This window comes from Paracoccus marinus (genome assembly GCF_007018965.1).
GTDB lineage: Bacteria > Pseudomonadota > Alphaproteobacteria > Rhodobacterales > Rhodobacteraceae > Paracoccus > Paracoccus marinus.
In genome coordinates, this window is record NZ_VJYZ01000005.1 from 222,869 (window position 1) to 279,606 (window position 56,738).

A 56,738-nucleotide genomic window follows, 5' to 3' on the forward strand; every position below is an offset into this window, starting at 1 on the left:
CTCGGCGGCGTAAAAGCCGCGCTCGCGCGCGACGACATAGCCCGCATGGGCAGCGGCGGGTTCGGCGGCAAGTTGCAGGCGCAGGCGGTCCGCCGCGTGCGCGGCAGGCGCCGTCAGCAGCGCCAGCGCCGCAATTGCCAGGATCGCCCGCATCAGCAGCTTCGCGCAGCGCCAGAGATCACGCAGCCGCCTTCAGCACCTGGCCCAGCTTGCCGACCAGCTCGTCGATCTGCGCCTCGCTGATGATGAGCGGCGGCGATATCGCGATGATGTCGCCGGTGACGCGGATCAGGATCCCGGCCTCGAACGCGGCGACAAAGGCGTCGAAGGCGCGCTTGCCGGGCTGGCCGTCGATGGGCGCAAGCTCGACCGCGCCGATCAGCCCCATGTTGCGGATGTCCACGACATGCGGATGGTCGGCCAGACCATGCAGCGCGTTTTCCCAGTGCTTTTCCAGCGAGGCGGCGCGGGTCAGCAGCCCGTCATCGGCATAGGTGTCGAGCGTGGCGATCCCCGCCGCCGACGCGATCGGGTTGCCGGAATAGGTGTAGCCGTGAAACAGCTCGATCACGTGGTCGGGGCCGGACATGAAGGCGTCGTGGATCGCGGCCGAGGTCAGCACCGCGCCCATCGGGATCACGCCGTTGGTCAGGCCCTTGGCGCAGGTGATCATGTCGGGAACTACGCCGAAATGCTGGCTGGCGAAGGGCGAGCCCAGGCGGCCGAAACCGGTGATGACCTCGTCGAAGATCAGAAGGATGCCGTGCTTGCGGGTGATCTCGCGCAGGCGTTCCAGGTAGCCCTTGGGCGGCAGCAGGACGCCGGTCGATCCGGCCATCGGCTCGACGATCACGGCGGCGATGGTTTCCGCGCCGTGCAGCGCGACGATCCTCTCCAGCTCGTCGGCAAGATGCGCGCCGTGTTCCGGCTGGCCGCGCGTCATGCGGTTCTCGGGCAGGTGGGTGTGGGGCAGGTGGTCCACCCCGCCAAGCGCGGTGCCGAAGAAGCGGCGGTTGTTCACGATCCCGCCGACCGAGATGCCGCCGAAGCCCACCCCGTGATAGCCGCGCTCGCGCCCGATCAGGCGTGTCCGGGCCGCGTCGCCCCGCGCGCGGTGATAGGCGAGCGCGATCTTCAGCGCAGTGTCCACCGCCTCGGACCCCGAGTTGCAGTAGAACACGTGCTCGATCCCGTCCGGCGCGATGTCGACCAGCCGGTTCGCCAGCTCGAACGCCGTCGGGTGGCCCATCTGGAAGGCCGGCGCATAGTCGAGCGTGCCCGCCATGTCGGAAATCGCCTGCGTGATCCGCGGCCGGCAGTGTCCCGCGTTGCAGCACCACAGCCCGGCCGTCCCGTCCAGCACCTCGCGCCCGTCGCTCGTCCGGTAGTGCATGTCCTGCGCCGAGACGAGCATCCGCGGCTGCGCCTTGAACTGCCGGTTGGACGTGAACGGCATCCAGAAGGCGCGCAGGTCGTTCGGGGCGGGCTTGTGGTCCAGGGCCATCGCGAGGTCTTTCTGTTGGCGGACGGGCGCGCGGGGCGGCGTGACCGCAAGAATAGGATCGGCGGGAATCCCTGTCCACCGGATCGACGGCGGTTTCCTGCCGCCTGCGACCGGCGCCGCCGGGCGTTCGGGCGGCGTTGCGTGACCCTGCGGGAACCGTGCGGCGATCACCGGCTTGTGTTCCGGTCTCGGCAGCGTCAGACACTGCCGATCAGCAGGTCAGCCGCATCATCATGTCCGAGCCTCAGTCGAACCCGTCCAGCGCAGCGCCCGCCGCGGCGATCCCGCCGCAATCCGGGCCGCGGGCCGGCGCAGACCCGCAGCACCACGGCGGCAAGGCGAGCGCGGGGCTGGTCATGGCCTGCCTCGGCGTCGTTTACGGCGACATCGGGACCTCGCCGCTTTACGCGCTGCGCGAGTCGCTGGTTCACGCGCATGAACACAACATGGCCGAGACGGCGGTGATCGGCATCGTGTCGCTGCTGTTCTGGACCGTCTGCCTGATCGTGACGCTGAAATACGTGACGCTGATCCTGCGCGCCGACAACAACGGCGAAGGGGGGACGCTGTCGCTGGTCGCCAAGGCGCAAGGGGCGCTGCGGCGGCGGACGTGGTGGCTGTATCTGATTGGCATCGTCGGCGTGTCGCTGTTCTTCGGCGATTCGATGATTACCCCCGCCATGTCGGTCATGTCCGCGATCGAGGGGTTGGAGCTGGTGGCCCCCGGTTCGGGCGACTTCGTCGTGCCGATCACGCTGGTGATCGTCGTCGCGCTGTTCTGGGTGCAGCGCAGCGGGACCGAGACGGTGGCGCGGCTGTTCGGCCCGGTGATGCTGGCGTGGTTCGCCACGCTCGCCGTTCTCGGTGCCTCGCACCTGCTGGACGATTCGCGCATCATCCTGGCGCTGAACCCGCTCAACGCCTTTCGCTTCATCGCCGAGAACGGCTTCGGCGCGCTGCCGGTGATGGGATCGGTGTTCCTGGCCGTCACCGGGGCCGAGGCGCTTTACGCCGACATGGGACATTTCGGGCGCAAGCCGGTGCGGATCTCGTGGCTCGCCATCGTGTTCCCGGCGCTGACGCTGAGCTACCTGGGGCAGGGGGCGATGGTCCTGTCGCACCCCGAACGCGCGGTGAACCCGTTCTTCCTGATGGCGCCGTCGTGGTTCACGCTGCCGCTCGTCTTGCTGGCCATGGCCGCCACCATCATCGCGAGCCAGGCCGTGATCTCGGGCGCGTTCTCGGTGGCCCAGCAGGCGGTGCAGCTGGGCCTGCTGCCGCGGCTGGAAACGCAGCACACGTCGGACAAGCAGCTGGGCCAGATCTACCTGCCCAAGGTGAACACGATCCTGATGGTGGGTGTGTGCGCGCTGGTCCTGACGTTCGGATCGTCCACGCGGTTGGCCAGCGCCTACGGGATCGCGGTGACCGGTGACATGGTCATCACCTCGATGCTGGCGATCATCGTCTTTCGCTACGCCTGGGGCTGGCGCTGGCCGGTGGTCCTGGGGATCATGCTGCCGATCCTCGCGCTGGAACTGGTGTTCTTCTACGCCAACATCCTGAAGGTGCTGGACGGGGGCTTCATCCCGCTGATGTTCGCCGCCGTCGTCATCCTGTTCATGGTGACCTGGCTGCGCGGCACGATGAAGTTGCAGGCGAAGCTCGCGGCCGAGGCGGTGCCGATGCAGCTGATCGCGGACCGGCTGACGGAAAGCCCGCCGGTGATCGTGCCGGGGACGGCGGTGTTCCTGACGGCCAACCCGCGCATCGCGCCGCCCGCCCTGATGCACAACCTCAAGCACAACCGGGTGCTGCACGACCGCAACTTCATCGTCACGGTGGACGTGCAGACGACCCCGCGCGTGCCCGCGGACGACCGCCTGACGATCGTCGAGCTGGCGCCGCGTTTCTGGTGCGTCCACATCCGGTTCGGCTACATGGAACAGCCGAACGTGCCCCGTGCGCTGGCCGACGCAAAGGCGCTGGGGCACAAGTTCGACATCATGTCGACGTCGTATTTCCTCAACCGCCGCTCGCTCAAGGTGGGCAAGGGGCGGCTGATGCCGCCGTGGGCGTCGCGGCTTTACGCGGGGCTGTACCGGCAATCTTCCGAGCCCACGAACTTCTACCGCCTGCCCACCAACCGGGTGGTCGAGCTGGGACAGCAGATCAACATCTGACGCGTAGTCTGGGGGGCGCGTCGTCAGACCAGCGCCACGATCCGCCGCCGCCGCCAGACGAGAAAGAAGAACGCGGCCTGCCCCAGCATGAGTGCCGCGAAGCTGCCGACATAGCCCCACCAGATCCCCGCAAGCCCCGCCGTGCGCGACAGCGTGACCGCAAGCGGCAGCTCGACCAGCACGATCGCGCCGATGGCGATCAGCATCGGCGGCAGCACCGTCCCCGACGACCGCATGATCCCCGAAAAGATCGACCCCGCCCCGAACATCAACGCCGACCAGGCGCTGATATGCAGCAGGTGCTGGGCAAGCTCGATCACCTCGGCGTTCGACGTGAAAAGCCCGACCACCGGGCGCGAGAACAGATAGACGGCCGCGACCAGCCCACCCGTCAGCAGCAGGTTCATGGCAAGCGCGGTCCGCAGCACCTCGTCCAGCCGCTCGGTCTGGCCCGCGCCGATCGCCTGCGCGCCAAAGATCGACGCGGCGATGGCGATCGAGAGCGCCGGGAACTGGACATAGGTCATCACCTGCGTCACCGCGCCGTAGGCCGCTGTCGCGTCGGACCCGAAGCCGTTGATGAGTCCCACGATCACCAGCCCCGACAGCGACCCCACGACCAGCTGGACCCCGGTCGGCAGCCCCAGCCGCAGCACGGTCCCAAGAAGCGCCCGGTCGGGCACGAGCCGCGCGAGCAGCATTCGGGTAGGCGCCAGCGGGTGGCCGATCCGGCGCAGCCACAGCCCCAGCACGGCAAGGCCCACCGCCTGCGCGACGGCGGTCGACAGCGCCGCCGCCTCGACCCCCATGCCAAGCTGGCGGATCATGGCGACGGTCAGCCCGGCGGCGACCACCGTCACGATCATCTGCACGAACAGCATCCGCATCGTGTCGCCGATCCCCCGCAGGATCGAGGTAATGGCGATGAACTGGAACAGCACCGGCATGGTCAGGAACGCCGCCCGCGCGTAGCGCGTCGCGTTGTCGAGGATGTCGGCGGGCGCACCCATCCACCCCAGGATCGCAGGCGTCGCGGCGTAACCCACGGCGGCGATTGCAATCCCCATGCCCAGCGTGACGCCGAGCGTCGTCCCCGCGACGGCCACCACCACGTCGTCCTTGCGCGCCCCCCAGGCCTGCCCGATCAGGATGCTGGCCCCCGCCGTGATCCCGATCAGGAACGAGATGAAGAAGAACGCCAGCGGCATGAACGTCGCAAGGGACGCCAGCGCCTGCGTGCCGAGGATCTGTCCGACCGCGATGCTGTTGATCGTCATGGTCAGCGATTGCAGGATGTTCTGCGCGATCAGCGGCAGCACGAAGGCAAGAAAGCTCCGCCAGAGCGGACCCGGATGCGGCTGCGAAGCGGGCGGCATGGCGTATCCTTCGGGGTTGTCGTGTTGGGTCGGGGGGCCCGGCCCGGGCATTTGGGGGTGCGTCCCGCCGGGGCACGCTAGGCCCGGGCGTCGCCGGCTTCAACGCCTGCCTGGGTGCGCGGGTCCCGCCCTAGGCCACTTGCCGCCTGCGCGCCGAAAGCGCGGCATCGATCGACGCCTCGAACTCGGCCGTCGTGGGGGGCACCCAGCCGAAGCCGCGGGCCCGGTCCGACGACATCAGCTTCGCGGCCATCCCTTCGGGTCGGGCGGGGTCGTGGACCAGCCGCCCGGACCAGCCCGCGCGGTCGGCGACGATCCGGTAATAGTCGTCAACCGAATGGTCCCGGTCCGCGCCCACGCTCAGAAGCGGCGGCAGGTCGGGAAGCCGTGGCAGCACGGTCAGGATGAAGCGGGCGAGGTGGTCCACGTCCATGAACTCCCGCCGTGCCGCGCCCGTGCCCCAGACCTCGATCTCGTCCCGCCCGTCCGCCTGCGCCTCGACCACCTTGGTCACGATCGCCGCCAGCAGATGCGAGGCGGCGCTGCCGAAATGGTCGCCCGCCCCGAACAGGTTGCAGGGCACGATCGTGCGATAGGCCCGCCCCGGGAACTGCCGCGAGATATAGTCGCAAAGCCGCGCCCCGGCGATCTTCGACAGCGCGTAGCCTTCGTTCGTGGGCTCCAGGGGGGCGGCGAGCATGTCCGCTTCGACCAGCGGCTGGCGGTGGTCGCGCGGATACATGCAGGACGAGCCCAGAAACAGCAGCCGGCCCACGCCTGCCTCGTTCCCCCCCGCGATCACCGCGTCGTTGATCCTGAGGTTGTCGAGCAGAAAGCCGGTCGGATCGTCGATGTTGGCCTGGATGCCGCCCACCCGCGCCGCGGCGTGGATGACCGCATCGACCGGGTTCGACGCGTACCACCCGGCGACCGCCGCCCGGTCGGCCAGGTCCAGCTGACGCCGCGTCGGGGCAAGCAGCGTCAGATCCGGCGCGGCCGTGGGCGCAAGGCGCAGGATCGCCGCGCCCAGCATCCCCGATCCGCCGGTCAGAAGGACCCGCATCAGGTTCTCGCGTAGCGGTCTTCGTAGCGGATGATGTCGTCCTCGCCCAGATAGACGCCGGTCTGGACCTCGATCAGGACCATCGGCACCTTGCCGGGGTTTTCCATCCGGTGGACGGCGCCCAGCGGGACGTAGATCGACTGGTTTTCCGTGACCAGCGTCACGTGGTCGTCCACGGTGACCCGCGCGGTCCCGCTGACCACGATCCAGTGTTCCGAGCGGTGGACGTGGCTTTGCAGGCTCAGCGAGGCACCGGGATGGACGACGATCCGCTTGACCTGGAAGCGGTCGGCCAGCACCAGCGTCTCGAACCAGCCCCAGGGGCGGTGATCGCGGCGGAACGCCTCGGCCTGGCGCTTGTCGCGCGCCTTCAGCGCGGCCACGGCCAGCTTCACGTCCTGCGCCCGGTTCATGTCGGCGACCAGCACGGCGTCGCTGGTAGCGACCACCATCACGTCCTTCAGGCCGATGCCGACGATCTCCATGTCCTCATTGTCGGACCGCATCAGCACGTTGTCGCAGTCGATCGCGGTGGACCGGGGGTCGGTCACGGCGCCGCGCGGGGCGGGGGCGTCCGACTGCGCCTCGCGCCAGATCGCGTCCCAGCCGCCGAGATCGGACCAGTGGTCGTCGAAGCGCACGACCGACAGGTTGTCCGCCTTTTCCATCACCGCATAGTCGACGGACTGGTCGCGCAGCCCGTTCCAGGGTGCGGGCGCGAGCCGCAGGAAGCCCAGGTCGCGCTGCGCCTCGTCCAGCGCCTGGGTCACGGGGGCGATGAAGTCGGGGGCGTGGTTGCGGAACGCCTCGATCATCGAACGGGCCGAGAACAGGAAGATGCCCGCGTTCCACAGGAAGCGGCCGTCGGCGAGCATCGCCTGCGCGGTCGCGGCGTCGGGCTTTTCGACGAAGCGTTCCAGATCGGCGGTCTGCCGGTCGGGGCCGCCCGCGACCTCGAGATAACCATAGCCGGTTTCGGCGCGGGTCGGCTTGATCCCGAAGGTGACGATCCGCCCCGCCTGCGCCAGCGGCATGCCGGCCTCGACCGCGCGGCGAAAGGCCGCCACATCCGGCACCGCGTGGTCCGAGGGCGCGACGAGCAGCAGCGCGTCGGGGTCGGTGGCGCTGGCGTAGAGCGCCGCGGCAAGCACCGCCGGGGCGGTGTTGCGGCCCGCGGGCTCGATCAGGATCGCCTCGGGCTCGATCCCGATCTCGGCCAGCTGCTCGGTCACGATAAAGCGGAAATCGGCGTTCGTGAGGACCAGCGGCGCGGCGTAGCCCGGCCCCGACAGGCGGCGGGCCGACGCCTGGAACAGCGTCTCGTCACCGACCAAGGGCGCGAACTGCTTGGGAAACGACTTGCGCGACACCGGCCACAGCCGGGTGCCCGATCCGCCGGCAAGCAGGACGGGAACGACGGTCGCGCCGTCGGGCGTAGCGGTCGAAGGGTCCTGCGTCATTCCAGCACTCCATAGGCGCGGCGGGCCAGCCGTTCGGATTTAAGAAGCCGGAGGTCCTCGGCCACCATCTCGGCCACCAGCTGGGGAAAGGGGGTCGTGTGGGTCCAGCCAAGCTCTGCCCGCGCCTTGGACGCGTCACCGCAAAGCTCGTCGACCTCGGTCGGGCGGAAATAGACCGGGTCGATCTCGATCACGCACCGGTCGGTGCCGGCGACGACGCCGCGCTCGTCCACGCCCGCGCCGCGCCATTCGATCGTGATCCCCGCCTCGGCAAAGGCCGCCTCGCAGAAATCGCGGACGCTGTGCATCACGCCCGTCGCCAGCACGAAGTCGTCGGGCCGGTCGTGCTGCAGGATCCGCCACATGCCTTCGACATAATCCCGCGCGTGCCCCCAGTCGCGGCGCGCGTCGAGATTGCCGAGATAAAGGCGGTCCTGAAACCCCAGCGTGATCGCCGCGACCGCGCGGGTGATCTTGCGGGTCACGAAGGTCTCGCCCCGGATCGGGCTTTCGTGGTTGAAGAGGATCCCGTTGGACGCGAACATCCCGTAGCCTTCGCGGTAATTCACCGTGATCCAGTATGCGTAAAGCTTGGCGGCCGCATAGGGGCTGCGGGGGCGGAACGGGGTGGTTTCGGACTGCGGGCTGCCCTGCACCTGCCCGTAAAGCTCGGACGTCGAGGCCTGGTAGAACCGCGTCGTCCGCTCGAGCCCGAGCAGCCGTATCGCTTCCAGCAGGCGCAGGGTGCCGATCCCGTCCGCGTTCGCCGTGTATTCCGGCATCTCGAAGCTGACCTTGACGTGGCTTTGCGCGGCGAGGTTGTAGATCTCGTCCGGGCGCGTTTCGGCCACGGTGCGGATCAGCGCGGTGGCGTCGGTCATGTCGCCGTAGTGCAGGTGGAAACGGCCGTTGCGATGCTCGTCGATTTGCAGGTGGTCGATCCGCGCGGTGTTGAAGCTGGACGAGCGGCGCTTGATCCCGTGGACGGCATAGCCCTTGGCCAGCAGAAGCTCGGCCAGATAGGCGCCGTCCTGGCCGGTGATCCCGGTGATGAGGGCCGTTCTGGTCACGCGCGCGTCCTTTCCGCCGTCTCAGCCACGATCCGCCACCCCTTGCACGACTTCGCGCAGGCGGGCGATCTGGTCCGGGATCGGATAATGATGGTTGCCGGTGAACAAACCGTTGACGTCGATGTTCTCGGCCGCCTCGAAGGTGCCGCTGGTGGAATGGTCCAGCTTGTCGATGACGGGGTTGGCGAGGAAGTTGCCGGTGACGATGGGGCGGCATTCGATGTCCGCCTCGCGAAGCGCGGCGACCAGCGCGGGGCGGCGGCCCGCCAGCCGGCCCTTCAGCGTCAGCGCGAACCCGAACCACGACGACTGCCCGGTTTCCTGCTGTATATCGACGCAATCCACGTCGGCGAATGCCTGCCGGAACAGCGCCGCGTTCGCGCGCCGCGCGGCGATGAAGCCCGGCAGCTTTGCAAGCTGCGGGATCCCCAGCGCGCCTTCAAGTTCCAGCGGGCGCAGGTTGTAGCCGGGCAGGACGAAGCGGAACTGGCGCACGAACGGATCGGGGTCGAGCGGCAGGTGCGTGTCCGCGGGCAGGCCGCGCGTCCAGCCGTGCGCGCGCACCGACAGCATCGTGTCGGTAAGCTTGCGGTCGTCGGTGACGACCATCCCGCCTTCCATTGTGCAGATGTGGTGCGAAAAGAACGACGAGAAGGTGCCGAACAGCCCGAACGTCCCAGCCTGCCGCCCGTCGACGGTCGCGCCCATGGATTCGCAGTTGTCCTCGGCCAGGACCAGGCCGTGGCGGTCGCAGAATGCGCGCAGGCGGGGCGCGTCGACCGGATTGCCGAGCAGGTTCACGGCCAGGACGGCGCGGGTGCGCGGCGTGATCGCCGCTTCCAGCTTGTCGAGATCGAGGTTCAGGGTGGCCGGGTCGATATCGACGAAGCGCAGCCTGAGGCCGGTCTGGCTGACCGGGAAGTAGGTCGTGGACCAGCTGACCGCCGGCACGATCACCTCGTCCCCCTGACGCCAGCCGAGGTCGGGGTGCCAGAATGCCGAGGCGATGGCCAGCAGGTTCGCGGCCGACCCCGACGAGGTCATCACCGCATAGCGGCTGCCGAACTGCCGGGCGAACGCGTCCTCGTAGGCGCGAACCTCGTCCCCCATGGTGAACCTGCCCGACGCGATGACGCGGGCCATCGCCTGATGCTCGGCGTCGTCCCAGGTCGTCGAGGCTAGGGGGTAGAACATGAAGGCTCCGGTCGAACTCGCCCGGGGTGTAGCCTATCGGACGAGGACGGGAAACGGGGCTGAGTGCGGTTCATGCAGCGCGTTGCGCGCGGGCAGCGACGTTACGTTCATGGACTTGAGGTAACGCCGAATCACAAAGGCATTACCATGCAGCCGAAGGCGTGACCCCAAACGCGACAAGGCCCGCCGAAGCAGGCCCGTGTCGATGTCGTCGTGTCTCGGGCCGTCCGGATCGGCGGACCGTCCGCGTTCAGCCGCCCCAGTGGCGAACCGGACCGCAATCCATGTGGACGAAGTTCGAGCTGGAGTACTTGCCGACGCCGCCCGCCTGGCAGGAAGAGGCCGCCTTGTACATCTGCGCGACCGAGCGCGACTTCAGCCGCAGGTCGGCCGCCTTGCCCTTCATGTGAAGCGAGTTGCGCGCCACGCCCGAGCTGCGCGAGCGCAGCATGGCGTTAGTCTTGGGCGAGCGGTAGCCAGACAGCATCATATAGGGTTCGTTGGTCTGCAGCAGCCGGTGCGAGGCCGCCGCCACGTCCACGGTGCGGGGATCGACACCGATCACTTCACCGGTCCGCCAGTCGCGCATGAAGATGTTGATCTCGTTCAGCGCGTCGCGGATGTACTTGCCCTCGACCCAATAGACGGTGTCGATGCTTTCGCCGGTCCGGCCCGAATACATCCGCACGCGGCGGTAGTCGCCGGCGCCGCGCAGCACGCCAAACGCGTTCGCCATCACCGGCGCCGCCGCAACCGTCGTCGCAGCGAACACACCAAGGATGCCGCGACGCGAGAATTGGATGGTCATGTTCTGATCCGCCTGTCCTGCATTCATTGTGCTGCCACCGGGATGGCACGCCCGGTTTAGCCCGGACCTGTTAACAATATGTCACTGCGCCGCGATCATAGGAACCGATTCATTTCAACCGCTGCGATTATCTGCCATCATCGGCAGAAAGCCGCCTAAGGCTGAACGGGGCAGGAACGAAAATGATCGAGCGATCGGAGAGATACGCGGGCGGGCGGGCGAAAGGGCGCGGTTGGTGGTTCCCGAATTGCCACATCGCTGCGGGAATCGTGGCTGGCGCGCTGTGGGCCGCAGCGCCCGCGCAATCGGCGCCGGCGCCCCAACTCGATTTCACCCCCGAACAGATCGCGCTCGCCGAAGCCGTCGCGGGCGGGCCCGGGCTTGCTGCCTTCTACGGCGCGCACGCGCTTGCCCCGGTGTTCACGGGACCGCAGGCGGCGGGCAGGCGGCAGGCCCTGATCGCAGCGGTCGCGCGAGCCCCCGGCCATGGGCTGCCGCCCGCGCGCTATGATCGCGGCGACCTTGCCGCCCGCGACGCGGCTGGCGCGAATGGGATCGCCGATGAGGTCGCCTTTGCCGAAGTCTTCGCGCGTTGGGCGCATGACGTCGAGGGCGGGCTGGTCGATCCCGGCAAGCTCGGCCACGGCAATCACCGCACGGTCCAGCGCAGCGACCTCGATGACCTGCTCGACCGTTTCGTGGGTGCGGCCGACCCGGCCCAGGTCCTCGCCTCGATCGAGCCGCGCGATCCCCGGTACCTTGCGCTTCAGGACGCGCTTGCCAGCCAGTCGCGGCTCTTCGCGCCGCCCGGCACGGTCGAGGTGCCGCCGGGGCTGATGAAGCCCGGCAGTTCCGGCCCGCAGGTCGCGGCGCTGCGGACCCGCCTTGCGTCAATCGGGTTCGCCAGCGACGGGGGCGATCTGTACGACGAGCCGCTGGCGCAGGCGGTCCGCGCCTATCAGGCAAGCGCCGGGCTTGGCCCCGACGGCGTCGCCGGGCCGCGCACCGTCAAGATGCTCAACCGCCGCGTGGGTCCCCGCAGCCGCGCGCTGCTGATTGCGCTGGAACGGATGCGCTGGCTCAACGGCCACCACCTTGGCGCGCGCCACGTCTGGGTCAACCTGCCGGAGTTCAACGCCCGCATCGTCAGCCACGGCCGGACCGAGTTCGTGACCCGGGTGGTCGTCGGCAAGACCGATCCCGAGATGCAGACGCCCGAGTTCTCGGACCAGATGGAGCATCTGGTGGTGAACCCGCGCTGGAACGTGCCGCGATCGATCGCGGTCAAGGAATACCTGCCGCGGCTGCAGGCGAACCGCAACGCGGCAAGCCATCTCGACGTGGTGGACGGGGCGGGGCGGATCGTGAAGCGCGCCAACATCGACTTCGGCCGCTACACGCCTGCGACGTTTCCGTACCGTCTCAGGCAGAAATCGGGCGACGACAATGCCCTGGGCGAGGTGAAGTTCATCTTTCCGAACCCGTGGAACATCTACCTGCATGACACCCCGACCAAGGGGCTGTTCGGGGAAAGCACGCGCGCGTTCTCGCATGGCTGCGTGCGGATCGCGCGCCCGGCCGAGCTTGCGAACGCGCTGCTGCAGGGGCAGGTGGACGATCCGGCGCGGACCTATGACCGGGCGATCGCCTCGGGCAAGGAAACGTGGCTGCCGTTGAAGCCGACGATCCCGGTGCATCTGGTGTATTTCACGACCTTCCCCGACGAGACGGGCGCGATCCGCAGCTATCCCGACATCTACGGGCGCGACGCCTCGGTCTGGGATGCGCTGGTCAAGGCCGGGCTGGAAAACGACGGCGGAGAGGGATAACCCGGTCGGGCAGAAGGATGCCCGCATGATCGTGACCCTTGCCGAACTGGCTCGTGCCCTCGACGCCCGCCTGTGGGGCGATCCCGCGATCCGCGTGACGGGCGCGGCCGAGCCGGCCGAGACCGAGCCCCTGTCGGGCGGCGCGGGGCGGATCGCGCTGGCGATGGCGCCCGGCTATGCCGCGACGCTGCGGCCCGGCTGCATCGCCGTCCTGGCCGAGGGGATGGAGCCCGCCGATTACGGGCTTGCCGCCGCCGTGTTGGTCCAGCGCCCGCGGCTGGCGATGGCGGGGCTGACCCGCGCCTTCGATCCCGGTCCCGACATCCAGCCCGGCATTCACCCGACCGCGATCGTCGATCCCGACGCGCAGATTGGGGCCGAGGCCGCGATCGGGCCTTTCGTCCTGATCGGCGCGGGCGCGCGGATCGGCGCGCGGGCGCGGATCGGGTCGCACAGTTCGATCGGGCGGGGCAGCGTCATCGGCATCGACGCCGTGCTGGGGCAGGGGGTGCGGATCGCGCACGGCATCGCCGCAGGTGACCGGCTGGTGGTCCATGCGGGCGCGGTCATCGGCGGCGACGGGTTTTCCTTTGTCACGCCCGGCGAATCCGGGGTCGAGGAAATCCGCCGCACGCTGGGTGCGCGCGGCGCGATCACCGCGCAAAGCTGGGTGCGGATCCATTCGCTGGGCGGCGTGACGCTGGGCGACGACGTGGAGATCGGCGTCAACGCCGCGATCGACCGGGGCACCATCCGCGCGACCTCGATCGGATCGGGCACCAAGATCGACAACCTGGTGCAGGTCGGCCACAACGTGCAGATCGGCCGCGACTGCCTGCTGGCGGGGCAGGTCGGGATCGGCGGATCGACCCGGATCGGCGACCGCGTGGTCCTTGGCGGCAAGTGCGGGGTCAGCGACAACATTTTCGTCGGCGACGACGTGATCGCGGGCGGCGGGACGAACATCTACACCAACGTCCCGGCCGGCCGCGTGGTGCTGGGCTCGCCCGCCACGAAGATGGACACACAGGTCGAGATCCAGAAGGCGATGCGGCGATTGCCACGGCTGGTGGCACAAGTTGCCGAGCTTCGGAAAATCGTTACAGGAACGTCGGAAAAGGACTGAAACCGGAGGTTGCCATGCCCACACAAGTCCACGACCGCATCGTCGCCATCATCGCCGAGCAGGCCATGCTCGACCCGGCCGACATCCGCCCCGACATGACGCCCGCGGAACTGGGGATCGACAGCCTCGGCATGGTCGAGTCGATCTTCGCCATCGAGGAGGCGTTCGACATCTCGATCCCGTTCAACGCCAACGAGCCGGAAAAGTCCGACTTCGACGTCTCGACGATGGGGTCGATCGTGGCGGCGGTCGAAAAGCTCGTGGTCGCCAAGGCATGAGCCCGAAGTCCGGCAAATCCGGCAAGGACGACAAGGGGCGCGCGGGCAAGGACCGCGCAGGCAGCGACCGCGCCGGCAGGACGCGGAGCAAGGCCAAGCCGGGCGCGGACGAAACGGCGGCCCGTGACGCGGTTGCCGCGATCCCGCCGGCCGCCCCGGCGGTGGCCCCGGTGCAGGGCGCGTCGGGATTGCGGCGCGTCGTCATCACCGGCGCGGGCACCGTGAACGCGCTGGGGCTGGACGTGGCCTCGACCCTTGCCGCGTTCCGCGACGGGCGCAGCGGGATCACCCAGCTGGACTTCCGCGACGTTGAGCGGCTGACGATCCAGATCGGCGCGCAGGTCCACGACTGGAACCCGGAAACCTACTTCAACCGCCAGCAGATCCTGCTTTACGACAAATTCACGCAGTTCACGCTGCTGGCCGCGAAGGAAGCGGTGGCGCAGTCCGGCCTCAGCTTCCACGGCGAGCTTGGGCTTTGCTCGGGTGTCGTCCTTGGCACCGCCGGGGGCGGGCTCAACACCTGGGATGAAAACTACCGCGTCGTCTACGAAGAGGGAAAGAACCGCGTTCACCCCTTTGTCGTCCCCAAGCTGATGAACAACGCCGCCGCCAGCCACGTGAGCATGGAGTTCGGGCTGCGCGGCCCCGCCTTTACCGTGGCCACCGCCTGCGCCAGTTCCAACCACGCGATGGGGCTGGCGTTCCAGATGGTCCGATCGGGCGCCGCGCAGGTGATGCTGACCGGCGGGGCCGAGGCGATGCTGTGCTTTGGCGGCGTCAAGGCGTGGGAGGGGTTACGGGTCATGTCGAAAGACGGCTGCCGCCCGTTCTCGGCCAACCGCAACGGCATGGTGCAGGGCGAAGGCGCGGGCGTCTTCGTGTTCGAGGATCACGACCACGCCCGCGCCCGCGGCGCCGACATCCTGGCCGAGGTCGTGGGGTTCGCCATGTCGGCCGACGCCCAGGATATCGTGATGCCGTCCGCGCAGGGGGCCGAGCGCGCGATCACCGGCGCCATGCGCGACGCGCGCCTGAACCCCGAGGACGTGGGCTACATCAACGCCCACGGCACCGGCACCGCCGCCAACGACAAGACGGAATGCGCCGCGGTGGCCCATGCCTTCGGCCATCACGCCGACCGGCTGATGATGTCGTCCACCAAGTCGATGCACGGCCACATCATCGGCGGCACCGGCGCGGTCGAGCTCCTGGCCTGCATCATGGCGCTGCGCGACGGGGTGATCGCCCCCACCATCGGTTATCAGGAACCCGACCCGGAATGCGCGCTGGACGTCGTGCCCAACACCGCGCGCGAGGCGCGGGTGGACGCGGTGCTGTCGAACGCTTTTGCCTTCGGCGGCTTGAACGCGGTGCTGGCGCTGCGCCGCGCCTGACGAGGCGAAAAAGCCGCAGCGGCACGGCGCGCCCCGCGGCCCGCGCGCGCTTCCCATCGCCGCCGCCATCCCCTAATCACGGACCCTAATCACGGCCCCTCATCACGGGCGGCGGACGCGGACGGAGCATGTCATGGCCAAGATCACCTACATCGAATGGAACGGCAACCGCCACGAGGTCGAGGTGCGGCCCGGCATGACCGTCATGGAAGGCGCGCGCGACAACGGCATCCCCGGCATCGACGCCGATTGCGGCGGCGCCTGCGCCTGTTCCACCTGCCACGTCTATGTCGATCCCGCGTGGACCGACAAGCTGCCGCCGCGCGACCCGATGGAAGAGGACATGCTGGACTTCGCATGGAAGCCCGATCCGGCGCGTTCGCGGCTGACCTGCCAGATCAAGGTCACGTCGGCGCTCGACGGGCTGGTCGTGCAGATGCCCGAACGGCAGATCTGACGCCTTGGCGACCATCGGCGAACACGTGGGCGGCGCGCCCGCCGACCCTGTGGGCGATGCACCGGGCGACATGGTGCTGACCGTCGCCTGCCCCACGCAGCGGGGCATCGTCGCGGCGGTCGCCTCGTTCTTGGCGCGCCACGGCTGCAACATCACCGACTCGGCGCAGTTCGACGACCTGCCGCAGGGGCGGTTCTTCATGCGCGTGAGCTTCCGGTCCGAGACCGGATCGGGGATCGAGACGCTGCGCGCGGCCTTTGCCGAAACGGCCGCGACGTTCGGCATGGATCACGCGTTCCACAGCGCGGCGCACCGGATGCGCGTCCTCGTGATGGTGTCGAACTTCGGCCATTGCCTGAACGACCTGCTTTACCGCCACCGAATCGGCGCGCTGCCGATCGACGTGGTGGCCGTGGTGTCGAACCACGCGACCTACCGCACCGTGGTCGAGCAGGCGGGGCTGCCCTTCCACCTGATCCCCGTCACCGCCGCGAACAAGCCCCAAGCCGAGGCCGAGCTGCTGGCGCTGGTCGAGCGCACGGGGGCCGAGCTGATCGTGCTGGCGCGTTACATGCAGGTCCTGTCGGACCGGCTGTGCGCGGCAATGTCGGGCCGCATCATCAACATCCACCATTCGTTCCTGCCCAGCTTCAAGGGCGCGAACCCCTATCGGCAGGCGTTCGAGCGCGGGGTGAAGCTGATCGGCGCGACCGCGCACTACGTGACCGCCGACCTGGACGAAGGGCCGATCATCGAACAGGACGCGGTGCGCGTGACCCACGCCCAGTCGCCCGAGGACTACGTCAGCCTTGGCCGCGACGTCGAGGCGCAGGTGCTGGCCCGCGCGATCCACGCCCATATCCACCACCGCGTATTCCCGAACGGCGGCAAGACTGTCGTCTTTCCCGCGAGCCCGGGCAGCTACGCGTCCGAACGGATGGGCTGAGCGGCCCCGGGCAGGAAGAGCATTTCGGCAAAGGCGTCCAGCGCGCCGTTCAGGATCGCGTGCTTGTCCATGTCGGCCTGCTCGGGCAACCACACCCGCAACTGCCGGTCCACGTAAAGCCGCGACAGCCCGTAGGTGAAGGCGCGCACGATCAAAAGCAGCGCGACCTCGTCGATCTCGGGTCGCAGCTGCCCGCGTTCCCGAACCCGGCGCAGCATCGACGCCGTCAGCGTCTGAAGCGAACGGTGATAGCGCACCAGCTCATCGGCATCCACGACCTGCCCGGCCAGCGGCAGGTTCAGGATGTGATAGTCGTCGCGGTTCTCGACCGCCCATTCGACGCCCGCCTTTCCAAAGGCGATCAGCTGCGCGACCGGATCCTCGCCCGAAACCTCGCTCAGCTTGCGGGTGAGGTAATCCATCTGCCGCCTGAGCGCGCTTTCCATGACGGTCCTGACGACCGCGTTGCCGTCGGGAAACAGGTCGCGGGCGACGGTGGGATCGATGCCGGCCTCGGCCGCAAGGCTTTCAGGCTCGCAATGCAGCGGCTCGGTGGCGACGAGCCGGTCGCACGCGACGCGCAGGATGGCCTGCATGGCCGATTCGCCGGGTTCCATTGGGTCCTCGCTTGATAGCTGCCGGTCAGGCGAAACGCCCGGGCTTGTCGGAATGGTTCCGCAAGCGTCAGCGGATCGCTGCGGCAAGCGGCTGCGGCGCCGCTTCCGCGACATGGTGCCCCGACTGGATGCCGAAGCCGTCGAGCGGGCCTGCGACCCACGGCCGCCAGACTTGCAGCGGGTCGCCGTAAAGCCGTTCCATGTCGTCATCAAGCGACCACAGGACCCGGACGGGGCAGGCGATCCGGCGCCCGGCGTCGCGGTCGGCGGCGTCGTCGAGATGGTCGATCTCGATCCCCGCGCGGTAGTCGGCAAGCATGCCCGCGACCACCCGCGGATCGCGCGTGGCGCGCATCGCGTCGGCGTGGTTTTCGGGGCCGAGCGTGGCCGCGTCCAGCGGATACCACAGATCGGGCGCGCCCGTGACCGCCGCGATCGCCTTGTCGGATTGCGCGAAGAAGAACCAGTGGAACCAGTCGCGGGCAAAGCGCCAGTCGGCACGCTCGAGCGCCTCGATGATCGGGACGCCGTCGATGATGGTAAGCGAGGTCACGCGATCCGGGTGGTCCATCGCCAGCCGAAACGCGGTGTAGCTGCCCCGATCGTGACCCGCGACGGCGAAGCGGTCGTGCCCCAGCGCATCCATCAGCGCGACCAGCGCCGCCGCCTTGGCGCGCTTGGACGACCCCTTAAGGTCGCGCGGTTGGTAGCTGTCGCCGAACCCCGGCAGGTCGGGGCAAACGACCGTGAACCGGTCAGCCAGCAGCGGTGCGACCTGCCACCATGTCGTGTGGGTGCGCGGATGGCCGTGCAGCAGCAGAAGGGCCGGCCCCGATCCGCCCCGGCGCAGCCGGACGGGGCCTTGCGGCAGGGTGACGGTTTCCAGCACGAAGCCCGGAAAGAACGCCACCCCTGCCGCCCCTTACGCGTCGGCGCGCGACTGGCGCTTGCGCTCGTGCGGGTCCAGGTGGCGCTTGCGGATGCGGATCGCCTTGGGCGTGACCTCGACCAGTTCGTCGTCGTCGATATAGGCGATCGCTTCTTCCAGGCTCATCCGCACCGGGGTCGTCAGGCGCACGGCCTCGTCGGTACCGGACGCGCGGACGTTGGTCAGCTTCTTGCCCTTGAGCGGGTTCACTTCCAGGTCGTTGTCGCGGCTGTGTTCGCCGATGATCATGCCCTGATAGACCTGTTCCTGCGCGCCGATGAACAGCTTGCCGCGTTCTTCAAGGTTCCACAGCGCGTAGGCCACGGACACCCCGTCCTCCATCGAGATCAGGACGCCTTGGCGGCGGCCCGCGATCGCACCCTTGTAGGGCGCCCAGTCGTGGAAGATGCGGTTCAGGACGCCGTTGCCGCGCGTGTCGGTCATGAACTCGCCCTGATAGCCGATCAGCCCGCGCGAGGGGACGTGCGCGACGATCCGGGTCTTGCCGTGCCCGGCGGGGCGCATTTCCACCAGGTCGCCCTTGCGGGCGCCGGTCAGCTTGTCGATGACCGCGCCGGTGTAGTCGTCATCGACGTCGATGATGACTTCCTCGACCGGTTCCAGCCGCTCGCCGTTCTCGTCGCGGAAGATCACGCGCGGGCGGGAAATCGACAGCTCGAACCCCTCGCGACGCATGTTCTCGATCAGGACGCCCATCTGCAGTTCGCCCCGGCCCGAGACGACGAAGGCATCGCCGCCCGGCGTGTCCTCGACCCGGATCGCGACGTTGGTTTCCGCCTCGCGCATCAGGCGCTCGCGGATGACGCGGGACTGGACCTTGTTGCCGTCGCGGCCGGCAAGCGGGCTGTCGTTGATGCCGAAGGTCACGCTGATGGTCGGCGGGTCGATCGGCTGGGCGGGCAGGGCGGTTTCCACCTCGGGCGCGGCAAGCGTGTCGGCCACGGTCGCCTTGCTCATGCCGGCAATGGTCACGATGTCGCCTGCGACCGCCTCGTCGATTGGGGTCTGGTTGAGGCCGCGGAAGGCCAGGACCTTGGAGATGCGGAACTGTTCGATCCGCTCGCCGTCGCGGGCCATCGCCTTCAGCGTGTCGCCCGCGCGCGCGGTGCCCGCCTCGACCCGGCCGGTCAGGATGCGGCCGATGAAGGGGTCGGCGCCCAGCGTCACGGCGAGCATCTGGAACGGCTCGTCCTTGCGGTCCAGTTGCTTCGGCGGCTGGACGTGGCGCACGATCAGGTCGAACAGCGCCGACAGGTCCTTTCGCGGCCCGTCCAGCGCCTCGTCGGCCCAGCCGCCGATGCCCGAGGCGTAGACATGCGGGAAGTCGAGCTGCTGGTCCGTCGCGCCCAGGTTCGCGAACAGGTCGAACACGTCGTTCAGCGTCTGGTCCGGCTCGGCCGCGGGCTTGTCCACCTTGTTCAGCACGACGATCGGCTTCAGCCCCAGCGCCAGCGCCTTGGAGGTCACGAACTTCGTCTGCGGCATCGGCCCTTCGGCAGCATCGACCAGCAGGCAGACGCCGTCGACCATCGACAGGATGCGCTCGACCTCGCCCCCGAAGTCGGCGTGGCCGGGGGTGTCGACGATGTTGATCCGCGTGCCCTTCCATTCGACTGAAGTCGCCTTGGCAAGGATGGTGATCCCGCGTTCGCGTTCGATGTCGTTCGAATCCATCGCCCGCTCGGCGACCGCCTGGTTCTCGCGGAAGCTGCCCGACTGCTTGAGCAGCTGATCGACCAGCGTCGTCTTGCCGTGGTCGACGTGGGCGATGATGGCGATGTTGCGGATATCCATGGGTGCGCCTTTATGCATTGCGCGGTCCCGTTATCGCAGCGTCGGTCGGATTGCCAGCCGAAAGCCGGGGCGGGCAGGGCGGCCACGCCCTAGGCGCGAAGCGTCAGGCGGGCAGCGCCGCCATCCAGCCAAGCCCCGCCGTGGTGATGGTCGCGGGCACGTATTCGGCGCTGACCCAGCCGGTGTAGCCGCCATCCGCCAGCGTGCGCAGGAAGGCGGGGTAGTCGATCGGTGCGGCCGACGGCTCGACCCGGCCCGCCGGACCCACGCCCGCGATCTGGACGTGGCGCACGCGGGCGGCGTGGGCGCGCAGGCATGCCGTCGCGTCGCCGGTGATGAGATGGGCGTGGTAGGCGTCGAACTGCAGCCCCAGGTTCGGGCGGTCCAGCGTGTCCAGCACCTCGGCGGCGGCGTCGAAGTCGGCGAGGAAATAGCCCGGCATGTCGAGCGGGTTCAGCGGCTCGATGGTCAGGCTTGCATGCGGGGCGCGGTCGCAGGCCCAGGCGAGGTTGTCGAGAAAGGTCTGGCGCGCGGTCGGCCCTTCGGCCACCCCGGCCATGACGTGGATATGGCGCGCGCGCAGCACCTGCGCGAAGCGCAGCGCGCGGTCGAAGTCGCGGCGGAACCTGTCCTCGCCGCCCGGCACGGCGGCAAAGCCGCGCGCCCCGCCCGCCCAGTTCGGCGGCGGCGTGTTCATCAGCACGAACTCGATGTCCGCCGCCTGCGCCGCCTGCGCAAGCTCTGGCGCGGCGAGGTCGTAGGGAAACAGGATCTCGGCCCCCCGGAACCCCGCCTGCGCGGCCGCGCCGAAGCGTTCCAGCATCGGCAGCTCGGTGAAGAGGAAAGTCAGGTTGGCCGCGAGGCGAAGCATGCCTCAGCCCAGAACGAACTCGGCGCCGTCCGAGCGAAGGACCAGCCGCCCCCCGGGGTCCGCCTGCGCGGCCTCGACCAGCCGGTAGAACGTTTTGCGGTCGATCAGGGCGTCCAGCCCGCGCCGCACATGCACATAGGGGCGGGGCGCGCCGTCGCGGTCGTCCACCCGGATCGCGTGATCGGGCCCGGCTCGCACCGTGTCGCCGGTGTTCGTGGTGAAGGTGATGGCTTCGGCCGCGATGTCGGCGTCGATCGCAAGGAACGGCGCGTCCTCGACCGTGATCCCCAGCTTCTCGACCGGGGTCACAAGGAAGAACCGTTCGCCCTCGCGCTTGAGGACGGACGCGAACAGCCGCACCATCTCGGGGCGCGCGATCGGCCGTCCCTCGTGGACCCATGTGCCGTCGGCCTGGATGGTCAGGTCCATCTCGCCGCAATAGTCGGGGTTCCACAGGTGGACCGGGGGCAGCCCCCGACCGGCCTTGCGCGCCTCTGCCGCCGCGGCTTCGACCGCGGAAATCACGCTAATGTCACTGTCGGCAGTCATTGGATGTGGAGCCTCCTTCCGGTGGACCGTAAGGTAGGATGAAAGCAAACCGGGGACGTTGCAATGGCCGAGGGCGCAGAGCTTGTGGACGAGATCGGGGCCCTGACCGAGCGGCTCGCGGAGGCGCGCCGGATGGTGGACCGCGTGTTCGTGGGGCAGGACGCGGTGGTCGAGCAGGTGCTGGCGGCGATCCTGTCGGGCGGGCATGCGCTGCTGGTCGGCCAGCCGGGGCTTGGCAAGACGATGCTGGTGGACACGCTGGGCAAGGTCATGGGCCTGGAAACCGCGCGCATCCAGTTCACCCCCGATCTGATGCCGGCCGACATCCTGGGATCCGAGGTGCTGGACGTGCGCGACGACGGCACCCGCGCCTTCCGTTTCATCGAGGGGCCGGTGTTCACCCAGCTTCTGATGGCCGACGAGATCAACCGCGCCAGCCCGCGCACCCAGTCCGCGCTGCTGCAGGCCATGCAGGAACACGAGGTGACGGTCGCGGGCCGGAACCGTCCGCTGGGGCGTCCCTTCCACGTGCTGGCGACCCAGAACCCCATCGAGCAGGAAGGCACCTATCCGCTGCCCGAGGCGCAGCTTGACCGGTTTCTTCTGCAGGTGGACATCGACTATCCCGACCGCGCCACCGAACGCGCGATCCTGCTGGCGACCACCGGGGTCGAAAGCAACGTCGCGGGGTCCGTGTTCCACGAATCCGACCTGATCGCCGCGCAGCGGCTGGTGCGGCGGATGCCGGTCGGCGAAACGGTGATGGAGGCGATCCTGGACCTCGTGCGCGGCGCCCGTCCGGGGGAACCCGACGCGCCCGCCTGGCTTGGCGACACGCTGGCCTGGGGGCCGGGACCGCGCGCGGCGCAGGCGCTGATGCTGGTGGTGCGGGCGCGGGCGGTGCTGAACGGGCGCTTCGCGCCCTCGCTCGACGACGTGGCGGCGATGGCCTATCCGGTCCTGCGCCACCGCATGGCGCTGTCCTTCGCCGCCCGCGCGCGCGGCGACCGCATAGACGACGTGATCGCCCGCCTGACCGCCGACCGCGCCCGGATGGCCGCGTGACGCAGGCGCGCCCGTTCCCGTGGACCCGCGCCGGATCGGCCGGGGCCGCCAACACCGGCGCGCCCGCGCGGCTGCGGGCGGCTGCCGAGACGGCGGCGGCGGCGCTGCCCGCGCTGATGCTGTCGGCCGAACGGCTGGCGATGGCGCTGCAGCCGGGCGCGCACGGGCTGCGCCGAGCCGGGCAGGGCGAGGATTTCTGGCAGTACCGCGCCGCCGCCCCCGGCGACAGCATGCGCCAGATCGACTGGCGCCGCTCGGCCCGGTCAGACGCCACCTTCGTGCGCGAGCGCGAACTGCATACCGCGCAATCGGCGGTCCTGTGGGTGTCGGGCGCGGCGGGCATGGACTGGACCGGCGATCCCGCGCGGCCCACCAAGCGCGCACGGGCCGAGCTGATCGCGCTGGCGCTGGCGCTGGTTCTGCTGCGCGGGGGTGAAAAGGTCGCCATGTCGGGCGCGCTGCCGCAGGCGGGGCGCGGACAGGCCGACCGGATCGCGCATGACCTGTTGGGACGCACCGGCCCCGCGCCCGCCACCGACACGCCCTCGGGCGCGGATCTGCGGCCGCTGCGGCGCGTGGTGCTGATCGGGGATTTCCTGTCCGATCCTGCCCCCGTCGCGGCCTATCTGTCGGCGGCGGCCGCCCAGGGGGTCGGCGGCGCGGTGCTGCAGGTGCTGGACCCGGACGAGGAAAGCTTTCCCTATACCGGCGCGGTCCGGTTTCACGCGCCGGGCGCGGGCGCCGCGCGGCACGACACCCGCAACGCGGACGCGCTGCGGGCGCTGTACCTCGACCGGCTCGACGCGCAGCGGCAGGCGTTGTCGCGCGCCGCCAACGCGGCCGGCTGGCGCTTCGGCACCCACGAAACGGGTGCCGCACCCGGGCAGGCGCTGATGTGGCTTTACGGCGCGCTGGCGGGCTGAGGGGTTGCGCGGGTGCTGACGCTGGGGCCGATCGGATTTTCCGCGCCGTGGGTGCTGACCGCGCTGATCGCGCTGCCGGTGCTGTGGCTGCTGCTGCGCGCGGTTCCGCCCGCGATGCGCGAGGTGACGTTCCCCGGCACCGCGCTTCTGGCCGGGCTGCCCGACCCCGCGCCCATTGCGCGGCGCACGCCGTGGTGGCTGCTGGCGTTGCGGCTCGCGGCCATCGCCGGGCTGATCCTCGCGCTCGCCGGTCCGGTCTGGAAGCCCGCGCCCGATGACGCGGGCACCGGTCCGCTGCTGGTCGTCATCGACGCCGGCGCATCCGCCGCGCCGGGGTGGGAAGGCGCGCGCGCCCGCGCCGTCGCCGCGCTGGACCGCGCCGAAAGCGCAGGCCGTCCCGCGGCGCTGCTGGTGGCGGACGGCGCGCCGGGGCAGGGCGACACCATCCCGTTCCAGCCCGCCGCCGACCTGACGGCACGCGTTCGCGGCGCCGCGCCCCAGCCTTGGGAAACCCGTTACCCCGACGACCCGGCGAACGTGCTGCGGGATGCGCCCGAACGCTTTGCGACGCTGTGGCTCAGCGACGGGCTCGACCATCCCGGCCGCGCCGGATGGCTTGCGGCGCTTGGCGCGCGCGGGCCGGTCACGGTCGTGCCTCAGGCAGCACCCGTCCGCAGCTTGCAGATCGTGCCCGGCACCATGCCCGCGCTGGCGCTTCGGTCCACCGCCCCGGGCGCGCTGCCGCAGGTGCTTGCGATCGGCCCCGATCCGCAGGGCACGCCCCGCACGCTCGCCCGGCTGACCCCGCCCGATCCTAAGGTCGCGGCAGGGATCGCCGAGGCCACGGTGCCCATCGACCTGCCGTCCGAACTTCGCAACCGCGTCACCCGCTTCACGATCGAGGGCGAGGCTTCGGCCGCCGCCGTCGTGCTGGCCGACGACCGCGTGCGCCGCCGCAAGGTCGCGCTGGTGGGCGACACCCGCAGCACCGAGGGGCAAGCGCTGCTGTCCCCCGTCCACTACCTGCGCCAGGCGCTCGCGCCTCGGACCGACCTGATCGAAGGCGCGCTGGCCGAGGTCCTTCCCGCCGCGCCCGACGTGATCGTCATGGCCGACCAGCCGCTCGACCCCGAGCAGCCGGAGCTGTCCGACTGGATCGACCGGGGCGGGCTGCTGATCCGCTTTGCCGGGCCCCGCATGGCCGCGTCCGAGGCGCTGGACCTCGACCCGCTGCTGCCCGTGAGGCTGCTTCCCGGCGGCCGCGACATCGGCGGCGCGCTGAGCTGGGGTGAGCCGCGCGCAGTCCAGCCCTTTGCCGCTGACGGCCCCTTCGCGGGGCTGACCCCGCCCGCCGACGTGACCGTGCGCGCCCAGCTGATGGCCGAGCCGGGGCTGGACCTTGCGGCCCGGACCGTGGCATCGCTCAGCGACGGAACGCCGCTCGTGACCCGCGACGCACTAGGGAAGGGGCAGGTGGTCCTGTTCCATACCGCCGCGAACGCGGACTGGTCGTCGCTGCCGCTGTCGGGGCTGTTCCTGTCGATGCTCGACCGGCTGGCGCAGGGTGCGGCCGGGATCGACGCCGCGCCGGGCACCGGACCCGCCGATGACCCCGCCAGCGAACCCAGCCGCACCGACGAGCAGCCGTTCTGGGCGGCCGAGACGGTGCTGGACGGCTTTGGCCGCCCCGGCCCCCCGGGCGAGGACCTGCCGCCCGTCGCAGCCGAGGATTTCGCGCGGGGTCCCGCGCCGGGCGCGCCCGCGGGCATCTACGTTGCAGGCGAACGGCGGGCGGCGCTGAACGCGGGCGGGCCAATGGCGATCGCCACCTGGCCCGGCGCGACGGTCGAGACGGCGGGCCGCGCGGCCGGCACCGACCTGCGCGGCTGGTTGCTGGCGCTTGCGGCGGCGGTGCTGGCGCTTGACGCCGTCGCGTCGGGGACGCTGGCCGGCCGCCGTGGCGCGCGGCCCCAACGGGTGGCCGCATGATCGGCCGCATGTTTTCCGCCGCCCTGGCCGCTTTCCTTATGGCCCTGCCCGCCGCCGCGCAGGACACGCCGCCGGGCGATCCGGCGCCGCAGCTTGCCGCCGCCGCGCGGCAGGTGGCGCTCGCCCACGTGCTGACCGGCGACCCCGAGGTGGACGAGGCCGCGCGGCAGGGTCTGGACGGGCTGTCGCTGGAACTGACGCTGCGCACCACGGTCGAGCCGGGGCCGCCTTTGGGGATCGACGTCGATCAGGACGACCTCTCGCTGCTGACCTTTCTCTACTGGCCGGTGACGCCGGACCAGCCGGCCCCGTCGCCGCAGGCCTATGCGCGGCTGAACCGCTTCCTTCGCTCGGGCGGGGTGATCCTGTTCGACACCCGTGACGGCGACGTCGCCATGGCGGGTGGGCCGGGATCGGGCGCCGACCTGCAGCGGCTCGCCGCGCCGCTGGACATCCCGCCGCTCGCGCCGGTACCAGAGGACCACGTGCTGACCCGCAGCTTCTACCTGCTGCAGGACTTTCCCGGCCGCTGGCAGGGCAACCCGCTGTGGGTCGAGGCGTCCGCGCCGTCCGGGGACACGCCCCCCGCCGCCGGGTTCCGCACCCGCAACGACGGCGTCTCGCCGGTCGTGATCGGCGCGAACGACTGGGCGGAGGCATGGGCCATCGACGAACGCGGGCTGCCCACCCATCAGGTCGGACGCGGGATCGAGGGTGAACGGCAACGCGAGCTGGCGCTGAGGTTCGGCATCAACTTGATCATGTATGTCCTGACGGGCAATTACAAATCAGATCAGGTCCATGTTCCGGCTCTGCTCGACCGCCTGGGACGGGCCGAGGCTGATGCGTTTGCGGACGATCGCTTCGACGATCGATGGGACGACCGCCCATGACGGGACTGCACTTCGATCCCGCACTTCCCTGGCCGCTGATCGCCGGCGTCGCCGCGCTGGCGCTGCTGGCGGCGGCATGGGCGCTGTGGCGGGGCCTGCCGGGCTGGGGGCTGCGCGGGCTTGCCGGCCTTGCCGCGGCGTTCGCGCTGGCCGGGCCGGTGATCGAGCGCGGGGTGCGGCAGTCCCTGTCCGACATCGTGATCCTGATCGATGACCGCAGCGCCAGCCAAGGCCTGCCCGGACGCGGCGCGCAGGCCGACGCGGCGGTGGCGCAGCTGTCGGCGCAGCTTTCCGCCCTGCCCGGGGTCGAACTGCGCCGGGTGACGGTCGGGGACGACCCGGATGGCACGCTGCTGGGCACCGCAATGACCCGGGCGCTCGCGGCCGAACCCGAGGCGCGGGTCGCGGGCGTGATTGCCGTCACCGACGGACAGGCCGCGGACGCCGCGATGGTGCCCGCATCTGCGCCCGCGCCGGTCCATGTCCTGCTGACGGGCCAGCCCGCCGACTGGGACCGCCGCCTGGTCGTCGAGGAAGCGCCCGCCTTCGGGCTGATCGGCCACACCGCGACGATCCGGGTGTCCGTGCAGGATCAGGGCGCGGTGCCGCCCGAAATGGCCGCAAGCGCCGCGACCCTGCGGGTCCGGGTGGACGGTGAGGACGAGCAGGTGGTGGCGCTGCCCCGGGGCGTGCCGCTGGACCTGCCGGTCGAGGTGGCGCATGCGGGGCAGAACGTCGTGTTGCTGCGGCTGGACCCGCCCGAGGGCGGACCTGTGCAGCTTACCGACCGGAACGACGCCGCCGCGATCCAGATCGAGGGCGTGCGCGACCGCCTGCGCGTGCTCCTGGTGTCGGGCGAGCCGCATCCGGGTGAAAGAACCTGGCGCAACTTGCTGAAATCCGATGCGAACGTGGACCTTGTCCACTTCACCATCCTGCGCCCGCCGGACAAGTCGGACGGGGTTCCGGTGGACGAGATGGCGCTGATCGCCTTTCCGACCCGCGAGCTGTTCGAGGACCGGATCGGCGACTTCGACCTGATCATCTTCGACCGCTACAAGGTGCGCGGCATCCTTCCGCCGCAGTACTATGAAAACATCCGCCGCTATGTCGAGGAAGGCGGCGCGCTGCTGGTCTCGGCCGGGCCGGAGATCGCGAGCGTCGAAAGCCTGAACCTGTCGCCCTTGGGCGAGATCGTGCCCGGCCGTCCCACGGGCCGCGTGATCGAGGAGGCGTTCACGCCCCTGCTGACCGATGCAGGCCGCCGCCACCCCGTGACCGCGGGCCTGCCCGGCGCCCCGGCCCCCGACGCCCCCCCCGACACCCGCCCGAGCTGGGGGCGCTGGCTGCAGCGGGGCCAGATCATCCCGAAGCCCGGCGCCGAGGTGGTGATGAGCGCGGGCGACAACGCGCCGCTCATGGTGCTTGACCGCGTGGGCGAGGGGCGGGTCGCGCTTCTCGCGTCGGACCAGGTGTGGCTGTGGGGCCGGGGCTTCGAGGGCGGGGGGCCGCAGCTCGAACTGCTGCGGCGGATGGCGCACTGGTCCATGAAGGAACCCGAGCTCGAGGAAGAGGCGCTGCTGGCGCAGATCGGCCGCGACCTGTCGCTGACGGTGACGCGCCGCACGATGAAGGACGCGGCCGGGCCGGTCCGCATCACCGGGCCTGACGGCGCGGTGGTGGACCTTGCGCTGGAACCGGACGGCCCCGGGCGCTTTGCCGCCCGCTGGCAGGCGCCCGCGCCGGGGCTTTATACGCTGGCGGACGGCGATCTGACCCGCCTCGTGGCGCTGGGACCGGCCGCGCCGCGCGAGTTCGAACAGACCGTCGCCACGGGAAGCTTGCTGGCGCCGCTGGCGGACGCCACCGGCGGGGCTGTCATCCCGCTTTCGGATGGCGTCCCGGACGTGCGGATCGCCCGCAGCGCGCGCTCGGCCCACGGGCAGGGCGTGGTCGGCGACTGGATCGGGATCACGCCGCGCGAGGCGGCGCAGGTGTCGGGCCTGTCGCGCCGCCCGATCCTGCCCGATTGGGCGTGGCTCGTCCTGATCGCGGGCCTCGCGGTCGCCGGATGGCTGCTGGAAGGCGGCCGGTTGAGGAGAAGCCGATGAAGATCGACCGCCGCGTTTTCCTGGGGCACGCATCAGCGGCGGCCGCGCTGGCGATGATCGCGCCCGCAGCCCGCGCGCAGACCGCGCCCGGCGGCCTTGCGCCGCTGACCAGCGCCGCGCCCGTGCGCCGTCCGGCCCCGCCGGTTTCCGACCTGATCGACGCCGCGCGGCTGAACGCTCTGGTCAGCTTTGCGGCGCTGGCCCCCGACGGCCGGATCGTCGAGGCGCGCGACGCGGACCTGCCGCTGCCGCCCGCCAGCACGCTCAAGACCGTGACGGCGCTTTACGCGCTGGACCGGCTGGGCCACGCGCACCGCTTCCGCACCCGCGTGCTGCTGGACGGCGATACGCTGATCCTCGCGGGCGGGGGCGATCCGGTGCTGGACAGCGACGCGCTAACGGTGCTTGCCACCGAGGTGGCGGCGGCGATGGCGGGGCGGCCCGTCGCGCGCTTCGTCGTCTGGGGCGGCGCGCTGCCGCAGATCACGGAAATCGCGCCGCCGCAGGCCGATCACCTGGCCTACAACCCGTCGCTGTCGGGCATGATCCTGAACTTCAACCGTGTCCTGCTGGACTGGCGCGGCGGGCAATCGGGGCCGCGCCTGTCGCTGACCGCGCGGGGCGAGGACGTGGCGCCGCAGGCCTATAGCGTGCGGATCGCCGTCGCCGACCGTGCCGCGCCGCTGCTTGCCTATGACGGCGACCGGCAGACCGAAAGCTGGACCATCGCCGCCCGCACGATGGGCAAGTCGGGAAGCTGGTGGCTGCCGGTGCGGCGGCCGGAGCTTTACGCGGGCGACGTGTTCCAGACCCTCGCGCGGGCCAAGGGACTGGTCCTGCCCGCGCCCGAGGTGGGCTACGCGGCGCCCTCCGGGGCCGAGATCGCGGGCCATGACAGCCCGCCCTTGCGCGACATCCTGCGCGACATGCTGCATTATTCGACGAACCTCACCGCCGAGGCGGTTGGACTGGCGGCAAGCGGCGCGGCGGATCAGGCGGCGTCGGGACAGGCCATGGCCGACTGGCTGCGCGGACAGGGGATCGCGGGCGAGGTGGCGTTCGCCGATCACTCGGGCCTGTCGCCCGACAGCCGGATCAGCGCGCTGACGCTAGCGCGCGCGCTGGCAGCACCTGTCGCGCGGGACCGGCTGGAGGAGCTGCTCAAGACCGATCCCTTGGCCGAGGCGCTGGGGGCCGAGGCGCGCGGGTCGGGTGTGCGGGGCAAGACCGGCACGCTCAACTTCGTGTCGAACCTTGCGGGCTACGGGCCGGGCGGGATCGTGTTCGCGGTTCTGACGGCGGATGCGGCACGCTTGGCGGCGACGGCGGGCGAGGACCTGCCGGATGGCGTCCTGGGCTGGACGACCCGGTCGAAGCGGTTGCAACGCAAGCTGGTCGAGCGGTTCGGGCAGCTGTCGGGCGATACGAACCGGCACGCGACCCTGGCCGAAATCATGGCCGATCCAAGGGGTTAATCGGAAAGCTCCGAAACCGGATCAGCTGTCAAAGCACCCGGTGCCGGGTCACGGCCGACAACTCGATCGCGGCGGCGTGCAGGCGGTCGATGTCGAGCTGTTCGCGGATCTCGGACAGCATCTGCCATTCGCCTTCGCCCAGCCGCCCGTCCGCCGCCGCGACGTCGCAGGCAAGCGCATAGGCCGTGTCGAACAGACGTTCCGGCACCGCCTTGCGGATCAGTCCGAACAGGGTGTCCAGCCCGTCCTCGTCCTCGAACAGCGAGAACACGGTCTGGGCCACGGCGCGGACCCGTCCGGCGTCGTAGGTTCCGAAGATGGGCGTGTGGTTCACCATCCTGTCGATCGCCAGCAGCTCCGACGTCCGCATCGCCTCGTCCGAGACGGAGACCGCGACCATGACCGCGACCAGCGCGTCGCAAGCGGAAAAAGAGGGCAGATCGATTGGCATGCGGCAGGGGTCCGGGTGTTGTTGACGTGGCGGTCGGGCGCCGATACGGCACTCTGCGAACGAACGGAGAAACGCCGATGACTACCCTGCGCGATGCCGCGATGAATTCCAAGGCCTGGCCCTTCGAAGAAGCGCGCCGGGTGCTGAAACGTTACGCGGGCAAGGACCCGGCCAAGGGCTACGTCCTGTTCGAGACCGGCTACGGCCCCTCGGGCCTGCCGCACCTGGGCACCTTTGGGGAGGTCGCGCGGACCACGATGATCCGTCGCGCTTTCGAGCTTATCAGCGATATCCCTACGCGGCTGTTCTGTTTTTCCGACGATCTGGACGGCATGCGGAAGGTGCCCGACAACGTCCCGCAGCCCGAGTTGCTGCGCGAGAACCTGCAAAAGCCGCTGACGAGCGTGCCCGACCCGTTCGGCGAATGTCCGAGCTTCGGCGATCACAACAACGCCATGCTGCGCCGCTTTCTCGACACCTTCGGGTTCGAGTACGAGTTCATCAGCGCCACCGACTTCTACCGCTCGGGCCGGTTCGACGAGACGCTGCTGCGCGCCGCCGAACGCTACGATGCGATCATGGAGATCATGCTCGCGTCCTTGCGCGAGGAACGCCAGCAGACCTATTCCTGCTTCCTGCCGATCCACCCGGAAACCGGGCGGGTGCTGTATGTTCCGATCAAGCACGTCGATGCGGCCAAGGGCGAGATCACCTTCGACGACGAGACGGGGCGCGAATGGACGCTGCCGGTCACCGGCGGCAACGTGAAGCTGCAGTGGAAGCCCGATTTCGGCGCCCGCTGGGCCGCGCTCGACGTCGATTTCGAGATGTACGGCAAGGACCATTCGACGAACACGCCGATCTATGACGGGATCTGCGCGGCGCTCGGCGGGCGGCCGCCGGAGCATTTCACCTATGAGCTGTTCCTGGACGAGCAGGGGCAGAAGATCAGCAAATCAAAGGGCAACGGGCTTTCCATCGACGAATGGCTGACCTATGCGGCCACCGAAAGCCTGTCCTACTTCATGTATCAGAAGCCCAAGACGGCCAAGCGGATGCATTTCGACGTGATCCCGAAAGCGGTGGACGAATACCATCAGCAGCTTCGCGCCTTCGGTGGCCAGACGCCGGACCAGCAGCTGAACAACCCGGTCTGGCACATCCACGGCGGCGACGTGCCCGCGTCGAACATGGTGGTGCCGTTCCAGATGCTGCTGAACCTCGCCTCGGTCGCAGGTGCGAAGGACAAGGCCGGGCTGTGGGGGTTCATCCGCCGCTACGCGCCCGATGCGAGCCCGGAAACGCACCCTGACCTTGATGACGCGGCGGGGTTCGCACTGAAATATTACAACGACTTCGTGGCACCTTCTCGACGGTTTCGAGCGCCGACCGACAAGGAACGCGCGGCGTTGCAGGACCTCGCCGGCCGCCTTGCCGCGTGGGACCAGCCGGCCGACGCCGAGGCGCTGCAGACGATGGTCTTCGCGGTCGGGACCGAACACGGGTTCGAGCCGCTGCGCGACTGGTTCCAGGCGCTCTACCAGGTCCTGCTGGGCGCCGATCAGGGGCCGCGCTTCGGCGGCTTCATCGCGCTTTACGGCGTCGATGAAACCCGCGCGCTGATCGGGCGCGCCCTGGCGGGCGAGCTTGCCGCCTGATGGCAGACGACCGCCTGCCGCAGCCTGCCGTGATCCTCGTCCGTCCGCAGATGGGCGAGAACATCGGCGCGGCCGCGCGCGCGATGCTGAACTTTGCCCTGACCGACCTGCGGCTTGTGGCGCCGCGCGACGGCTGGCCGAACCCGCGCGCGGTCGCAATGGCGTCGGGCGCGGCGGGGCAGGTGCTGGACCGCGCCCGCGTCTTTCCGACGCTGGCCGAGGCGATGGCCGATGTCGATTTCGCCTTTGCCACCACGGCGCGGGGGCGCGAGCTGACCAAGCCCGTCCACACGCCCGCAACCGCCATGGCCGAGGCGCGCGGCATGTCCGCCGCCGGGCGTCGCGTCGCGCTGATCTTCGGGCCCGAACGCGCGGGGCTTGAGAACGACGACGTGGCGCGCGCGAACGCCATCGTGACCGTGCCGGTGAACCCGGACTTCCCGTCCCTGAACCTCGCCCAAGCCGTGCTGCTTCTGGGCTACGAATGGGGCCGCGAGGCGCTGCCCGCCCAGCCCGCCCCGCGCTTGCGCGTCCCCCACGGCGAGACGCCCGCCACCCGGCTTGAGATCGAGAGGCTCGCCGACCACTGGGAAGACGGGCTGACGCGGGCGCGGTTCTTCTTTCCCGCCGACAAGGCGCCGGCGATGCGGCTGACGGTCCGCAACCTGTGGTCGCGCATGGGTCTGACGCGCGGCGACGTGCAGATCTTTCACGGGATGCTGCGCCAGCTGACCTGGACCGGCCCCGGCAAGCCGCGCCAGGACGCGGGCGCGCAGGACCCCGCTGCGCAAGATTGACGTTTGCGGACGCCGGGGTCACAGTCGCGCCGCATCAGCAGGAATGACGACATGGCCAAGCGCCCCATCTTCGAGGAGGTGTCGCAAGCGACGCCTGCCCAGACCGTGCCCGCGGGCAATCTGATCGACGCGGGCGCGCGGGGCGGCCCGAACATGGCCCGGGGCGCGATCCGGGCGTGGCTCGTCGTCCTGTTCGTCATGGTCGTGGCGATGATCGCGCTTGGCGGCGCGACGCGGCTGACCGGATCGGGGCTGTCGATCACAGAATGGAAGCCGGTCACCGGCGCGCTGCCGCCGTCGTCGGCCGCCGCCTGGGACGCGGAGTTCGCCAAGTACCAGCAGATCCCCCAGTTCAGGATCGAGAACCCGGACATGGACGTGGCCGGGTTCAAGCGCATCTACTGGTGGGAATGGTCGCACCGGCTGCTTGGGCGGCTGGTCGGGCTGGTCTGGGCGCTCGGCCTCGGGTTTTTCTGGCTGACGGGTCGGGTCGGGCCGGGCTGGACCTCGCGGCTGCTGACGCTGGGGCTGCTGGGCGGGCTGCAGGGCGCGGTCGGCTGGTGGATGGTCAGTTCGGGCCTTGGCGCGGGCATGGTCTCGGTCGCCTCGTACCGGCTGGCGGTGCATCTGGGCCTGGCCTTCGCGATCCTGGGGCTGATCGCGTGGTACGTGTTCCAGCTGGCGCGGCCTTCGGGGCAGATCCTGCGCGCGCGCCGCGCGGGCGAGCCCAAGCTGTTTTCCATGACCACGGGCCTCATGCACCTCGCCTTCGTGCAGATCCTGCTCGGGGCGCTGGTCGCGGGCATCGACGCGGGGCGGCAGTACACCGGCTGGCCCACGATGGGCGGCGAATGGATCCCGTCCGCGATCTGGGACCCCGTGCTCGGCTGGCGCAACTTCTTCGAGAACGCGGCCACGGTGCAGTTCACCCACCGGATCGTGGGCTACCTGCTCGCGATCTTCGCGGTCGTCGTCTGGGCGCGCTCGCGCCGGTCGCCGCACCCGGTCACGCGCGGCGCCTATACCGTCATGATCGCCGCCGTCGCGCTGCAGGTGGCGCTGGGGATCGCGAACGTCCTGCACGGCGCGCCCCTGCCCGAGGCGCTGGCCCACCAGCTTGGCGCGGTCGCGCTGTTCGTGCTGGTGATCCGCGCCCGCCACCACGCCCGCTACCCGTATGAAACCAGCGTCAGGGGGACGATCCGATGACCAGCCACGGCAGCCTCGCCACCCTTATGGAGTTTCAGCGCACGACCGAGGCGCTGGCCGCCGTCGCGCAGCGGCTCGACTGGGATCGCGAGACGATGATGCCGCGCGGCGCGGCCGAACAGCGGTCCGAGGAAATCGCCGCGATGGAGGAGATGCTGCACGCCCGCCGCACCGATCCGCGCGTGGGCGAGTGGCTGGACGCGGCGCGCCCGGAAACCGAGGCCGAGCTGCGGATGGTCGAGCTGATCGACCGCGACTTCCGCCGCAAAAGCGCGGTGCCGGCGCGGCTTGCGACCGAACTGGCGCGGCTCACCTCGCTTTCGCAGGGGATCTGGGCCGAGGCGCGGGCGGCCGACGCGCCCGAGGATTTCCTGCCGACGCTGGACGAGGTGCTGAGCCTGAAGCGGGAAGAGGCCGACGCCTATGTCTCGGCCGGGTTCGGCCGCGGCGACCGTTACGACGCGCTGCTGGACGATTACGAACCCGACACCTCGGCCGCGGCGATCGGGCGGCTGTTCGACAGCATGCGCCCGCGTCTCGTCGCGCTGCGCGATGCGGTAATGGGCGCGGACCGGCAGCCGCAGAAGCTCGACGGGCTGTTTCCGCAGGAAACGCAGCTGCGGCTCAGCCGCGCCTGCGCGACGGCCTTCGGCTATGACTGGAACTTCGGGCGGCTGGACATCGCCGTCCACCCGTTCAGCTCGGGCAGCTGGCAGGACAGCCGGATCACCACCCGCGTGGTCGAGGCGGACCCCTTCAACTGCATCTATTCCACCATTCACGAGGTCGGCCATTCCAGCTACGAGCTGGGGATCGACCCGGACTACGCCTTCACGCCCCTGGGGCGCGGCGTGTCGATGGGCGTCCACGAAAGCCAAAGCCGGATCTACGAGAACCAGCTTGGCCGCGGCCGCGCCTTTGCCGGCTGGCTGCACGGCCGCATGGACGACATGTTCGGCGGCCTGTCCGCGCGCGACGCGGATGCGTTCTACGGCGCCGTGAACCGGGTGGCGCCGGGTTACATCAGGACCGAATCCGACGAGGTGCAGTACAACCTGCACGTCATGCTGCGCTTCGAGCTTGAGCGTGAGCTGGTGTCGGGCAAGCTGGCCGTGGGCGACCTTGTCGAGGCGTGGAACAGCCGCTTCCTGCGCGACTTCGGCTTTGCCGTGGACCGTCCCGCGAACGGCGTCCTACAGGATGTCCACTGGTCGGTGGGGCTGTTCGGCTATTTCCCGACCTACGCGCTTGGCAACGTCTATGCGGGCTGCCTGAACGCGGCGCTCCGCGACGCCGTGCCCGATGTGGACCCCGCGCTGGCGCAGGGCGACGCGACCCCGGCGGTCGAATGGCTGCGCGAGAACCTGCAACGCCACGGCAGCCTGCATCGGCCCGTGGACCTGATCGAGCGCGCGAGCGGCGCCCCGGTCAGCGTCGAGCCGCTGCTCGATTATCTGGACGCGAAGTTCGGGGAAATCTACGCGCTGTAAGGGGCGGGTTTCAGGCCAGGAGCGCGGTCAGGATGCGCCCCGCCTCGTCCCGGCAGGGCGTCAGCGGCGAACGATCCTCGCCCGGGTAGAAGCGGGCGCGGGTCGCCGTGGCCATCGGGGCCGGCCTGTCGATGGTGACGCGCGGCCCGATCCGCGCGGCTTCCCGTTGCCAGCTTTGCGCCAGCGCGACCTGCGCGGCCTTGGTCGCCCCATAGACGCCGAAGAACTTTTCGCCCGCGCGCGGATCGTCGAAGAAGACGGCCTGCCCGCCCCGCGCGCGCAGCAGCGGCTCGACCAGCTGGATCAGCCCGTGGGTGGCCGCCACGTTCGTCTCGATCGAGCGCGCCATTTCCTTGGGGTCGGTCTGGGCGGCGGGGGACAGGGGTGCGGCATGGACCGCGCAATGCGCCCACAGGTCGATCCCGCCCCAGCGGCGCTGCACCGCCTGCGTCATCTGGATCATCGCGGCGGCGTTCGTCACGTCCATGGGGGCGAGCGTCGCCGAGCCGCCGCCCGCGCGGATGCGGTCATCAAGTTCTTCGAGCGCGCCGGTGGTCCGCGCGACGGCGATCACGTGCCAGCCCCGCGCGCCGAGCGCCTCGGCCAGCGCCGCGCCCAGACCGCGCGATGCGCCCGTGACCAGGGCCACGTTCGGGTTCGTTGGTTCAATTTGCGGTTCGATTTGCGGGTCGATGTCCATGCCGGGTCAGGTGCCACCGCCGCGCGGGTGCCGCAAGGGGAAATCGGTTAGTCGAATGGCAAAGCTTCTTGCCGCGGGCTGATCGCCGTGATACATAGCCCTATGGCTAAGCTTGACCGCACCTTCCACGCCCTCGCAGACCCGACCCGTCGCGCCGTCCTCACGCGGCTGACGGAAGGGCCCGGCAGCGTGGGCGACCTGGCGCGGCCCTTCGCCATGGCGCTGCCCACCTTCCTCGCGCATCTGCGCGTGCTCGAGGAAGGCGGCCTGATCCGCACCGAAAAGCGGGGCAGGGTGCGCGTCTGTGAACTTGCCGAGGGCGCGTTCGCCCCGGTGTCCGAATGGCTCGACGCGCAGCGCCGCGATTGGGAAGCGCGCACCGACCGCCTGGCCGCCTTCGTCGAAGCGCGGGCGGATCCCGAAACCGAAACCGCCGACAAGGACAGCAATCCATGAAAAGCACGACCCGGGTCGAGGGCAACGACCTCGTCATCACCCGCCGCATCGCGGCCGCGCCAGAACGGATCTGGGACGCGCTCACCGACGCCCAGCAGCTCAGGCAGTGGTTCGCGCCGCGGCCGTGGCGGATCACCAGCGCGGTGGTCGAGCCGCATCCCGGCGGCCGCTTCGACATCGAGATGCGCGGCCCCGAGGATCAGCCCGAGGACTGCGCATCCGACAGTTCGGCGGGCGGCTGCGTGATCGTGGCCGAGGCGCCGCGCCGGATCGCCTGGACCGACGCCATGTCGGGCGGCTACCGCCCCAACGCCACGCCATTCATGACGGCGATCATCACGCTCAATCCGGCAGAGGGCGGCGGCACCACCTATACCGCCCGCGTCCTCCACCGCACGCCCGAGGACCGGCAGAAGCACGAGGACATGGGGTTCGCCGAAGGCTGGGGCACCTGTATCGAGCAGCTGGCCGAGCTGGTGGAATGACGAAGGGGGCCGCGAGGCCCCCTTTTCCAGCGTTCGGACAGCCGGCGCTCAGCGCTTCGACTTCTCGACGTAGTCGCGGCGGTCGGCGCCCACGTACAGCTGGCGCGGGCGGCCGATCTTGCCCTGCGGGTCGGCGATCATCTCCTTCCACTGCGAGATCCAGCCGACGGTGCGCGACAGGGCGAAGATCGGGGTGAACATCGAGGTCGGGAAGCCCATCGCGGACAGGATGATGCCGGAATAGAAATCGACGTTCGGGTACAGCTTCTTCTCGACGAAGTAGTCGTCCTCGAGCGCGATCCGCTCCAGTTCCTTGGCGACCTTCAGCGTCTCGTTCTTCTCGATCCCGAGGATGCCGAGAACCTCGTCCGCGGTTTCCTTCATGACCTTCGCGCGCGGGTCGAAGTTCTTGTAGACGCGGTGGCCGAAGCCCATCAGGCGGAACGGATCGTCCTTGTCCTTGGCCTTGCCGATGTATTCCGGGATCCGGTCGACCGAGCCGATTTCCTGCAGCATCTCGAGCGCCGCCTGGTTCGCGCCGCCATGCGCCGGCCCCCAAAGACAGGCGATCCCCGCCGCGATGCAGGCGAACGGGTTCGCGCCCGACGAGCCGGCAAGCCGCACGGTCGAGGTCGAGGCGTTCTGTTCGTGGTCGGCGTGCAGCGTGAAGATCAGGTCCATCGCCCGGGCGAGCGCCGGGTCCACCTTGTATTTCTCGGCCGGGACCGAGAAGCACATGTTGAGGAAGTTCGATGCGTAGTCGAGTTCGTTGTCGGGATAGTTGAAGGGCTGGCCGACCGAGTACTTGTAGGCCATCGCCGCGATCGTCGGCAGCTTGGCGATCAGGCGGATCGACGCGATCTCGCGCTGCATCGGGTCGTTGATGTCGGTCGAGTCGGGATAGAACGCCGACATCGCGCCGACCACGCCGACCATCGTCGCCATCGGGTGCGCGTCGCGGCGGAAGCCGCTGAAGAACTTGTGCATCTGCTCGTGCACCATCGTGTGACGGGTCACGCGGGTGTCGAAGTCGGCCATCTGCGCCGCGTCCGGCAGCTCGCCGTAAAGCAGCAGGTAGCACACTTCGAGATAGGACGACTTCGCCGCCAGCTGCTCGATCGGGTAGCCGCGATACCACAGCTCGCCCTTGTCGCCGTCGATATAGGTGATGGTGGAATCGCAGGCCGCGGTCGAGGTGAAGCCCGGGTCGAAGGTAAAGACGTCGCCCTGCGCGTAGAGCTTGCGGATGTCGAGGCAGTCGGGCCCCTTGGTGGGAGTGAGGATCGGCAGGTCGATGTCCTTGCCGCCGAGGTTCAGGGTTGCAGTCTTGTCGGCCATGAAGAAAGTCCTCTTGCCTCGGCCCGAAGGCCAGGTTGGTCCATGTATCAGCCCGTGACATCCGCTAGCCGGGCGAGCGTCTCGTCCCGGCCGAGTGCGGTCATCATGTCAAAAACGCTGGGGGTCGCCGTCCGTCCGGCAAGCGCCGCGCGCAGGGGCGCCGCGATCTTGCCCAGTCCAACCCCGTTCGCCTCGGCAACGGCGGCTGCGGCAGCCTCCAGATCGTCTCGCGTCCAGTTAACATTCTGCATTGCAGCGGTCAATTCGACGAGAATGGAACGTGAGGGCGGATCGAGCGCGCGGGCCGCCTTGTCGTCCGCCTGGATCGGGCGGTCGGTCATCGCAAAACGAGCCTGTTCAATAAGTTGCGGCAGGGTCTTTGCCTTTTCCCTGAGCGCGGGCAGGGCGGGCGTCAACCGGCTGGTCTGCACCGGCGTCAGGGCTGGCTGCCCGGTCTCATTCAGGAATGCCGCCAGCTCGTTCAGCAGCGCAGCATCGTCCATCGCGCCGATGTGGTGGCCCGACACATGCTCCAGCTTCTTGAAGTCGAGCCGCGCCGGCGCGCGCCCGATCCCGGGCAGGTCGAACCATTCGGCCGCCTGCGCGTCGTCGAACAGTTCGTCGTCGCCGTGGCTCCACCCCAGTCTGGCCAGATAGTTCCGCATCGCCGCCGCCGGGTAGCCCGCGGCCGCGTATTCGTGCAGCCCCACCGCGCCGTGCCGCTTGGACAGCTTCTTGCCGTCGGTCCCGTGGATCAGGGGAATGTGGGCAAAGACCGGGCGCGGCCAGCCCATCGCGTCGAACACCTGCGCCTGCCGCGCGGCGTTGGTCAGGTGGTCGTCGCCCCGGATCACGTGCGTGACGCCCATGTCGTGGTCGTCCACCACCACCGCCAGCATGTAGGTCGGCGTCCCGTCCGAGCGCAGCAGCACCATGTCGTCGAGCTGGTCGTTGCGGAACGTCACGTCGCCCTGCACCGCGTCCTCGATCACCGTCTGGCCGTCGCGCGGGGCGCGCAGGCGGATCGCGAAGGGCGCGTCGGGCCGGGTCGCGGGGTCCGCGTCGCGCCACGGGCTTGCAAAGGTCTGGTTCGGGTGCGCCGCGCGCCACGCCTCGATCTCGGCGGGCGTGGTGTAGCACGGATAGGCGCTGCCATTCGCCATCATCTCGCGCGCGACCTCGGCGTGGCGGGGGGCGCGCGCGAACTGGCTGACGGGCTCGCCGTCCCAGTCGAGGCCGAGCCACGACAGGCCTTTCAGGATCGCCTCGGTCGCCTCGGGCGTGGAACGCGCGCGGTCGGTATCCTCGATCCGCAGCAGGAACCTGCCGCCCCTCGCGCGGGCGTAAAGCCAGTTGAACAGCGCGGTGCGCGCGCCGCCGATGTGCAGATAGCCGGTCGGCGAGGGCGCAAAGCGCGTGACGACCTGCGCGCCGCCTTGGGTGCCTTGGGGCGTTGCGGACTGGCTGGGGGTCATGGCGGATCCGGGTTTGGGCTGGGGGCGGCGGTTAACGCTTTGGTAAGGCGCGGTCCGCTAGGGTCGGCGCAGTGATACGGGGCCACCCGCGAAAGGACAAGGTTGTGACCGCGATCGACGCAGCAGGGCCGGGGCGCCCGGACACCGCCGACCGCGCCCTGCGCGCCGTGACCCGGCTGCGCGACCGCGCGCGTCCCGAACGCCCCGACACGGTTGCGCGCGCGGGCCTGTTCCTGTGGACACCGGTCTGCCTGGCCTTCGGCATCGGCGGCTGGTTTTCGCTGCGGGCCGAGCCGGAGCCTGCGTTCTATCTGGCGCTGGCCGCGGTCGGGCTGCTTGCGGCGCTGGTCGGCTTGCGCGCGGCGGCCTGGGCGGAAACGGGGCGGCTGCCCGGCGCGGTCGCGGGGTGGGCGCGGATCGCGGGCTTTGCCGTGGCGCTGACGGCGGCGGGCGCCGGCCTTGCGGGGTTGCGCGCGCACCGGGCCGACACCCAGGTGCTGGGCTATCGCTATTACGGCGCGATCGAGGGGCGGGTGGTCGGGATCGACCGGTCCGGCCGCGACCGGATGCGGCTGACGCTGGACCGGGTCGTGCTGCCCGGCATCGCGACGGCGCGGACGCCCGGAAAGGTGCGCCTGTCGCTGACGGAACCCGGACTGCTGCCCGACCAGCTGCCTGATCCGGGGCAGGTGGTGATGACGACCGGCCATCTCGGGCCCTCGCCGGGACCGGCCGAGCCGGGCGGCTTCGACTTTCGCCTGGGCGCATGGTTCGACGGGCTGGGGGCGGTCGGCTATACCCGGAACCCGATCCTGACGGTCGAGCCGGTGCCCGAGGGGGCGATGGCGATGCAGCGCCTGCGCCAGCGGGCGGCGGCGGGCATCGCCGACGGGATCGGCGGGCAGGAAGGCGCGGTCGCCGCCGCGCTGATGACCGGCGACCGCTCGCGCATCGCCGAGGCGACGAACGAGCTGATGCGGGCCTCGAACCTTTACCACATCGTGTCGATCTCGGGCCTGCACATGGCGATGCTCGCGGGGTTCGTCTATGCCGCGCTGCGCCTTGCGCTGGTCGGCGCGCAAGGGGCGGGGCTGCTATCTGCGGGCGTCGCCTGGCACAAGGTCGCGGCGCTGGCCGCGCTGCTGGCGGCGACCGCCTATCTGTGGATGTCGGGGGGTGGGGTCGCGACCGAGCGCGCCTTCGTCATGGTCGCGGCGATGCTGGGGGCGATCCTGGCCGACCGGCGGGCGATCTCGCTGCGGACCGTGGCGCTGGCGGGGACGCTGATCCTCGCCATGAACCCGCAGGCTCTGCTGTCGCCGGGGTTCCAGATGAGCTTTGCCGCCACCGTCGCGCTGATCCTTACGGCGGGGCCGTGGGCGCGCGTGTCGCTGCGCTTGCCGTGGTATGTGCGCCCGGTGGCGATGCTGGTGATCTCGTCCCTCGTGGCGGGGCTGGCGACAAGCCCCATCGCGGCCGCGCATTTCAGCCGCGCGGCGCAATACGGTCTGGCCGCGAACCTGCTGGTCGTGCCCATTGTGGGCGCGCTGGTGATGCCCGCCGGCGCCTTTGCCGCGCTGCTGGCGCCGCTGGGCCTTGCCGCGCCCGCGCTGTGGGTGATGGGGATCGGCACCCGCTGGATGCTTGCCGTGGCCGAGTGGATCGCCGGGCTGGACGGGGCCGTCTATGCCGTCGCAGCACCCCCGCCCGCGACGCTGCCCCTGCTGTGCGGGGGCACGCTGATCGCCGCGCTGGCGCTGCGTCGCAAGGCGGGCCGGATCGCGCGCGGGGTCGGCGCGGCGGCGATCCTTGCCGCCGTCGCCGGTGTGGTCCTGTGGCTGCGGGTCGAACGCCGGGCGATCCTGATCGCGCCCGAAGGCGCGGCCGTCGGCATCCTCGGGCCCGAGGGGCGGGCGCTTTCAAAACCCGCGAACGCCTTCATCGCCGACAGCTGGATTGAGGCCGACGGCGACATCGCCACGGCCGAGGAGGCCGCCGCCCGCCCAGGCTGGAGCGGCCCGCGCGGCGTGCGGCAGGCGACGGTGGCGGGGGAAGGGATGGCGGGGGTGAAGATCGTTCACCTGACCGGCAAGGCGGGTCGCGCCGCCTGGCCCGCTGCCTGCACGGCGGACGCGGTGGTGATCGCCGATTTCGACACCGACGAGGTCGTGAAGGACCGGTCGTCCGGTCCCCGGGACGCAGACAGCCCCGGTAAGGCGGACGGCAAGCCGGACCGCGCGGGGGCTGATGCCGAACGGCCGGACCCGACCGCAGGAAACATCCCACGCCAACCCTGCACCGTTTTCGACCTTCGCCGCCTGCGTCGCACCGGCTCGGTCGCTGGGCGGTTCACAGCGGACGGGCTCCACTGGACGACGGCGGCGGACGTGGCCGGTGACCGGCGGTGGGCACGGGACTGAGCCGAAGCGAAAAGCCCCGTCGTCCACGGGGACGACGGGGCTTCGTTTGCGGCCGTGTTGGTCCAGCGACCGGGGTGGTCAGCGGACCTCGGCGAACACCTTCGTCAGCGCGCCGTCGAGCTTATCCAGCATCTCGTCCATCTGCGCGTCGGTCAGGATGAACGGCGGGCACAGCACGATCGACTGACCCAGCGGACGGCAGATCAGCCCCATGTCGGTGCAGGTGTTGGCGATCCGCTCGCTGATCGACAGGCTGCCCGGGAACGGCTCCTTCGTCTCGACGTTCCGCACCGCCTCCAAGGCCCACATGTAGCCGACGCCGCGCAGCTCGCCGATGTTCTCGTGACGCTGCATGATCTGGCGCAAGCCCGCTTCCAGCCGCGGGGCGCCGCGGACGACGTTCTCGGCCAGCCCCTCGTTCATCACCACGTCGATCGCCTTGAGCGCGATGGCGCAGCCGACCGGGTGGCCCGAGGCGGTGAAGCCGTGCGGGAACTCCTCGATCGGCGCGATCGCCGCGTCCAGCCGGTCGCCGAGCGCCGGCCCCAGGATCACCGCGCCCATCGGGAAGAATCCGGCGGTCAGGTTCTTCGAGCTGATGATCGCGTCGGGCACGAAGTCGTAGGTCTGGCAGCCCCAGGTGTTGCCGGTCCGGCCGAAGCCGGTGATGACCTCGTCCGCGATCAGCGGGATGTCGTGACGTTTCAGGATCGGCGCGATCGCCTGGAAGTAGCCGTTGACCGGCGGGATCACCCCGCCCGCGCCCTGCACTGGCTCGGCGAAGAAGCCCGCGATCGTGTCCGCGCCCTCGTCGGCGATCACCGTTTCCAGCTCGCGGGCGAGGCGCTGGACGAACTCCGCCTCGCTTTCGCCGGGGTTGCCCTCGCGCCAGTAATGGGGGCAGGTCAGGTGGATGAAGCCGTCCATCGGCAGGCCGAACACCTCGTTGTAGGGCTTTCCGGTCATCGACGCGCTGACTGCCGTCACGCCGTGATAGGCGTTCCAGCGGGTCAGGATCTTGCGGCGTTCGGGCTTGCCCTCGGCGCGGTGCATGAACCACAGCATCTTGACCATGGTGTCGTTCGCCTCGGATCCCGAGTTGGTGTAGAACACCTTGCCGCGCTCGAAGGGCGACACCTCGACGAGCTTTTCGGACAGCATCACGGTCTGGTCCGACATCCGGCCGAAAAAGGCGTGATAGCCGGGGAAGCGGTCGTACTGCGCCTTCGCCGCCTCGATCAGGCCGGGGTGGTCGAAGCCCGCGACCATGTTCCACAGGCCCGAGTTCGAATCGAGCCACTTGCGCCCTTCGGTGTCAAAGACATACGGCCCCTCGCCGTGGGTCAGCACGACGGTGCCGCGGCGTTCAACGCTGGGCAGGTCGGTGAAGCCGTACATCGAGTATTGGTGCGCCCGGGCGGACCAGCTCCTGTCGTCCATGATCGTGATCTCCTGATCGATTTGGCGCGCAGGCTATCCGGGCGGCGGGCGGGGTTCAACGAGGGGCAGGGGGGTGAGCCGATCCGCCTCGCCGAACGCGCGCGCTCACGTGACCTCGCACGGCGTGATCCCGTCGAGCAGCCACGCCCTCAGGCGCGAGCCCGGCGCATTGAGGTCCGATAGGCGCGTGTGTCAGCCCGACACGAGGTGGCTCGCCACCGAGTACAGGTAGTCGCCCCGGCGGCGATCCGTCGCTGCGGACGCAAGCGTGATGGGCGAGCACGAGTCCCCGTCCCTGAAATCGACGAGGATCGGGAAGCCGTGGAAGATGCTTTCTTCGTCGTCGTCCAGCCGCCACGTGCCGCGGCCCGCGGTCTTGCGGATCGTTTCGCCGATGTAGGCACCGGCGTTGTTGATCATGCCGGCCATGTCGGCGCGGGCGGCGGCGATGTCGGGGTAACGGTCGAGCAGCCATGCCTCGAGCGGCTTGAGGGAGTCCAGGCTGTAGTCCAGCGTCACCTCCGCCGGAACGGCGGCGCGGAGTTCGTCAAGGTAGACGTAGATCGAGGCATGCCAGGTTTCGAAGTGATCCTGCCGCTGTTCGGGGGTCATGAGCAAGTCCTTCATCGCCTTGATCCTAGCGCACTGTGGCTTTGATGCCGGCGGCTTTCAAGGCGTCCAGCAAGGGCTGCGACGCGGTCCCGTCCACCACCCACTCGACGTCCCAACCGCGCTTGACCAGCTCGGAGTCACGCTGCAGCTCCCAGTTGTTTTCCTGACTGAGGTACTGGTACCCGGACTTGTGCTCGATGCCGCGCTGGGCCGCGTTGTCGCCGATATCAAAGCGACGATTGTAGCTCTGGCCATCCGGCATGTTTACGCGGGTCGTTGACTCGCGTGTTCCCCACCCGCGTTCAGCTTGCAGCGCGTCCGCCGCCTTGTGGGCATCGGTTGCGCGGGTCATGTTGCCTTCGTAGGTCTTGGACCAGCGCTCGTAATTCCAGTTGCCGCCGCTGGCAGAATACTCCGACCAGGCGTTGCCCTTGTGGGCGAGCGAGCCCGCCGGCCCTTCCGCAGCCGCGCCCGGCAGGCGGCCGAGCGTCGCGCGCATCTCCAGCAGCTTTTGCTGGGCGTCCGCAGGCAGCTTGTCGAACATGCCCTTGGGGGCATGGTCGATCGCGTCCGCGATCTTCTTGAGGTGCGGCCCCGCGGCCTTGGCGAAATCGTTGTTCTTTAACGCCAGCTCGACCGCGTTCGACGCCGTTTCGGCCCATTTGCCGAGCTTGCCCAGCTTCGCCGCGTCGCCGACATAGGGGACGACACCGGCCAACGACAGACCCGCGCCCATCCAGTCGCCGCGGCCCAGCGAGATCAGCGTGTTCGCCCCGTCGGCGACCGGGGTCGGCTCGAAAATCCCCACGACGTCGAGCGCGACCTGGGTAACATCCAGCATCATTTCGCGGCTGTCGACGTGCTTGCCCGCCTGGTGCTTGCCCGCTTGCACGGGTTCGGGCGCAGGCCTGTAGGGGTGGTGAGACAGGTTCCGGGCTTGCGGCGTGATGGGAGGCAGCATCGGCAACACCAATGATGTGAAATTGCACACAGTCTGGTTCAGCATGCCGCTTCTGCGTAGCGGAAATATGGCAGTCGGTCCGCATGCGCGGAGCCTTGCCGATACTCGGCGATCAAAGGCGGCGTCCTGCCGAAGATCGCCGTTGCCCCCGTCGCTTCCAAACCCGCCCGTCTTCCTGTATGACCCCGCAATTCCCGGGGACATCGCGATGACCGAACAGACGCCGAAGCGGCTTTTCATCAAGACCTATGGCTGCCAGATGAACGTCTATGACAGCCAGCGGATGGCCGAGGCGATGGGCGCCGAAGGGTATGTGGAAACCGACCGTCCCGACGACGCGGACATGGTGCTGCTGAACACCTGCCACATCCGGGAAAAGGCGGCGGAAAAGCTGTATTCGGACCTGGGCCGGCTGAAACCGTTGAAAGCCGGTCGGCCGGACCTCAAGATCGGGGTCGCGGGCTGCGTGGCGCAGGCCGAGGGCGACGAGATCATCCGGCGGATGCCGATCGTCGATCTGGTCGTGGGCCCCCAGGCCTATCACCGCCTGCCGGCGATGGCGCGGGGGGACGCGCCGGCGGTGGACACCGACTTTCCGGCCGAGGACAAGTTCGACCACCTGCCCGCGCGCACGATGAACCGCGCGACCCGCCGCGCGCCTGCGGCCTTTCTGACCGTGCAGGAAGGCTGCGACAAGTTCTGCGCCTTCTGCGTCGTTCCCTATACGCGCGGGGCCGAGGTCAGCCGTCCGGCGGCCCGCATCCTCGCCGAGGCGCGCGATCTGGTCGCCCGCGGCGTGCGTGAGATCACCCTGCTGGGCCAGAACGTCAACGGCTGGCACGGCGAGGGGTTGGATGGGGCCGAGACGGGGTTCGGCGACCTGCCGGGGCTGGACCGCATCCGCTACACCACCAGCCACCCCAACGACATGGGCGACGATCTGATCGCCGCCCACCGCGACGTGCCGCAGCTGATGCCCTATCTGCATCTGCCGGTGCAGTCGGGGTCGGACCGGATCCTCAAGGCGATGAACCGCAAGCACACGGCCGATCACTACCTGCGGCTGATCGACCGCATCCGCGCGGCGCGCCCCGACATCCTGCTGACCAGCGACTTCATCGTGGGCTTTCCGGGCGAGACGGACGCCGATCACGCGGCGACCCTGCGGCTGGTCGAGGCGGTGGGGTTCGGCACCGCCTTCAGCTTTCGCTATTCGCCGCGCCCCGGCACGCCGGCGGCGGGCCGCGAGCCGGTCGAGGGCGCGGTCGCAGACGCCCGCCTGCAGGAACTGCAGGCGCTGCTGACGCGCCAGCAGCGCGCGGTGCAGGACGCGATGGTGGGGCGCACCGTGGGTGTGCTGTTCGAAAAGGCGGGCCGGCTTCCGGGCCAGATGGTCGGCAAGTCGGATTATCTGCACCCGGTCTTCGTGGATGCGCCCGACGCGCAGGTAGGCGACCTCGTGCCCGTGCGGATCAAGGCAAGCTCCACCAACTCGCTGGCGGGCGAACTGGTCTGACGGCGGGGTGCCCGCGCGTCCCCGACCGCCCCTTGACCCGCCCGTTCCGCCGCACTGGACAAGCGACCGCCCCGCCGCGATAACGCCGACGCGGCGCGGCTTGTCCCTCGCCACCTGACCCTGCCCATGGATTCCCGCGCCGAATGCTGATCGTGACGACGAATGCCATCCCCGCCGCAAGCGATGCGGCCGCGATGGAGGGATGGGCCGAGCCCCGCGTGCTGGTCGTCCTGCCCGCCTCGGGCTGGACCGAGGCCGAGCTGACCGCGATCCAGTCCCGCGCCACCGTGATCGAATATCTTCAGCCCCGCGCGACCTTTTCGGCGCTGATGGGCGACGTTCAGGACATGATGCGCCAGACCGTCCGGCCGGTGACGGGGCCGCTTCTGTTCCTCGACACGCCGCCGGTGGGCGACCTGTCGATCGCCGCGCAGGCGCAGGCGGCCGCGGGGGCGCCCCATGGCATCACCGCCGACGTGGGCGGCGACGGCCGGATGAAACGGCTTTTGCTGGGCGAGATGGTGGCGACAAGCCCGCTTTTGCCGCAGCTTCTGGACCACCTCGCCCGGCGCGAGGTGGATGACACGCGCTTTGCCCAGGCGCTTCGCACCCCCTTCCTGCAGGCCCCCGCATGAGCAAGCTCGACGAGATCTGGACCACCTACGCCGGCCCCGCGGGCCTGCTTGAGGGGCGGCCCGACTTCCGGCTGGACCCGGTGTTCTACGGCCCCGGCATGTCCAAGGTGGAACGGCTGCAATATTCGCCGCAGCGCCATTACGAAAAAACGGGCCGCGCCGAGGGCCGTCCGGGCAACACCTTTCGCGGCATGGGCAACGTGCGCCCGCCCGCCATCGACAACGCGCTGGCGAGCCTCGTCACCGACCCCGACCTGACCGAGGCGATCGCGGCCGGCGACCCCGAGGCGCTGGAACTCGCGTTCGAGCTGATCCGGCTGGGCGATCCGATCGACGCCCGGGTGTCGGACTTTTCCGGCCGCGCCTATCTGCGGGCGCATCCCGACCTGATGCAGGCGCAGGTGCAGCCACTGGAACACTACCTCGTCTATGGCTACGCCGAGGGGCGCACGACTTTGGGCGCGCTGCGCAAGAAGCGGACCCGCGGCGCGCGGCCGTTCCGCCCCGACCGCCCGACCTGCCTGATCTGCATCCACGAGATGTCGCGCACCGGCGCCCCCGTCGTCGGCCGCGACATGGCCCGCGAGGCGGCCGAGGATCACAACGTCATCGTCATGTCGCTGCGCGGCGGAGAGTTGCTGGACCAGTTCGTCGAGAACGCCTGCGAGGTCGTGATCACGGAAAATCCGCTGCAGGACATGACCTACTTCTCGGACCCGATCTTCTCGCGGATCGCGTTCGCGGTGACGAACTCGGTCGAGACGTGGCCGATGCTGCCCTATCTGGTAGCGCACGGGATCCCGTTCGCGTCCTACATCCACGAATATTCGGAATATTATTCGCTCTTCAACGCGATCTATCACGCGCCGCTGTTCGCCGACCTGATCGTCTATTCCTCGGACACCGTGCGCGACGGCTGGCGCGGGCGGCTGGCCGACATCGACTTCGACGTGGAACGCGATTCGGTCGTGGTGCCGCAGCGGGGGCTGGCGGTCGGCGGCGTGGACGCGGCGACCCGCAGCATCGCCCGCGCGCGCCTGTCCGAGATGCTGGGCCGCGACCTGACCGACGCGCGCATCGTCTGCGGGGCAGGGCACCTGCAATGGCGCAAGGGCACCGACATCTTCGCGATGACCGCGCAGATCTGCCGCGACCGCGACCCCGATACGGTGTTCGTCTGGATCGGCGACGGGCTCGACGCGCAGGACATGCTGTTCGGGGTCTGGATGACCGCCCATCTCAACCGCATCGGCGCGGGCGAGAAGGGGTCGAACCTGTTCCTGCTGCCCGCCGGGCCGGCCTACAACGACGTGCTGGCCGCGTCCGACGCGATGTTCCTGTCGTCGCGGCTGGACCCGCTGCCCAACGTCGTCTTCGACGCGCTCGACAAGGGCTGCCGGATCGTCCAGTTCGACGGCGGCTCGGGCTTCTGCGACCCCGTCTATCGCGCGTCGGAGCAGTTCACGACTGTCGAATACGCAAACCCGCTGGAGGCGGCCGAGGCGATCCTGGCGCTGCCCGCCAAGGAACCGGCCGAAGGGGCGGGCCCGCGCCCGCCCACGCCGCTTCTGACCCGTATCCGCGACCTTCTGTTCGCGCGCCTCACCTCGCAGCGCCGGTTTGTCCATGGCGCGTCCGAGTTCGACATTCCCGTTCTCTACACCACGCACCGCGACGACGCCGCTCTACGTGTGCGCGAGCGCGAGAAGATGATGCGCTACGGCCGCCGCCGGATGTGGCGCGACCTGGCCGACGTGCAGCAGGCCGTGGACGGGTCCGACAACTGGATGCACAAGGGGATGCGGCTGCTGCCCTTTGCCGCCGCCGAACCGCGCGGCGTGCCGCCGTTCGCGATGCACATCCACGCCTACTATACCGACGAACTCGCCAGCGACCTGCGCGAACACTGCGCCTATGGCCTTGCCCGCCGGATCGTGGTGACCACCGACACCGAACGCAAGCGCGACGATATCCAGGCGATCTTCGCCGCCGCCGGCCGGTCGGTCGAGGTGCGGCTGGCGCCGAACCGCGGCCGCGACATCCTGCCGTTCATGGACCTGTTCCGCGACGGCGGCGCCGGGTTCGACGACGAGATCTGGTGCCACCTGCACCAGAAGAAGTCGATCGGCGTGACCGTGGGCGGCGACGTGTGGCGCAACTTCCTCAAGCGCATCCTCTTGGGCGACGAGACAAAGCTGTCGAACGCGCTGTCGCAGATCGCCCAGCCCCGGGTGGGTCTGGTCGCGCCGATGGACCCCTATTACGTGTCGTGGAACGCGACCCGGCAACTGGTCCACCGCATGGCCGACCGCCTGCCGGGCCCGGTGCCGCAGACACCGCTGCTGTTCCCGGTGGGCAACATGTTCTGGACCCGCCGCCAGGTCGTGGAACGGATGAACGCCTTTTTCGGACCCGGCTATCCGTGGCCCAACGAGCCGGTGGGGATCGACGGGTCCGAATACCACCTGATCGAGCGTCTGTGGCCCGCGATGGCGGTTCAGGAAGGGCTCGATTCCGTGTTCGTCCACAAGCTGGACGAGCAGAGGAGGTAGCGGCCATGCGCGTCGTCATCCATGCCGGCATGCACAAGACCGGATCGAGCGCGGTCCAGCAGCATTTCGCGGGCCACCCGACGCCCGGCGTCTCTTACGCTCCGTGGAACGAGGGCAATCACTGCGGCCTGTTCATCCTGCTGTTCGAGGACCCCGAAAAGGCGGCGCGGTACCACGGCTTCGTCCATCGAGGGCCCGAATACATCGCGCAGCTGCCCGCCATGCGCGAGGAATGGCTGTCGCGGCTGCGCGCGACGATGGACGCGGCCGGCACCGACACCGTGGTGTTTTCGGCCGAGGACATCTCGCTGCCGATCTATCGGGACGCGGTCGTGCGGATGCGCGATTTCTTCGCCGCGTGGACCGACCGGATCGACGTCGTGGCCTATGCCCGCAGCCCGCGTTCGTTCGCGGTCAGCGCGTTCCAGCAGATGGTCAAGGACGGTCTGAACCGCCTCGCCCCCGAGGAGCTTTGGCCGCACTACCGCGCCCGGTTCGAGCTGCTGGACCAGATCTTCGGGGCCGACCGCGTCGATCTGCGGACCTACGACCGGGCCGAGCTGATCGGCGGCGACATCGTGCGCGACTTTGCGGCGGTGCTGGGCGTCGCGGCGGGCGGCCAGATCGCGCCCGACGTGAACGCGACGCTGAGCGCCGAGGCGACGGCGCTGCTGTTCGCGCAGCGCAAGCTGGGCGACAACCTTCCGACCGGGTTCCCGGGCGCGCAGGTGGCCAACCACGTCTTCACCACCCGCATGTCCGCGCTTGGCCGTTCGCGGTTCGACTTCTCGGACGCGCTGTGGGCGCCGGTCATGCAGCGCCACGCCGACGACATGGCCTGGATTCAGTCGCGTATGGGGCGGCCGCTTGTCGACAGGCGAGCGCAGGGCGCGATCTCGATCGGGTCCGAGGGTGATCTGCTGGCGCTTGCCCATGAGAGCCGCGGCCTGATCGAAAAGGCGCTCAGGGACTGCATCGCCCAGCCGCGCCGTCCCGACCTGCGCGACACCATCCGGGCCGTGGACCAGTTGAGAAAGCTGAGCACCTGAGATGACCCCGCTCGACCAGAAGAAGCTTCAGCGCCGCGCGTCCAAGGCGATGCGGGCCGTCCGCGGCGCCAGCACGGCGCTGCCCGACTTGCGGCGCCGGGCCATCGTCGTTCTGGGGATGCACCGCTCCGGCACCTCGGCCCTGACCGGGGTGCTGGCCGAGATGGGTTGCACCATGCCCGAACACCTGATGGCGCCCGAAGAGATGAACCCCAAGGGCTTCTTCGAATCCGACGCGGTGACGGGGCTGAACGAACGGCTGCTCGCCTCGGCCGGGATGCGCTGGTTCAGCTTTCCGCCGTTCCCGCGCGAATGGTACCGCTCGGCCGCCGCCGCCGAGTTCGCGGCCGAAGCGGACGAAACGCTGCGCGCCGAATACGGCGACGCCGACATCTTCGCGATGAAGGATCCCCGGATCTGCCGCCTGGTCTCGTTCTGGGACGCCGTGCTGCGCCGCGCCGGTTGCCGGCCGGTCTATGTCTGCACGCACCGCCACCCGGTGGACGTGGCATCCTCGCTTCAGTATCGCAGCGGCTACGATCTGGATTACGGGCTGCTGCTGTGGCTGCGCCACCAGCTGGACGCTGAGGCCGACAGCCGCGGCAAGCCGCGCGTGTTCGTGAGCTACGACCAGCTGATGAGCGACTGGGCCACGTCGGTGACGAAGATCGGGGCGTCGCTGAACATCGCCTGGCCGCTAAGCGTGGACGAGGCGCGGCCGGGGGTCGAAGGGTTCCTCAGCAGCGCGCTGCGGAACTTTGCCGCCCGCGACGACGACGGGTCCTCGCCGATGCCCGACTGGGTGGCCGAGGTGCATGTCATCATCGAACGCTGGGCCGCGCTTGGCGAGGACGCGGCCGACCATCCCCGCCTTGATGCGATCCGCGCGCATCTGGACGCAGCCACCCCGACGCTGGGTCAGGCGGTCCGGGGGCTGCAGTCGCGGGCCGAGGAAAAGAAGGCCCAGGCGGGCGTGATCGCCGGGCTCGAGGAACGGCTGGTCGCCGAAACGGGCGCCCTGACCGACCGCCTGGCCGCCGAGGCTGCGGAACTGAACGATCGTCTCGTCACCGAAACCACCGCGCTGAACCGGACTTTCGCGGTCGAGCGCGCGGCGCTGGAAAACCGCTTCGCCGCCGAGCGCGCGCAGCAGAACGACCAGCTTGCCGCCCGGGATCAGGCGCTGGCTGCGGCGAACGAGCGCGCGGCGCTTCTGGACAACGTCATCCTGCAGCGCGCGCAGGAGATCGAGGACCGCACCCGCGAGGCGGCCGAGGTCACGGCACGGCTTGCCGCGTTGCAGGCCGACATGGACCGGCTGCGCTCGCAACACGACGCGCTGCGGGTCCGCCACGACCGCGAGAACCGGCAGCTGCGCCAGATGACCACCCATGTCGCCGCGCTGATGCTGCGCGACGTGGACGAGCGGCTGGACGGCAGGACGCCGGCTGCCGCCGCCACGCCGGCCGGGGCTCGACCCGGCATGCCCGAGCCTGCGCCGGGCGACGCAAGCCAGACCGGCACCGCCGGGCAGGCGCGCGTCGAGGAACTCGAGCGGCAGCTGGCCGAGCTGTCACGCCACAGCGCCGGGCTCGAGGTCGCGGTGCGGGAACTTACGTCCAGCACGTCATGGACGATGACGAAGCCGATGCGTTGGATGTCGGGCCGCGTGCGCCGCAAACCCTGAGACACACTCGGGCCACGCCGGGCCGGCACGGCGCCGCGCCCAGCCGATCGGATCAGTCCGGCAGCGGGGTAAAGGCGGTGAGCAGTTCGGCCACGCCCTGCTGCAACGGCACCTGCGGCTGCCAGCCCAGCACGTCCTGCGCGCGGCGGCTGTCCAGCACGTTGCGCGGCACGTCGAAGCCGCGCGCGGCCTCGAATGTAACCTCTGGGCGGGCGCCGCGCACCCGCTCGATCATGTCGAGGATGTCGTTCAGCGTCGTGCCGCTGCCCGCGCCGATGTTGACCTGGATCCCGTGAACTTCGGCGTCCGCCGCCATTACCAGCGCCCGCGACACGTCGTCGATATGGACGAAATCGCGTTCGACGCTGCCGTCGCCCCAGATGGTGATCGGGCGGCCCTGCGCCGCGTGGTGGCAGAAGGTGGTGACCGCGCCATGCGCCTTGTCGATGTTCTGGCGCGGCCCGTAGGGGTTGGCGATCCGCAGCGCCAGCGTCGAAAGCGGCCGCTTGCCGCGTCCGTCGTAGAGCCGCAGATACTGCTCGCAGGCAAGCTTCGACACGCCATAGGCCGACATCGGCCGCGTTGGATGGTCCTCGTCCACCGGCAGCCGCTCGGGCGGGCCATAGACCGTGCCACCCGACGAGGCGAAGACGACGCGCCGCACCTCGGCCTCGACGGCGCGGTCCAGCATCATCACGGTGCCGATGATGTTTTCCTGCGCGTCGACCAGCGGGTCGCGGTCGGCCTCGCGCGGGAACTTGGTGGCGGCCAGGTGGAACACGGTGTCCACGCCCACCATCGCCTCGGCCAGCAGCTCGCGCTGCAGGAAGCTGCCGCCCCAGTGCGTCAGGCGCGGATCGGCGATCTGCCCCGCCACGAAGTCGAGGTTGCGGACCGCCCAGCCGTCGCCCAGCAGGCGGCCCAGCAGCGCCTGCCCGATGAACCCGCCGCCGCCCGTGACCAGCGCGACGCGCTCGTTAGCTTTTGGGGACATCTCGCGCTCCGCTTGTGGCTTGCAAAGGGATTACGGACTGTCGCGCGACTGCGCAAGCATGGCCGGGCGGGACCGGCGGCGCATGGCCTGCGTCAGTTGGCCCGAGGGGTCGCGGCGGCGTCGGCGAGGTTCGGGTCCCACGGCGGCACCTGGCCGAACCGATCCGCCGCCCAGTCCAGAAAGGCGCGCAGCCGCGCGGGCGGGCGGCGGTCGCCGGGCCACACCGCGAACACGCCGTCAAGCTCGGTCGCCGGGTGGTCGAGGTCCAGCGCGACCAGCCGCCCCGCGCGCAGGTCGTCGCACAGGATGAAGGTGGGCTGGCTGATGATGCCTTGCCCCGCCACCGCCGCGGCGACGAGCGCGTCGCCGTTGTTCGCGCGCAGGTTGCCCGCGAGCGGCACCTTCACGGCCCCGCCCGGCCCGAACGACCATTCGTCGGGCGCGTTCGACGAGGCGAGCGTGTAGCTGAGGCAGTTATGCGCGCCGAGGTCGGCCACGCACCGGGGCGTGCCGTGGGCGGCCAGATAGGCGGGCGAGGCCGCCACCGCGACCCGGCAGGGCGCCAGCCTGCGCGCGATCAGCCCGCCTTCGCGCAGGCGGCCGATGCGGATCGCCACGTCCCAGCCTTCGTCGATCAGGTTCACCACGCGGTCGTTCAGCCCCAACTCGACCCGCAACGCGGGATGCAGCGCCTGGAACGCGGGCAGGACCGGGGCGAGGATGCGGGTCGTGAACGACACCGGCGCGCTGACCCGCAGCGTTCCCGTGACCTCGATCCGCTCGGCCGCGGCGGCGGCGTCGGAGCGGTCGAGTTCCTCCAGAATCCGCTCGGCGCTTTCCAGGTAACGCTGCCCGGCCTCGGTCAGGGTGATGCGGCGCGTGCTGCGGTGAAGAAGCCGGACCCCCAGCCGCCCTTCCAGCGCGGCCATGTGCTTGGTGGCCATGCTTTGCGACATGCCAAGCGCGCGCGCCGCGCCCGACAGGCTGCCAAGCGCCGCGACGCGGGCGAACACCTGCAACCCCGTGAACCGATCCAGCATCGCCTGTCCCTGTCCCTGTCCCTGTGAGTGTGAGCTGTAGCCACCCGAAAGGTGATTATCATCGTGGCAGCCACAGTCCATATCATGCACGCAAGGACAGGAGAGTACGCGATGCAGGATCACGTTTCGACGACCACCGCCGGGATCACCTCGGCCGGGGCATCGCTGCGGATCGGGTCGGTGGCGCTGACGGTGCGCGACCTGGATCGGGTGAGCCGCTTTTACCGCGATACGATCGGGCTGGCCCCGATCAGCACGGACGGAAACATCCACCAGCTCGGCGCGGGCGGGCGGGTGCTGATCGAACTGCGCCACGATCCCGACGCCGCGATCGCCGACCGGCGGCAGGCGGGGCTGTTTCACACCGCCTTCCTGCTGCCCCGCCGCGAGGACCTGGCCGACTGGCTCGTCCACGCGGCCACTACCGGCGTGCGGATTGACGGCGCGTCCGACCACCTGGTCAGCGAGGCGCTGTACCTGACCGACCCCGAGGGGAACGGGATCGAGATCTACCACGACCGCCCCAGCGAGGCGTGGCCGCGCGAGGCCGACGGCCGGATCGGCATGGCGACGCTGCGGATCGACCTTGACGATCTTGCCGCGGCGGCCGGTCCCGGACCCTTTGCGGGCATGCCCGACGGCACCATCGTCGGTCACGTCCACCTGCAGGTGGGCGACCTGGACGCGGCCGGGGATTTCGTCGCCGGCACCTTGGGGATGCCGGTCACCAGCACGTATCGCGGCGCCGTGTTCTTCGGCGCCGACGGCTACCACCACCATCTGGGCGCGAACATCTGGAACAGCCGCGGCGCGGGCCCGCGTGCCGAGGGCACCACCGGGCTGGCCGGGATCCGGCTTCTGGCGGCGCCTGCGGCGTTCCGCCGGCTGGAAGCGCGGCTTTCGCGCAACGGTGACGGTCTTCTCGAGGTTCGCGACCCCTGGGGCACGCGGCTTGTCTTTGAAGAAAAGTGAAGCGGGGCGCATACTTGCACCTGCGAAGACGACCGCGCCGCAACGACGGCGCGGGGCTGAAGACAGGCATTCACAATTGAAGGAACTATCATGATGACGACCACCTGGGCGCCGCGCGCGCTGAGCATCCTGCGGATCATGGCCGGGCTTCTGTTCATGGCGCACGGCACGCAGAAGCTGCTGGGCTTTCCCGCCTCGGCCGATGCGGCGGGCGGGCCGCTGCCGCCGATGATGATGGCCGCGGGCATCATCGAGCTTGTGACCGGGATCCTGATCGCGATCGGCCTGTTTACCCGGCCGGCGGCGTTCCTCGCCTCGGGGCTGATGGCGTTCGCCTATTTCATCGCCCACGCGCCGCAAAGCTTCTTCCCGGTGCTGAACGGCGGCGATGCGGCGGTCCTGTTCTGCTTCGTGTTCCTGTACCTCGCAGCCGCTGGCGGCGGCGAGTGGAGCATCGACGCCGCCCGCAATCGCGGCACGGGCGACCGGCGCACCATCTGAGACACTGGGCAGCGTTCGTTCACACGGCCAGTCCGAAATGCGACCGGAGCCATACTGGCTCCGGTCGTTTTCGTCCATCGGGGCTGGTGCGGCGTCAGTCCATCGTGACGTTCGCGTCCGTCACCACCGGTTCCCACTTGGTCATCTCGGCCTTGACGTGCTGGGCCAGTTCCTCGGGCGACGAGGCGACGATGCTGGCGGAAAACTCGCCCATCCGCGCGACCACGGCGGGATCGGCCATCGCCGCCACGGCGGCGGCGTTCAGCCGCGCGACCGCCTCGGGCGGGGTGCCCGCGGGCGCGAAGAGGGCGTTCCAGCTGTAGGTTTCATAGCCCGGCAGCGTCTCGGCGATCGCGGGCACGTCGGGGAAGGA

General features: G+C 69.9%; 50 protein-coding genes (2 of these 50 running past the window's edge). 27 read left to right on the forward strand and 23 right to left on the reverse strand.

The genetic code is table 11. The features are described 5' to 3' along the window. Both FNF32_RS03695 and aptA read right to left on the reverse strand, forming a co-directional pair. Positions 1-153: the 5' portion of an ABC transporter substrate-binding protein gene (locus FNF32_RS03695; protein ID WP_131673348.1), read on the reverse strand. Its footprint begins 786 nt before the window's first position; the window shows 153 of its 939 coding nt (coding positions 1-153); it begins with the start codon at positions 151-153; the stop codon falls past the left edge of the window. A 25-nt stretch (positions 154-178) separates the two neighbouring features. After that, positions 179-1,504, reverse strand: coding sequence for an omega-aminotransferase AptA (gene aptA, locus FNF32_RS03700; protein ID WP_131673405.1), 1,326 nt, complete (start codon positions 1,502-1,504; stop codon positions 179-181). A 233-nt stretch (positions 1,505-1,737) separates the two neighbouring features. On the opposite strand from aptA, the gene FNF32_RS03705 reads away from it, so the two are divergent. Continuing rightward, positions 1,738-3,687, forward strand: a complete 1,950-nt coding sequence (locus FNF32_RS03705) for a potassium transporter Kup (protein WP_131673347.1) — start codon at positions 1,738-1,740, stop codon at positions 3,685-3,687. Between the two features lie 23 nt (positions 3,688-3,710). Here FNF32_RS03705 and FNF32_RS03710 read toward each other — a convergent pair whose 3' ends face one another. The 6 genes from FNF32_RS03710 to mepK form a co-directional block, all read right to left on the reverse strand. Continuing rightward, complete coding sequence (locus FNF32_RS03710; RefSeq protein ID WP_131673346.1) at positions 3,711-5,063, reverse strand: MATE family efflux transporter; 1,353 nt, start codon at positions 5,061-5,063, stop codon at positions 3,711-3,713. Between the two features lie 130 nt (positions 5,064-5,193). After that, positions 5,194-6,126, reverse strand: a complete 933-nt coding sequence (locus FNF32_RS03715) for an NAD-dependent epimerase/dehydratase family protein (RefSeq protein WP_131673345.1) — start codon at positions 6,124-6,126, stop codon at positions 5,194-5,196. Continuing rightward, the gene (locus tag FNF32_RS03720; protein ID WP_131673344.1) at positions 6,126-7,586 is read right to left on the reverse strand and encodes a mannose-1-phosphate guanylyltransferase/mannose-6-phosphate isomerase; all 1,461 of its coding nucleotides are present in this window, start codon (positions 7,584-7,586) and stop codon (positions 6,126-6,128) included. The genes FNF32_RS03715 and FNF32_RS03720 overlap by 1 nt, the downstream gene beginning before the upstream one ends. Further along, a complete protein-coding gene (gene gmd, locus FNF32_RS03725) occupies positions 7,583-8,656 on the reverse strand; it encodes a GDP-mannose 4,6-dehydratase (RefSeq protein WP_131673343.1) in 1,074 nt (357 codons plus the stop codon). Before gmd ends, FNF32_RS03720 begins: the two co-directional genes overlap by 4 nt. 21 nt (positions 8,657-8,677) lie before the next feature. Next, a complete protein-coding gene (locus FNF32_RS03730) occupies positions 8,678-9,850 on the reverse strand; it encodes a DegT/DnrJ/EryC1/StrS family aminotransferase (RefSeq protein WP_143796481.1) in 1,173 nt (390 codons plus the stop codon). A gap of 250 nt (positions 9,851-10,100) precedes the next feature. Further along, positions 10,101-10,658, reverse strand: coding sequence for a peptidoglycan L,D-endopeptidase MepK (mepK, locus tag FNF32_RS03735; RefSeq protein ID WP_131673341.1), 558 nt, complete (start codon positions 10,656-10,658; stop codon positions 10,101-10,103). A 269-nt stretch (positions 10,659-10,927) separates the two neighbouring features. Here mepK and FNF32_RS03740 point away from each other — a divergent pair, with 269 nt between their 5' ends. The 6 genes from FNF32_RS03740 (at position 10,928) to purU (ending at position 16,691) form a co-directional block, all read left to right on the forward strand. Then, on the forward strand, positions 10,928-12,487 hold the full coding sequence (locus FNF32_RS03740; protein WP_246087667.1) for a L,D-transpeptidase family protein: 1,560 nt from the start codon (positions 10,928-10,930) through the stop codon (positions 12,485-12,487). Positions 12,488-12,512: 25 nt separating this feature from the next. Continuing rightward, a complete protein-coding gene (locus FNF32_RS03745) occupies positions 12,513-13,613 on the forward strand; it encodes a UDP-3-O-(3-hydroxymyristoyl)glucosamine N-acyltransferase (RefSeq protein WP_131673339.1) in 1,101 nt (366 codons plus the stop codon). 14 nt (positions 13,614-13,627) lie between these two features. Then, a complete protein-coding gene (locus FNF32_RS03750) occupies positions 13,628-13,891 on the forward strand; it encodes an acyl carrier protein (RefSeq protein WP_131673338.1) in 264 nt (87 codons plus the stop codon). 188 nt (positions 13,892-14,079) lie between these two features. Next, a complete protein-coding gene (locus FNF32_RS03755; RefSeq protein ID WP_131673404.1) occupies positions 14,080-15,288 on the forward strand; it encodes a beta-ketoacyl-[acyl-carrier-protein] synthase family protein in 1,209 nt (402 codons plus the stop codon). 133 nt (positions 15,289-15,421) lie between these two features. Continuing rightward, positions 15,422-15,745 (forward strand): 2Fe-2S iron-sulfur cluster-binding protein, encoded by a 324-nt coding sequence (locus FNF32_RS03760; RefSeq protein WP_131673337.1) that lies wholly within the window; start codon positions 15,422-15,424, stop codon positions 15,743-15,745. A gap of 70 nt (positions 15,746-15,815) precedes the next feature. Continuing rightward, positions 15,816-16,691: a formyltetrahydrofolate deformylase gene (purU, locus tag FNF32_RS03765; RefSeq protein WP_131673403.1), complete on the forward strand. Its 876-nt coding sequence runs from the start codon at positions 15,816-15,818 to the stop codon at positions 16,689-16,691. Here purU and FNF32_RS03770 read toward each other — a convergent pair. From FNF32_RS03770 to FNF32_RS03790, 5 genes are all read right to left on the reverse strand, one after another. Continuing rightward, the gene (locus tag FNF32_RS03770) at positions 16,667-17,287 is read right to left on the reverse strand and encodes a WHG domain-containing protein (RefSeq protein WP_143796482.1); all 621 of its coding nucleotides are present in this window, start codon (positions 17,285-17,287) and stop codon (positions 16,667-16,669) included. The genes purU and FNF32_RS03770 overlap by 25 nt on opposite strands. Positions 17,288-17,375: 88 nt before the next feature. Continuing rightward, positions 17,376-18,218: an alpha/beta fold hydrolase gene (locus FNF32_RS03775; protein WP_131673335.1), complete on the reverse strand. Its 843-nt coding sequence runs from the start codon at positions 18,216-18,218 to the stop codon at positions 17,376-17,378. Between the two features lie 12 nt (positions 18,219-18,230). After that, complete coding sequence (gene typA / locus FNF32_RS03780; RefSeq protein WP_131673334.1) at positions 18,231-20,051, reverse strand: translational GTPase TypA; 1,821 nt, start codon at positions 20,049-20,051, stop codon at positions 18,231-18,233. A gap of 103 nt (positions 20,052-20,154) precedes the next feature. Next, entirely contained in the window at positions 20,155-20,922 is a 768-nt protein-coding gene (locus FNF32_RS03785; RefSeq protein WP_131673333.1) for a hydroxypyruvate isomerase family protein, read from the reverse strand. Between the two features lie 3 nt (positions 20,923-20,925). Further along, entirely contained in the window at positions 20,926-21,471 is a 546-nt protein-coding gene (locus FNF32_RS03790; RefSeq protein WP_131673332.1) for a DUF1285 domain-containing protein, read from the reverse strand. A gap of 63 nt (positions 21,472-21,534) precedes the next feature. Between FNF32_RS03790 and FNF32_RS03795 the strand changes: the two genes are divergently transcribed. Genes FNF32_RS03795 through FNF32_RS03815 form a run of 6 tightly spaced genes read left to right on the forward strand, consistent with a single transcriptional unit; the run spans position 21,535 to position 29,927 of the window. Next, entirely contained in the window at positions 21,535-22,536 is a 1,002-nt protein-coding gene (locus tag FNF32_RS03795) for an AAA family ATPase (RefSeq protein ID WP_131673331.1), read from the forward strand. Continuing rightward, positions 22,533-23,459 (forward strand): DUF58 domain-containing protein, encoded by a 927-nt coding sequence (locus FNF32_RS03800; protein WP_246087668.1) that lies wholly within the window; start codon positions 22,533-22,535, stop codon positions 23,457-23,459. The genes FNF32_RS03795 and FNF32_RS03800 overlap by 4 nt, the downstream gene beginning before the upstream one ends. Positions 23,460-23,471: 12 nt before the next feature. Continuing rightward, positions 23,472-25,448: a BatA domain-containing protein gene (locus tag FNF32_RS03805; protein WP_342778015.1), complete on the forward strand. Its 1,977-nt coding sequence runs from the start codon at positions 23,472-23,474 to the stop codon at positions 25,446-25,448. An 8-nt stretch (positions 25,449-25,456) separates the two neighbouring features. Continuing rightward, positions 25,457-26,341: a DUF4159 domain-containing protein gene (locus FNF32_RS15800; RefSeq protein ID WP_342778016.1), complete on the forward strand. Its 885-nt coding sequence runs from the start codon at positions 25,457-25,459 to the stop codon at positions 26,339-26,341. Continuing rightward, a complete protein-coding gene (locus tag FNF32_RS03810) occupies positions 26,338-28,452 on the forward strand; it encodes a hypothetical protein (RefSeq protein ID WP_131674088.1) in 2,115 nt (704 codons plus the stop codon). Before FNF32_RS15800 ends, FNF32_RS03810 begins: the two co-directional genes overlap by 4 nt. After that, positions 28,449-29,927: a D-alanyl-D-alanine carboxypeptidase gene (locus tag FNF32_RS03815; RefSeq protein ID WP_246087669.1), complete on the forward strand. Its 1,479-nt coding sequence runs from the start codon at positions 28,449-28,451 to the stop codon at positions 29,925-29,927. Before FNF32_RS03810 ends, FNF32_RS03815 begins: the two co-directional genes overlap by 4 nt. 28 nt (positions 29,928-29,955) lie before the next feature. Here the strand turns inward: FNF32_RS03815 and FNF32_RS03820 are convergent, their stop codons facing one another. Further along, positions 29,956-30,378, reverse strand: coding sequence for a tellurite resistance TerB family protein (locus FNF32_RS03820; RefSeq protein ID WP_131674089.1), 423 nt, complete (start codon positions 30,376-30,378; stop codon positions 29,956-29,958). 77 nt (positions 30,379-30,455) lie between these two features. Here FNF32_RS03820 and FNF32_RS03825 point away from each other — a divergent pair, with 77 nt between their 5' ends. Genes FNF32_RS03825 through FNF32_RS03840 form a run of 4 tightly spaced genes read left to right on the forward strand, consistent with a single transcriptional unit; the run spans position 30,456 to position 35,532 of the window. Further along, positions 30,456-32,036 carry a lysine--tRNA ligase gene (locus FNF32_RS03825; protein ID WP_131674090.1) on the forward strand — a complete coding sequence of 527 codons (1,581 nt, stop codon included), beginning with the start codon at positions 30,456-30,458 and terminating at the stop codon, positions 32,034-32,036. Continuing rightward, positions 32,036-32,833, forward strand: coding sequence for an RNA methyltransferase (locus FNF32_RS03830; RefSeq protein WP_131674091.1), 798 nt, complete (start codon positions 32,036-32,038; stop codon positions 32,831-32,833). Before FNF32_RS03825 ends, FNF32_RS03830 begins: the two co-directional genes overlap by 1 nt. Positions 32,834-32,884: 51 nt before the next feature. After that, positions 32,885-34,042, forward strand: coding sequence for a heme A synthase (gene ctaA, locus FNF32_RS03835; RefSeq protein WP_131674092.1), 1,158 nt, complete (start codon positions 32,885-32,887; stop codon positions 34,040-34,042). Beyond that, positions 34,039-35,532, forward strand: a complete 1,494-nt coding sequence (locus FNF32_RS03840; protein WP_131674093.1) for a carboxypeptidase M32 — start codon at positions 34,039-34,041, stop codon at positions 35,530-35,532. Before ctaA ends, FNF32_RS03840 begins: the two co-directional genes overlap by 4 nt. Before the next feature lie 10 nt (positions 35,533-35,542). On the opposite strand, the gene FNF32_RS03845 is transcribed toward FNF32_RS03840, so the two are convergent. Continuing rightward, the gene (locus FNF32_RS03845) at positions 35,543-36,232 is read right to left on the reverse strand and encodes an SDR family NAD(P)-dependent oxidoreductase (RefSeq protein ID WP_131674094.1); all 690 of its coding nucleotides are present in this window, start codon (positions 36,230-36,232) and stop codon (positions 35,543-35,545) included. 102 nt (positions 36,233-36,334) lie between these two features. Between FNF32_RS03845 and FNF32_RS03850 the strand changes: the two genes are divergently transcribed. Continuing rightward, positions 36,335-36,688 (forward strand): ArsR/SmtB family transcription factor, encoded by a 354-nt coding sequence (locus tag FNF32_RS03850; protein WP_131674095.1) that lies wholly within the window; start codon positions 36,335-36,337, stop codon positions 36,686-36,688. Beyond that, positions 36,685-37,173, forward strand: coding sequence for an SRPBCC family protein (locus FNF32_RS03855; protein WP_131674096.1), 489 nt, complete (start codon positions 36,685-36,687; stop codon positions 37,171-37,173). Before FNF32_RS03850 ends, FNF32_RS03855 begins: the two co-directional genes overlap by 4 nt. 48 nt (positions 37,174-37,221) lie before the next feature. On the opposite strand, the gene FNF32_RS03860 is transcribed toward FNF32_RS03855, so the two are convergent. Next, positions 37,222-38,511: a citrate synthase gene (locus FNF32_RS03860; protein WP_131674097.1), complete on the reverse strand. Its 1,290-nt coding sequence runs from the start codon at positions 38,509-38,511 to the stop codon at positions 37,222-37,224. Positions 38,512-38,558: 47 nt separating this feature from the next. Then, on the reverse strand, positions 38,559-39,986 hold the full coding sequence (gene gltX / locus FNF32_RS03865) for a glutamate--tRNA ligase (protein WP_131674098.1): 1,428 nt from the start codon (positions 39,984-39,986) through the stop codon (positions 38,559-38,561). Between the two features lie 104 nt (positions 39,987-40,090). On the opposite strand from gltX, the gene FNF32_RS03870 reads away from it, so the two are divergent. Then, positions 40,091-42,406: a ComEC/Rec2 family competence protein gene (locus tag FNF32_RS03870; RefSeq protein ID WP_185961836.1), complete on the forward strand. Its 2,316-nt coding sequence runs from the start codon at positions 40,091-40,093 to the stop codon at positions 42,404-42,406. A 78-nt stretch (positions 42,407-42,484) separates the two neighbouring features. Here the strand turns inward: FNF32_RS03870 and FNF32_RS03875 are convergent, their stop codons facing one another. The 3 genes from FNF32_RS03875 to FNF32_RS03885 all read right to left on the reverse strand — a co-directional run bounded on the left by FNF32_RS03875 (position 42,485) and on the right by FNF32_RS03885 (position 45,464). Beyond that, positions 42,485-43,849, reverse strand: a complete 1,365-nt coding sequence (locus tag FNF32_RS03875) for an aminotransferase (protein ID WP_425467885.1) — start codon at positions 43,847-43,849, stop codon at positions 42,485-42,487. 189 nt (positions 43,850-44,038) lie between these two features. After that, a complete protein-coding gene (locus FNF32_RS03880) occupies positions 44,039-44,458 on the reverse strand; it encodes a hypothetical protein (RefSeq protein ID WP_143796483.1) in 420 nt (139 codons plus the stop codon). 25 nt (positions 44,459-44,483) lie between these two features. Continuing rightward, complete coding sequence (locus FNF32_RS03885; protein ID WP_131674102.1) at positions 44,484-45,464, reverse strand: hypothetical protein; 981 nt, start codon at positions 45,462-45,464, stop codon at positions 44,484-44,486. Between the two features lie 163 nt (positions 45,465-45,627). Here FNF32_RS03885 and miaB point away from each other — a divergent pair, with 163 nt between their 5' ends. From miaB to FNF32_RS03910, 5 genes are all read left to right on the forward strand, one after another. Further along, positions 45,628-46,935, forward strand: coding sequence for a tRNA (N6-isopentenyl adenosine(37)-C2)-methylthiotransferase MiaB (miaB, locus tag FNF32_RS03890; protein WP_143796484.1), 1,308 nt, complete (start codon positions 45,628-45,630; stop codon positions 46,933-46,935). A gap of 143 nt (positions 46,936-47,078) precedes the next feature. Continuing rightward, entirely contained in the window at positions 47,079-47,570 is a 492-nt protein-coding gene (locus tag FNF32_RS03895) for a hypothetical protein (protein WP_143796485.1), read from the forward strand. Continuing rightward, on the forward strand, positions 47,567-50,122 hold the full coding sequence (locus tag FNF32_RS03900; RefSeq protein WP_131674105.1) for a rhamnan synthesis F family protein: 2,556 nt from the start codon (positions 47,567-47,569) through the stop codon (positions 50,120-50,122). The genes FNF32_RS03895 and FNF32_RS03900 overlap by 4 nt, the downstream gene beginning before the upstream one ends. Positions 50,123-50,127: 5 nt before the next feature. Then, complete coding sequence (locus tag FNF32_RS03905; RefSeq protein WP_131674106.1) at positions 50,128-51,171, forward strand: hypothetical protein; 1,044 nt, start codon at positions 50,128-50,130, stop codon at positions 51,169-51,171. 1 nt (position 51,172) lies between these two features. Continuing rightward, positions 51,173-52,858 carry a sulfotransferase gene (locus FNF32_RS03910; RefSeq protein ID WP_131674107.1) on the forward strand — a complete coding sequence of 562 codons (1,686 nt, stop codon included), beginning with the start codon at positions 51,173-51,175 and terminating at the stop codon, positions 52,856-52,858. A gap of 52 nt (positions 52,859-52,910) precedes the next feature. On the opposite strand, the gene FNF32_RS03915 is transcribed toward FNF32_RS03910, so the two are convergent. Both FNF32_RS03915 and FNF32_RS03920 read right to left on the reverse strand, forming a co-directional pair. Continuing rightward, positions 52,911-53,852 carry an NAD-dependent epimerase/dehydratase family protein gene (locus FNF32_RS03915; RefSeq protein WP_131674108.1) on the reverse strand — a complete coding sequence of 314 codons (942 nt, stop codon included), beginning with the start codon at positions 53,850-53,852 and terminating at the stop codon, positions 52,911-52,913. A 92-nt stretch (positions 53,853-53,944) separates the two neighbouring features. Further along, positions 53,945-54,892 (reverse strand): LysR family transcriptional regulator, encoded by a 948-nt coding sequence (locus FNF32_RS03920; RefSeq protein ID WP_131674109.1) that lies wholly within the window; start codon positions 54,890-54,892, stop codon positions 53,945-53,947. A 111-nt stretch (positions 54,893-55,003) separates the two neighbouring features. Here FNF32_RS03920 and FNF32_RS03925 point away from each other — a divergent pair, with 111 nt between their 5' ends. Both FNF32_RS03925 and FNF32_RS03930 read left to right on the forward strand, forming a co-directional pair. Next, entirely contained in the window at positions 55,004-55,864 is an 861-nt protein-coding gene (locus FNF32_RS03925) for a VOC family protein (protein ID WP_221930645.1), read from the forward strand. Positions 55,865-55,954: 90 nt separating this feature from the next. Next, complete coding sequence (locus FNF32_RS03930; protein WP_185961837.1) at positions 55,955-56,365, forward strand: DoxX family protein; 411 nt, start codon at positions 55,955-55,957, stop codon at positions 56,363-56,365. 94 nt (positions 56,366-56,459) lie between these two features. Here FNF32_RS03930 and FNF32_RS03935 read toward each other — a convergent pair whose 3' ends face one another. Beyond that, positions 56,460-56,738, reverse strand: the 3' end of a protein-coding gene (locus tag FNF32_RS03935; RefSeq protein WP_131674111.1) for a Bug family tripartite tricarboxylate transporter substrate binding protein. It continues 687 nt past the right edge of the window; only the last 279 of its 966 coding nucleotides appear in the window; its start codon lies off the right edge, out of view; the stop codon is at positions 56,460-56,462.

What these genes read in the sequence shown, in the direction of transcription:
- FNF32_RS03900 (WP_131674105.1), top strand. Translation starts at nt 47,567, where the DNA reads ATGAGCAAGCTCGACGAGATCTGGACCACCTACGCCGGCCCCGCGGGC.
- FNF32_RS03910 (WP_131674107.1), top strand. Translation starts at nt 51,173, where the DNA reads ATGACCCCGCTCGACCAGAAGAAGCTTCAGCGCCGCGCGTCCAAGGCG.
- FNF32_RS03930 (WP_185961837.1), top strand. Translation starts at nt 55,955, where the DNA reads ATGATGACGACCACCTGGGCGCCGCGCGCGCTGAGCATCCTGCGGATC.
- FNF32_RS03710 (WP_131673346.1), bottom strand. Translation starts at nt 5,063, where the DNA reads ATGCCGCCCGCTTCGCAGCCGCATCCGGGTCCGCTCTGGCGGAGCTTT.
- FNF32_RS03785 (WP_131673333.1), bottom strand. Translation starts at nt 20,922, where the DNA reads ATGCTTCGCCTCGCGGCCAACCTGACTTTCCTCTTCACCGAGCTGCCG.
- FNF32_RS03715 (WP_131673345.1), bottom strand. Translation starts at nt 6,126, where the DNA reads ATGCGGGTCCTTCTGACCGGCGGATCGGGGATGCTGGGCGCGGCGATC.
- FNF32_RS03925 (WP_221930645.1), top strand. Translation starts at nt 55,004, where the DNA reads ATGCAGGATCACGTTTCGACGACCACCGCCGGGATCACCTCGGCCGGG.
- FNF32_RS03850 (WP_131674095.1), top strand. Translation starts at nt 36,335, where the DNA reads ATGGCTAAGCTTGACCGCACCTTCCACGCCCTCGCAGACCCGACCCGT.
- FNF32_RS03920 (WP_131674109.1), bottom strand. Translation starts at nt 54,892, where the DNA reads ATGCTGGATCGGTTCACGGGGTTGCAGGTGTTCGCCCGCGTCGCGGCG.
- FNF32_RS03730 (WP_143796481.1), bottom strand. Translation starts at nt 9,850, where the DNA reads ATGTTCTACCCCCTAGCCTCGACGACCTGGGACGACGCCGAGCATCAG.
- FNF32_RS03790 (WP_131673332.1), bottom strand. Translation starts at nt 21,471, where the DNA reads ATGACTGCCGACAGTGACATTAGCGTGATTTCCGCGGTCGAAGCCGCG.
- FNF32_RS03745 (WP_131673339.1), top strand. Translation starts at nt 12,513, where the DNA reads ATGATCGTGACCCTTGCCGAACTGGCTCGTGCCCTCGACGCCCGCCTG.
- FNF32_RS03720 (WP_131673344.1), bottom strand. Translation starts at nt 7,586, where the DNA reads ATGACGCAGGACCCTTCGACCGCTACGCCCGACGGCGCGACCGTCGTT.
- aptA (WP_131673405.1), bottom strand. Translation starts at nt 1,504, where the DNA reads ATGGCCCTGGACCACAAGCCCGCCCCGAACGACCTGCGCGCCTTCTGG.
- FNF32_RS03795 (WP_131673331.1), top strand. Translation starts at nt 21,535, where the DNA reads ATGGCCGAGGGCGCAGAGCTTGTGGACGAGATCGGGGCCCTGACCGAG.
- FNF32_RS03880 (WP_143796483.1), bottom strand. Translation starts at nt 44,458, where the DNA reads ATGACCCCCGAACAGCGGCAGGATCACTTCGAAACCTGGCATGCCTCG.
- FNF32_RS03830 (WP_131674091.1), top strand. Translation starts at nt 32,036, where the DNA reads ATGGCAGACGACCGCCTGCCGCAGCCTGCCGTGATCCTCGTCCGTCCG.
- gltX (WP_131674098.1), bottom strand. Translation starts at nt 39,986, where the DNA reads ATGACCCCCAGCCAGTCCGCAACGCCCCAAGGCACCCAAGGCGGCGCG.
- FNF32_RS03770 (WP_143796482.1), bottom strand. Translation starts at nt 17,287, where the DNA reads ATGCAGGCCATCCTGCGCGTCGCGTGCGACCGGCTCGTCGCCACCGAG.
- miaB (WP_143796484.1), top strand. Translation starts at nt 45,628, where the DNA reads ATGACCGAACAGACGCCGAAGCGGCTTTTCATCAAGACCTATGGCTGC.
- FNF32_RS03915 (WP_131674108.1), bottom strand. Translation starts at nt 53,852, where the DNA reads ATGTCCCCAAAAGCTAACGAGCGCGTCGCGCTGGTCACGGGCGGCGGC.
- FNF32_RS03860 (WP_131674097.1), bottom strand. Translation starts at nt 38,511, where the DNA reads ATGGCCGACAAGACTGCAACCCTGAACCTCGGCGGCAAGGACATCGAC.
- FNF32_RS03840 (WP_131674093.1), top strand. Translation starts at nt 34,039, where the DNA reads ATGACCAGCCACGGCAGCCTCGCCACCCTTATGGAGTTTCAGCGCACG.
- FNF32_RS15800 (WP_342778016.1), top strand. Translation starts at nt 25,457, where the DNA reads ATGTTTTCCGCCGCCCTGGCCGCTTTCCTTATGGCCCTGCCCGCCGCC.
- FNF32_RS03825 (WP_131674090.1), top strand. Translation starts at nt 30,456, where the DNA reads ATGACTACCCTGCGCGATGCCGCGATGAATTCCAAGGCCTGGCCCTTC.
- FNF32_RS03760 (WP_131673337.1), top strand. Translation starts at nt 15,422, where the DNA reads ATGGCCAAGATCACCTACATCGAATGGAACGGCAACCGCCACGAGGTC.
- FNF32_RS03885 (WP_131674102.1), bottom strand. Translation starts at nt 45,464, where the DNA reads ATGCTGAACCAGACTGTGTGCAATTTCACATCATTGGTGTTGCCGATG.
- FNF32_RS03815 (WP_246087669.1), top strand. Translation starts at nt 28,449, where the DNA reads ATGAAGATCGACCGCCGCGTTTTCCTGGGGCACGCATCAGCGGCGGCC.
- FNF32_RS03810 (WP_131674088.1), top strand. Translation starts at nt 26,338, where the DNA reads ATGACGGGACTGCACTTCGATCCCGCACTTCCCTGGCCGCTGATCGCC.
- typA (WP_131673334.1), bottom strand. Translation starts at nt 20,051, where the DNA reads ATGGATATCCGCAACATCGCCATCATCGCCCACGTCGACCACGGCAAG.
- FNF32_RS03705 (WP_131673347.1), top strand. Translation starts at nt 1,738, where the DNA reads ATGTCCGAGCCTCAGTCGAACCCGTCCAGCGCAGCGCCCGCCGCGGCG.
- FNF32_RS03750 (WP_131673338.1), top strand. Translation starts at nt 13,628, where the DNA reads ATGCCCACACAAGTCCACGACCGCATCGTCGCCATCATCGCCGAGCAG.
- FNF32_RS03895 (WP_143796485.1), top strand. Translation starts at nt 47,079, where the DNA reads ATGCTGATCGTGACGACGAATGCCATCCCCGCCGCAAGCGATGCGGCC.
- FNF32_RS03855 (WP_131674096.1), top strand. Translation starts at nt 36,685, where the DNA reads ATGAAAAGCACGACCCGGGTCGAGGGCAACGACCTCGTCATCACCCGC.
- purU (WP_131673403.1), top strand. Translation starts at nt 15,816, where the DNA reads ATGGTGCTGACCGTCGCCTGCCCCACGCAGCGGGGCATCGTCGCGGCG.
- FNF32_RS03845 (WP_131674094.1), bottom strand. Translation starts at nt 36,232, where the DNA reads ATGGACATCGACCCGCAAATCGAACCGCAAATTGAACCAACGAACCCG.
- ctaA (WP_131674092.1), top strand. Translation starts at nt 32,885, where the DNA reads ATGGCCAAGCGCCCCATCTTCGAGGAGGTGTCGCAAGCGACGCCTGCC.
- FNF32_RS03820 (WP_131674089.1), bottom strand. Translation starts at nt 30,378, where the DNA reads ATGCCAATCGATCTGCCCTCTTTTTCCGCTTGCGACGCGCTGGTCGCG.
- mepK (WP_131673341.1), bottom strand. Translation starts at nt 10,658, where the DNA reads ATGACCATCCAATTCTCGCGTCGCGGCATCCTTGGTGTGTTCGCTGCG.
- FNF32_RS03905 (WP_131674106.1), top strand. Translation starts at nt 50,128, where the DNA reads ATGCGCGTCGTCATCCATGCCGGCATGCACAAGACCGGATCGAGCGCG.